Raw genomic sequence first — 56638 nt, forward strand, 5'->3', positions numbered from 1 at the left:
ACTCAAGCTAACCATGTGACCTCTTATTCTTTGAACTGGTAACCAGTTTAAAGAATAAGAGGCCAGCAAGCGAGAGCGCGGTAGAAAAATAAAAAACTAAGCAATCTTAAGAAATATGAAGATGGTGTCCAAACTTAGGGGGTTGGACCGATATCTGCCAAAATAAAATTTTAACTGCCATTTTAATGATTTATCTGCCATTCTTCAACAATCGACATACCTCCGCATCATTCCTCTCCTTTCTATCCAACAAAAAAAGCCACGACCCGAATCGCGGCTTACATCAAGAATACCGAATATAAAGACAGAACAGAAATCGCCCCGACCACCACAAGGATGACGTTGGCACCCAGAAAGGCAATGACAAATGCGGCTGCCGTCCCGACTACTCCAAACATAAGATTCCCCTCTTGAATCAACAAGATGCTAGGAAATATCAAAGCGCCCAATACGGCAAAAGGAACATTCTTTAATACCCCTTGAAGGAATGGAGGCAGTTCTTTCCCTTTAAATACGAGGAAAGGAAGCATTCTGGGAATATACGTGACAATCGCCATACCGATGATCATCAAAACTATCGTGCTATTCATTCGCTCTCCCTCCTCCCTTCATCATGACCACCAATTCCACAATCACGGCTGAAACGAGGGTAGCAAGTACAATCGACCAGCCGTTTGAAAGGTTCGTCGTGAAAAGCAGGATGCTATTCAACACACCGGCCACTATGGCTAAAAACGTGACCTTGACACTTTTTTTCATGGAAGGAACGAGGAGTCCCACAAACATGGCATAAAGAGCGATCGTCATACTCGCTTGTAAAAATTCGGGAAGGATTTCCCCGATGAAGTAGCCTACACCAGAGTTTACGACCCAGCTTCCGTATGAAATGAGCATCACCCCGACGGCAAAACCTGTTCTTACTTTGCCATCTTTGACGCTGATGACCGTGAAGGTTTCATCCGTAATCCCAAACGCATAAAAAAGCTTTTTAAATAGTCGGTCTTCCTCGAGCTTTTCACTTAAAGAAGCCGACATCAGGAAGTGACGGATGTTTACGATGAACGTAGTAAGAATAATTTCAATGATCCCGGTACCAACCGCGATCAGACTCAGCGATATGTATTGAGCAGCCCCTGCAAACACGAGCATGCTCATCAGTACCGTTTCCGTGACCGTGAGGCCGGTTGTCCGTGCCAACAACCCAAAGGTTAACGCAACAGGCATGTATCCGATGGCTATGCTGAGCCCTCCCTGCAGACCCAGACGAAAATCACTCACTTTTTTCGTGGAAAGCAGTGCCTCCATCCTCTCACATCCTTTATAATAGAAGTAATTTACTATTTTAAATTTTTGATAATTCATTATATTATACATATAGACACTATAGTATACAAGAGGAGTTTTGGCATGGAAAATTTCCCGATTCAAATTGGTGATAATATACGGAAGATCCGCAGGGAGCGCGGCTTCAGCCTTGAGCAGATGGCAGAGCGCACCGGTGTAAGCAAGGCGATGATCGGTCAGATTGAACGTGGTGATTCGAATCCGACGGTCGCAATTCTATGGAAGATCGCCAATGGTTTGAAGGTATCCTTCTCTTCACTGATTGAAAAGCCAAGTAATCAAGTATCCATCATTCATTATCAAGACGTCCAGCCTGTTCTTGAAGATAACGGAAACTACATCGTTTATCCCATCTTCCCTTTCGATCCCCTGAAAAAATGGGAAAGCTACCGGGTTGAAATGAAGGCTGGATGCTCGTATCGAAATGAAGGGCATACGAAGGGGGTAGAGGAATACATCACGGTGCTGTCAGGGAAGATTGCCCTTAATATCGGGGAAGAAACCTATCTGCTGACAGAAGGAAGTTCTATTCGTTTTGCCGCAGACTCCGGGCATGAGTATGTAAATCATTCAGGAGAAACAGCTGTGTGCCAGATGGTTATTTATTATGGTGGTGAATAATCCCAAAAAAATCCTGCATGTGTAACGACATGCAGGATTTTTCAAACTATCCAGTTAGCAAAATGTATCCTTCGGTTTCGGCACCGACAATCCGAACAACGGACGAAGATAAAGTGCCAGGAACGTACCTCCAAGGGCAAGGATCCCCCAAATATAACCGTGAAGGCTGAAGGAAGCAATCCCTCCGAAGTAAGCACCAATGTTACATCCAAAGGCCAAACGGGCACCGTATCCCATCAGCAGCCCACCTATGACAGACGCCATGGCATTTTTCCCAGTGATTTTATTAAAACGGAACAGGCCACCTGCAGCAGATGCAAGAAATGCTCCAAGGATGACACCGAAGTTTAATACGGTTGTGGAATCAGCAAAGATCGATGCTTGAAGAGCTTCAGCATTGGCTCCTGTCCAGTAGCCCCAGCTTGCCACGTCGACCCCGAACATTCCGGCAACCTTTGATCCCCATAGAGCAAAGGCAGAAGTGATTCCCCAAGGATTCCCCCGTGTCATGAGAGTGAGGGCATTTAACACAGCCAGCACGATCGCAGCTGCGATAAGTGGCCAAGATCCACGTAGAATCCGTTTCCAGCCTTTAGTCGTTGGGAGTGTCGCCATGCGGGGCGGGTTTTTCTTCTTCTCCACCCGCAGTGTAATCCACGCAATGAAGCCAAAGAATAAAATCGAAACGAGCCATGCCCCAAAATAACCTAATCCGGTAGAGGTTGCTAATGAAATAGGTTTAAAGGACGGCATTTCCTCTGTCCAAAATGGAAGATGATAGGCTCCGACTGTGGCACCGACAATAAAGAATAGCAATGTGATAAACATAACGGAGCGACCGCCACCGATTGCGTAAAGGGTACCTGAAGCACAGCCTCCTCCAAGCTGCATGCCAATCCCAAACAGGAAGGCACCTACCAGTAAACTTATACCTACGGGCGATACATAACCTGCCGCTTCACCCCCAAAGAATGTGTACCCTGTCGCAAGGATCGGAGCAAACAGCGTTACGGCAACGGCAAGCATCACCATATGTGCCCGCAGTGCCTGCCCGTTCCCTACAGACATCACTCTTCGGAAAGCAGAAGTGAATCCGAATCTTGCATGAAATAATGTATATCCTAACAGCAGCCCCAGCACCAGTAACACGGTTTGGGCAATTTCTTGTGTAAAGAGTAAATATAGGCCAAGAATTGCTGTAATGATTAAACCGCCGGCCACTAAAGATGTCTGTGGGGGGTTCAATTGGGTACTCGCTTTCTCTGGGCCTTTTTGTTCATTAATCGGTTGAACATAGCCAGCCATGAATAATCCTCCTTAATCTGATTGAATTGGTTGGAATTTATTTTACAATAGTAATAGATTCGACGACAGTTGTCAAAAAGAGAGACTTCCACATCCTTTCATCTATTAAAAAAAGCTACTTGAGAAATCTCAAGCAGCTTCATTTCTATAAGGATACAAGAGCTAACATGATCGGAATCGTCACAATGCTCATAAGTGTAGTGACAAGTGTACTTGTCGATACTAAATCAGGTTCTGTATTGAACTGCAATGAAAACATCGTAGTATTCGCAGCAGTCGGCATGCTTGCCAAAATAATGAGAATCGATCCCAACATGGTAGAAATAGGCAGGAACGAAACAACGACCAGAGCTATGATGGGTGAAGCTACCATTCTCATGATCACTATAAAGGAAAGGGCGCCTCTTTCCACCTTCTTCCCTCCCAATGTCGCTAATTGCATCCCTAACACCACCATAATAGTAGGAATCGTTGCCTGGGAAATCAGATCAATGGTCTGACTCATAAACACCGGCACATCAATATGAAACAATTGAAAGCCCAATCCAAGAAAAGCACCATGCAGAATCGGCATCTTGACGATCTTCATCCATATTTCCCTGGTTTCCCTCTTTTTATCACTGCCACTGACAGCATAATAGAGGCCGATTGTATTCATAAGAAATGACTGGATCACCATCATAATGACCGCATAGCGAAACCCGAGCTCACCGAAAGCGAATAGGATGATCGGTACTCCATAGTTGCCGCTGTTCATGAATACCCCGGATAGAATCATGGCTGACACTTTCGGTTTTGAATAGTTTCTAAACTTAGCCACTATTTTAATAGATACAATCAAAATCACACAAAGCGCGATACAAAAGAGAAAAATATAAAGATAATCCATATTCAGTTCATTCTCGTAAAAGGTCTTGAATGCAAGAAACGGATACATTAAGTAAATGGCCATCTTCGAAATCGAATTGATCTCGAAACCAAGTTTCTTTTGACCGATATATCCAACGGCAAAGACCAGTAATGCAGGCAGTACAATTAATATTACGTCCATTTACGTCACCACAATCTATTAAAATGAAAGATAGGCTTGACTGCTAGAGTCAAGCCTAAGTGTACCATATTTACAACAGCGGGATAATTAATCCGGCCAACAGCAGGATCAATGCGCCGCCTAATCGGGAAGAGATTTGAGCGAATGGCATAAGCTCCATTCGTTTCGATGCTGACAATACGGCAACATCCCCTGTTCCTCCCATATTCGCCATGCATAATCCTGCGGTGATCGCAGCTTCAATTGGGTAAAAGCCAACGACTTTCCCAAGGATCGCCGCTCCGATGATCGCCCCTAATACCACTCCGAATACGGTCAAGATATATTGCAGCGTTAACGCTGCAATAACGGTATCTAAGTCGGTGTAAGCGACACCGATCCCAAATAATAAAGCGAACGTCCAGTTGCTTGCTACAAATTGATACCACTGACTGGCTCCTTCTACAACATTTTGAGGGATCATGTTTGAAATCTTCGCTGCAGCCACAAGTATGATCATGATGGCATATGGATGAAGGGGAAGAACGGATCCCAGCAATGTTCCAACCGTGAAGAATGTCAGGGCAGCGAGTAAGCCTACTCCCATCTTTTCAATGTTATACTTCTGCTTTGTTTTTTCGTAGGTAAAACCTTTCATAAGCTGACCGTTTCCACTTAGGGAAGGTACTTTTTTTCCGATTATATCAAGAACCGATGCTAAAATGATGGCAAATACATTCCCTAATGCCAGTGCCGGCACGAGCATTGAAATATAATAGCTCGGATCATTCCCCATCATTTCAGAATAGATTTGACTCATGGGGACAGCTCCCGCTCCCATTCCACCACCCATGATAGGCATCGTAATGACGAGGATCGCTTCTTGAAGGGTAAATCCGACAAGAGATCCAAAGATTCCTGCAACAATCACGGCTCCGGCTACCGCTCCGAAAATCGGAAGGAAATAGCGAAGTCCCACTTTAACTAAAACTTTTGAATTCATTCCTAAGATACTTCCCGTGATTAATGCAGCAATATAGAAGTTCAAAAATCCGCCTGATTTCATGAAGTCGGTCATGGACGTGACGGTGGCTTCCGGAAGTAAACCAGCGTAAACCATAAAAGCTGATCCAAAGATCGCAATGATCGCTCCTCCGCCAAGGAACGTTTTCACGATTGGCGTACGATCTCCTATCCATCCAAATAATTCCCCAAGGATCATCATGACGAGAAGGCTTCCAATCATGCCCCCTGGAAGGTTCCCCGTATACAAGCTTGCAAGCGTGATGCCCGTAAAGACCAGGAACCAAAGGATCGGCATATTGAAAATCTGAAGAGATCGATCTTTCGTATGCGTCACATTCTCTTTTGTTTTCTCATTCTTATAGGAAAGTGTTGATGCTGCTTGTCCCATCTTTCTCATCCCCTTTGTCGTTTTTAAAATTTTAAACCGAACTGTTTCCTTTGCTGGTCTTTCCAGCAACCTTACACCCCTTCAATCGCTCTCGCGTAACCGCTTACACTATATGACCATTTTATGAAAACGCTTTATCGTTTCATAGATTATGAAACTATTGTTTGACTTTTGAAATTAAAAAAAGCAGCCGGATGGGCTGCTTACAAATAGCTTTGAATACGTGAGCTATTCAGTTTGTTCCATGTATATTGATAGACAGGTCTTCCGATACCATAGATCAGGGTTTCATCCACCACGCCGATATCTTTCAGAAATCTGAGGTACTTTCTGATCGACACCCGTGAAATGGACGTCACGTCTGCTATATCATCTGTAGAAAACGACTCTCCTTCGAAACTCACAATCTTGTCGTAGATAGATAATAATGTACTGCTCGTCAATCCTTTAGGAAGGGGGACCTTCTCCGCGGCTTGCACATCCCTAAGTAAAAGTGAATCCAGTTCGCTCTGATCGATGGTAGATTGCTTTTGAAACATACGGTTACTCTCCCGATAAGTCGTCAATGCTTTTTTAAACCGTTCAAATTCAAAAGGCTTGATCAAGTAGTCCACTACACCCATGCGAAGGGCACTCTGGATATTATCGACTTCTGATGCCGCTGTGATGAGGATGACATCTGTCTCCCGCTGTTCCTTGCGTATTTGCTCTAATAAGTCCATCCCCGTTTGCTTCCCGGGCATGTAGACATCCAATAAGATCAAGTCAATCTTATACTCATTTACTTTCACCATGGCATCTTCAATCGAATTCGAACTCCCGATTAAATGAAACCCTTTGATTTCTTCGAGATACCTTTGATTAAACCGGGCCACCATCGGATCATCTTCCACGATCAATACATTAATCACCCTTCTTCACCTCCTTATATGAAGCTTGAACAATCATCGTCGTTCCCGATCCTACCTTTGATTCAACATGCAGGGTTCCATTCAATTTACGGAGACTTTCTTTCACTAAGAAGAGACCATATCCTCTTCCTTCCCCTTTAGAAGAGTATCCTTTGGTGAAGATATCCTCTACCATTTCATCCGCCATTCCTTTTCCTGTATCCGTCACGACCATTTCAAATTGCTCGTCCTGATAGAATAGCTCCAGCAGAACTTCCTTTTCATCACTATTTGCCGTCGCTTCAACACTATTATCCAATAGGTTTCCAATCACGGTAATCAGTTCATGTGTAACAGAAGGATCTTTGGCTTCCGGGATAAAGTCGTGACATTCAATGGTCAATGTAACGTTCTTTTCCCTTGCATAGCTCAGTTTCCCCATGATAAAACCAGCCAAAGCAGGATCCTTCACTTTCGACGTCACCGTGCTCACTTCATCGACCCGTAAGGAAACAAGCTCTTTCACGTAACGATTTAAATGATTGTAATCCTTCATCTTCACCAATCCCAGAATCACATGCATCTTATTCATAAATTCATGCGACTGGGCACGGAGCGCTTCCGCATACGACTTGACACCTGTTAGCTGCTCTGCTAATTGATTCACTTCCGTTTTATCACGGAAGGTAGAGATTGCTCCGACCACTTCATCATTGACGATTAACGGAACACGGTTTACCAGAATAGATACCCCGTTGATGATTTGCTCCTCGTCAAGCTCAGGTTTCCCCGTTGCGATGACTCTTTCCAACCTTGTGTGAGGCATGTATTCTTTGATGGGCATTCCTATCGGATCCGAGCTTAGTCCCGCTTTATTAAATATTTTGAGAGCAGATTTGTTCACTAATGAGATGGTCGTATCTTTATTGACAGCCACCACCCCCTCATGTACCGATTGGAGCATCGTATTCCGCTCTTCCAAGATTTTCGCAATCGTAATCGGCTCCAACCCGAATAAAATTTTCTTTATGTATCTGGCTATAATAACAGCCCCTATGACACCAACAATAATCCCGATCATGGATCCCACTAAAATATTCCGGTGACTCATGTCCAATGCTTCCTCCACGCTACCGAGGGAAATCCCTACTGCGACAGCCCCTATCTGTTGATTTTCATCGTTAAAGACAGGAGAAAATGCCCTGACGGATTGGCCCAAAGTCCCCTCTGAAATAGACAATGTTTCCTCCCCTTGGAGCACATCTTTCTCATCCCCTCCGACAAAATGCTTGCCGATACGGTCGGGATCAGGATGAGATTTACGTATCCCTTCCATATCCATGACCACTACAAACAGAACCTCTGCTGATTTCTGGATATCAAGGGCGTATTCCTGAATTCGATCTGCATTCCCTTCCCCTTCTAAACCGCTCTTCACAATCGTGGAATGAGCGACCGTCCGGGAAACGATTTTTGCCTTTTCTTCAATACTAGACTCAATGTTGTCATTAATCGTCCTGGAAATAAGCAAATCGGTTATCACAAGTGATACCAGGACAACGTTGCACACGAAGAGAATGATGATGGTACTTAGTTTAAGCTGTTTCTTCTTCACAGGAGTCACTCCAGTGTTTTTTTAGTATGATTCTTTATTTTACATGATTTTTGGTGTTTAAAAAGGGTCATGTGAAAAAGAGGCTCCGAGTTGGAACCTCCTGGTTGAAACATATTTGTTAAATCGTTTTTTTTAGTTGAGTAATACATTCTACTTACTGGTATTATCCTTCAATCACCATCTGAACTTTTTTTGAAATAAACAACAAATAATAAAAGAACTCCATTCGTTGCCAGTATACCAACTAATAACTTGATGAGAATAGCGGTAGCAGGTGCATATAGGTTGATTGTATTCCAAGGTGAACTGATCATATAAATTAGTAGTGGAATCATACTAATTGATAACAGTATAGATAGCACTCCAATAAATATCCATAGCTTCGACTTAATCTTCGTTTTCTTAATTAGCCGATAAAAGTTCCAGGATGACAAGAGTAGAAGAAAAAGGGTTACTATTAAAGTGCTCCATTGCATGTGGTGATTCAATTGCTGCACTTCCGGGGACTTTCCCTCTTCCACAATCATCTTGATTCCATCCCTCATCCAAACGGTCGAAAGTACTTCAGAGAAGTTGTTTTTGTTTGTGAGTAGGATAAATCCATAGTCTTGTTGGGGGTTTATGAATAATTCAGTTCGTGAATCAGGTGTTTCTCCGCCGTGAAAATAATAAGAATTATCAACCTCTGTAGAGATTCTCCAGCCCAGTCCATAATACAAATCTTCTTTTCTATGATAATGAGGTGAAGTATAAGTATCGAATGAATCCTTAGATAATATGTCCCCACCTTCCAACAAAAATTTAATAAACTTTGACATATCATCCGTTGTAGAGACCATGTAACCATATGGGGCCCCGCTATCATCAAAAAAACCTCTACTTTTCATAGGCTTTCCAAACCAAGATTGATAGCCGGGCTGATACCCCAATGCTTTAGCTGCTTCGAAATTCGATACGGTCCGACCCATCCCAAGCTCACTGAATATCTCATCATCCATAAATTCCGAAAATGTTTGGTTTGTGACATTCTCTATGATTTTTCCCAACAGTAAATAATTCGCAGCGCTGTATTGATGCACTTCCCCTGGCTCATAATTCAAATCAACATTATTCAACTTTTGAACCGCAACATCTATTGCATACTTCCCCCGCAGATTACGATCTGCAATTTCCAACCCATCATAAGAACTGATTCCACTTGAATGTGTTAATAGGTGCCTAATGGTGATTTTCTTATCAAATCCATTCCTATTGTAATGAAAGGCAGGCAAATAACGATCAATCTCCTGATCAAGTGCAATCTTCTTATCGTCCACTAACCTCATGATAGCAAGACTGGTTAATGGCTTGCTGACAGAACCAATCGTAAACAAGGTATCCTTCGTGACAGGGGCCCCTTTCCTTTGCTCCCCCCAACTCTGTTGAAACATGAGCTTTCCATCTTGAATAATCGCTAAAGAAGCCCCTGGAATTCTATACTCCTTCATCGATTCATTCATAAATCTTTCTAAGAGTTCTTTTTGATTATCACTCTCTTCCCTTGCATGGAATTGAAAAGAAAAAATGATGTTGCAAAACAAGCATATAGCTATCAGTACTTTTCTCAAACCTTTAATCCCCCTTACTAAATCGAATTCCATATAACATTTACATAAAATTACCATTTAATAAATATTTTATCTAACGACTTGGGGACTACCTTAATGTAAGACTTGAGATGTAATTGTTAATCCAGGAACTTGTGAATATAAAAAGACCAAATTTCTCAGTGATATACTTGAGAAATTTGGTCTTTTGAATTTAGTAACTGCCCCTGATTGTGGATTAACTCAATTTACTTCCCCTTAAACTCCGGCTTCCGCTTCTGACTAAACGCCAACAATGCTTCCACACGGTCTTCCGTAGGAATTGTAATCTCATATGCTTTTCTTTCAATCTGCAACCCGGTCTGCAGGTCTACGTTCATACCATTCTTCACGGCGAACTTAGCTTGCTGCAGGGCAATCGGGCCATTAGCCAGCATTGGTTCCACGAATGCATGAACTTCACCCAGGAAATTCTCTTTTTCTACTACTCTTGTAACGAGTCCGATGTCCGATGCTTCTTCTGAAGTTAATCGCTTAGCCGTCAGAATAAGCTCCAGTGCTTTGGATTCCCCTACTAATCGTGGAAGGCGCTGGGTTCCGCCTGCACCCGGGATGATGGCCAGGCTTGTTTCAGTCAGTCCCATTGTGGTGCCTGCTACAGCGATTCTGAAGTCGCATGCCAGTGCCAGCTCCATCCCTCCGCCGAATGCGTAGCCGTTCATGGCGGCGATGGTCGGTTGTGGGAGGGTAGAGACGGATTGGAAGACTTCGCCGATTTTGTAGACATTACGGATGACCTGTTGTTCGGTCAAGGTTTTGCGTTCTTTGAGATCGGCTCCAACCGAGAAGGCTTTTTCTCCACTTCCTGTGAATATGACGACTCTGACGTCAGGGTTGATGCGGAGTGCTTCGACTACTTGCTGGAGTTCGTTCAGTGTATCGTAATTAAAGGCGTTCATTGCCTCCGTTCGGTTGATTGTGACCGTGGCGACGTTGCCTTTTTGTTCTAGTAAGATCGATTCCATATTTGTTCTCCCCTTTGTTTAAGTGTTTCCTCCCTATGTATGATTCGACACAAACCGAGAAAACCCTTTCATTTTTTAAATCAGGCTGAACACATCCCGTTTTGATGCATAGACTAAACGTGACATCTACCCACGAAGGAGCTGTGTTTATCTTGTATTATCCTTTCAATCAAAATCCTTATGTTCCACAACATGCTTATGCGAATCTACACCCAAATGAAATTGACTGGCTATATCACTATTATCGGGATACGAAAAGCCTTCCCGATCAATGGGTTGAATATATTCAACCACTTGTAACCCGAGCCCTGTCTGAAGTGGAAGAAGGCATCAACCTTACCCATCTGTTCCAGGAATTCATTTTGTCAGGTGTACTGGTTGGCCAGGGATTCACACCCGAGCAGGCGATCGAGCAGGTTGAAACCTGGGAAAAAGGGGAATCAAAGCTCTTACAGGCTAGTAAGTTGATGAAATAACGTAAAAAAAGATGCTCAGTGATTCACTGAACATCTTCTTTTTTTTTATGATTGAAGCACTTGTTCTTTCAGCGCTCTTCTTAGAATTTTCCCAGTTGTATTTTTCGGAAGCTCATCAATGAATTCGATGGAAGTTGGAAGTTTGTACTTCGCTAGATGCTCTTTACAGTAATCCAGCACTTCCTGCTCTGTTAAGGATGGCTCGCTTTTCACAACATAGCTGCTCACGGCTTCACCCAGTTCGGGATGCGGGACACCGATGACCGCTGCTTCCACGATTCCAGGATGATTGTACAGCACTTCTTCGACCTCACGCGGATAGACGTTGTAACCTCCCACGATTATCAGTTCTTTTTTACGGTCCACAATATAGAAGTACCCTTCTTCATCCATGCGGGCAAGATCTCCGGTGTATAACCAGCCGTCACGGATCGTTGCCGCTGTTTCTTCTTCCATTTTGTAATATCCCTTCATGACATTCGGGCCTTTGACGATCAGTTCGCCAACTTGTCCGACTGGTACATCTTCTCCCAATTCATCTACGACTTTATTCTCCAGGTTCATGATCGATGTTCCAATGGATCCCGGCTTTCTTGGTCGATCCAGCGGGTTGAAGCATGTCACAGGAGACGCTTCGGATAAACCGTAGCCTTCAGAAATCATGACGTTGAATTTCTTTTCAAAGTTTTTTAGTAAGGCCACCGGCAAGGAAGCGCCGCCTGAAATACAGAGACGGAGAGATGATAAATCTTCTGGATTTCCTTCAGGATACTGGAACAGGAAGTTGTACATGGTTGGTACGCCGGCAAATACGGTTGGCTGATAGGTCTTCGACAGGTCGAAAATGGCTTTCGGACTAAAACGCGGAACGATTAAAAGGGTCGCCCCTGTCATCAATGGCGCATTCAGGACCACCGTCAAACAGAATACATGAAACATTGGCAGAGCTGTAATGACGGTGTCATCTTCATTCATTCGTAAATAGCTGCCGACATCGGTTGCATTGGAATAAATATTTTTGTGTGTCAGCATGGCGCCTTTCGGTTTCCCCGTCGTTCCCGAGGTGTAAAGGATGATGGCTACTTCATTTTCATCCACTTCCTCCCCCTTAAACGCAGAATCGCCCTTACCGAGAACGCTTGTAAACGATTTCATTTTAGGGTATGCAAGCGAGATTTTCTCTAAATCAATGTCCTTTGCCCGTTCATCTCCTGATTCACACAGGATAAATTGCTCGACATCGGATAATAGATGCTGCATTTTTTCGATTAATGGGAATAGCAAATCAAGAGTGACAATGGCTTTCACGTCACCATTTTTCAGAATGTAGCCAATTTCATCCGGTGTGTAGATCGGATTGATTGGTATCACCTTTAACCCCATTCGTAATGCCCCATATAATCCAATGACGAAATGTGGTGAATTCCCTAATACAAGCGCGATGTGATCCCCTTTTTTCAGACCCGATTGCTCTAAGCCACTTGCAAATTTCGATACAGCTGCATTTAATTCCCCGTATGTACTGGAGGTATTTAAGAAATGATAGGCTGTTTTATCTGCTTTCTCTTGAGCGATTTGGTCTAACCTTGTAGCGATATTCAATTGTATCCCTCCCCTTTTCAGATAAACTGAATGAATGGTCATTCATCAAACTATTAAAAGTATTCAAAATATATTCTATATAAAGAATAGTATTAATACAAGTATGTTGATGAAAAAAAGCCGCCCAATTTGGACGGCTCTTCCATTTTCTTATTGTGCAAAAATCGCATTTGAAACGAGTCTGAACAGATAATCCGTATGATCCCGGAATGTTGGCTCGAGTCCGATCAACAATACATTTTCATCCTTCACGATAACAGGCTTTCCTTGAGCTGCTTCACTGTCTTTCCAGTGTCCGGCCAGGAAGAAGTCACTGCTGTTTTGATAGCTTGATAGAATTTCTGCATTGCCTGTGTTCGTGTACCATGTTGGTTGATAAACAAACCCAAGGTCTTCTGTCTCGTAACCAGCTGTGTAAGTAGAATCCGTGTGTGATAATTGTACGATTCCGTTGCTGTTGGAACCGCCTGTTTCCACTTTCACATCACTTAATCCAAGCTTTGTAGTGGCTTGAGATGCACCTGCACCGACGGCAAGATATTGTCCACCATCCGCTACAAAACCTTCCACATTGGCTTTAAATGCTTCATATTGCGCTGCATCCTTCAAACCGAATTCCGAATTGGCTACACTATTTTGATAGGAAATGAGATTCGATCTCCCGTTATAAATAAACACATCTGTTGTACCCAGACCCTCTTCTGCTACCTGTCCGGGAGTCTTTTCTGCCACTGTAAAGCCCAGGCGTTCCAGGGCAAGCTTTGTTCCAGAGTGGGATTGAGCTTTGTTCATTCCTCCATCTTTTAAGAGGGTCACATGCCGGGACGTAATTTCTTTCGCTTCAACAGGAACAGATTGGGAAGAAATCGTGACAGCATTATTCTTCACCAGGTCAGAAAGTTCAGTTTTTGCATCGGCACCTGCATACAATGTTCCATCTTCACCTCTTTGAAGAGTGTGACCGGTATTCAGTAATTGATTAGCAATCGCAATCGATTCCACGGAGGTATTCGGGATCGCATAAGGTCCGTCCCCGACGATTTCTCCACTTTCATTCAGTGCTCTTACGTGTTTCGATTTTACATTCAGTTCAGTGTCACTGCTCACTTCCACTGCATTGAAGCCCCATAATTCAGGCAGATTCCATGCAGAGATATCATACATACTCGGTGTATCTTCAGTGATGTCTTCCCCGTCCCAAAGCATCGTGTTCGCAAGACCGGCTTTTGCTTGATCCATCGGTACGATATACGTTCCTTTCGGATAGGTCACGCCATCAAACGTGAAATCCTTCTGAGCTTCTTCTACGACAATATCATTATCTTGAAGATGAAGAACGGCTTTCAAAGTAGCCGTTTGATCCTGTTCATCATTTGGCAGAATATAAGCAGATGGGAAATGGCCTTCCGTATGGAACGGGTGGTCGAACTGGACACCCCGTTTAAAGACTTCGATTTGATCTTTTACCATATCCACTTTGTTCTCGCTCGCATATCCCAGTGCACCCATCACGGCATCATAGGTCCATTGAACTCCGTCCCAATCATTGGTCGGCGCTTCAAGTGTATACCCATATGCCCCGTGGTACATGGCATACATTGGAGTGAAGATCGGCGGATAATCATCCCAGCCGGCAGCATCATCACGTTGCGGGATATAAGTCCCTTCCATATTCTGATAATCTACTTTTGACGATTCCGTATGAGTATTTTCATAGTTTTCTTTATTCGAAACGATATTGGATTCCATCGCTTCCGCTTGATTCAATGCCCACTTGGAATACAAATCATATTCATAGTTTGGGTTATGAGGCGGCGTACAAGGCTCAATCAAACCTGGATTTGTCGGGCCGCCATACCCTCTCACATATCCATGCAGATCAAGAAACACCATCGGGTTCCATTCCGTGATCAGATCTACCATATGCTCAGTTTCAGGCTGGGATTGAGTGATGAAATCACGGTTGAGGTCAATTCCATTCCCGTTGAAACGCGTAGCATCAATACGCCCATCCGGGTTTGCCACCACATTGAAGATCAGGATATGATCTTCGAGAATCCCTTTCGTTTGTTGGTCATTTTCCGTGGCAAAGCGCTCGATTAATTGCAGAGCTGCGTCTGTTCCAACAAATTCTGTGCCGTGAATAGATGCATTGATCATCACCGGAACCTTTAGATCAGGGTGCTTATCGATAAAGTCCTGTGCTTTATCAGGCGATTTGATCATTTTCTTACGCAGACCTTTATAGTAACCATACTTCCCTTTCGCTTTCGCATCCGAAACGGTCACTACATACATATCATGACCGGCCGCTGATTTTGTATCACTCTTCTCGACGGTCACACGATTGCTTTCCTGTGCGATTGCATCAAGCTTCTCTTCGATCTCAGAGTACTTCACAAAATCATAGTGCTCGCTATTGAATAAGCTTTTATCTTTCTCATCAAGTTGAGTACTTTGAATCGTCGTTTGAGGAGATTCTGCTAGAACGTTGAATGGCGTGGTGGATAATAGAGTAAAACTGGCAATTCCTGCAATAATCTTTTGTTTCATTTATGTACCTCCAAATTATGTAATAGTATAATGATAGAATAAATATTCATAATGGTACATAAATATTTAGCCCTATATTATAGTTGGGAGGATTTACCTATAAAAAAAGAGAGCAGCTTCCTTTTTTAGAAAACTGCTCTCTATAAAAAATCTGTCATAGTGTTTATAGTCCAAGCTTATTCGGGATCCACATCACTGCCCCTTCCCAGTAGGTGATGATAAATAAGATGAAGATTCCCATCATGAGAAATGGCATGGTTGCCTTGACCAGTCTTTCAAATTTCACATCTGCAATCGAGGAAACAATGAACAAACCAGTCCCAACAGGTGGTGTGAGAAGGCCTATGGTCAGGTTGATGCAAATGATGACCCCAAAATGAATCGGATCGATTTCAAATGCCGTGATCAGGGGCATAAAAACAGGTACTAATATGATTAAGGCCGCTATTCCATCCAGTACCGCACCTAGTAATAGCAGTAGTATATTTACCAACAACAGGAAAACAAATGGGTTATCTGATAAGGATGTCATTTGCGTTACGATCGCTTGTGGGATTTGTTCAAATGCTATCATCCAGCCAAAGATATTGGCCATTGCAATTAAAAAAGTAACCGTCGCTGTTGCCGTCACGGTATTCACTAAAATACCAGGGATTTTTCTCCACTTTAGTTCCCTGTAGAATAACATTCCTACAATAAAGGCTACCAGTGAGGCGATAGCAGCAGACTCCGTAGCTGTAAATGCTCCACTTAATATTCCAAAAATAATAATAAACGGAACAAGTAATGCCGGGAGTACACTGAATGAACTCGTCATAATTTCTTTAGCAGAAGCTCTTGTCGACTTCTTAAAATTATATTTATATCCAAGAAAGGCAATTAAGCTGATAAAACCGATTCCATACATGATACCTGGAATGATTCCCGCCATGAACAAACCACCAATGGAAGTACCAGATAGAGTTCCATAGATGATAAAAATCATGCTGGGCGGAATGATTGGAGCTACTATGGAAGAGGCTAATGTTAATGCTGACGAAAACTCTCTATCGTAACCTTCTTTTTCCATTTCGGGAACCATGACTTTACTCATCATGGCAGCCTGAGCATTAGCTGATCCCAGTATGGAAGCTAAAAACATGTTAGCAATAATCGTGACATACGCGAGTCCGCCTCTGACATGACCGATTAAGACTCTTGCAAACTTTACTAATCTTGTGGTGATACCACCACCATTCATTAACTCTCCAGCCAGCATAAATAAAGGAATGGCCAATAAACCAAAATTATCCAACCCTGAGTATAGTCTCATGGGAGTAGAGGACAAAAGTGTTACGTTTCCTACTACTAGAAAATAGAGTACGGTTGTGATTCCCAGTACAAGGGAGATAGGTACAGACATAAAGAGGAGGATAAAGAAACAAAAGACCACTAATATTGTCAATTACTTCCCCTCCCTTACCAAATCAAAGAGGTTAGATAATACATGGATACCTGCAAATGAAAGACCCAATGGTACTGCTGAATAAGGAATCCACATTGGTATTAACATGGCTGTGGATTTTTGATAAGCAACACTAGGTGATAAAATCCAACTAATGCTGTAATAGATTAAGAGAACGAGAAAAACGAGCATAATCATATGCCCTAAAATAAGAATGATCCTTTTAACTTTTGAAGAGACATATTCTAATACGATTGTGACGGAGGCTTGGGATTTATACTTCAGCCCCAAGCTCCCTCCTATAAAACTAATCCAGATCAGGAGAAATATAGAAACTTCTCCTGCCCATGATAATGGGGAATTAAGGATATAACGAAAACCGACTGCTAACGTTACGATAACGGCCATCGAAAACATCAGGATCATTGACAGTATCTTTTCTATAGAAGAAATGCCGTTACTTATCGCTTTCATGATTTGGACCCCCTATTGCTAATCTATTATTTACGGAAGGTATCAATAAACTCTTGAATAAGTGGATCTGTCGGACCATATTTCTCATCAAACTGCTTCATCTGTTCTTTAAATACTTCAGAATCAAGCTCGTAGATTTTCATACCTTCATCTTTTAGAGTCTGTTTAAATTCTTCTTCTTGTCCAGCTCTTGTAGTTGCTGCGAAATCTGCGGCTGCCGCCATGGATTCACGGACAATTTGCTGGTCTTCTTCAGACAGTCCTTCGAAAGTTCCTTTATTCATCATCGCCACTGCAGGCCAAACCATGTGATTAGTCACTGCTCCATATTTAACTACTTCATGATATTTATTGGTGATGGCTGCATCCAAGTCCATGTCCATTCCATCAATCACACCAGTTTGAACGGCAGAATATACTTCCGGTAATGGAAGCCCCTCAGTAGAAGCACCAGAGAATTGATAGAAATCCTGCATTGGCGGACTAGGTGTAACGCGCAGTTTTAACCCCTCCATATCTGATGGGTCCTTAACTTCTTTATCTTTAAACAACATCACTCGTTGGCCGGCGAATAAATAGTCCAGGCCGACTAAACCTTGCTTATCGATCGTATTGAGAATATTCTTTGCTACCTCTGAATCTCTTGCTTCATTTGCCGCATTTAAATCTTCAAACGCATAAGGAGTAAACCACGCAGCAAATGAAGGTTCCCTTGAGCTCATATATGCAGCTGTTATCAGACCAAAATCGACTGAGCCGGCAGCAATTTGTTCTACCATATCTGCTTCCGTTCCCAACTGACTTGATGGATAAATTTCTACTTTCATACGACCTTCTGATCTCTTTTCGAGCTCTTCTTTAAATTTTTCTGCCCCTTTATGCCACATATGACTCGGTGGTGTAATATGAGCTAATTTAAAGTTATAAGTTTTGTCCTTATTATCTTCAGATGCACTGCTTTTTTCAGATTCTCCGGAACCGCAAGCACTCAATACACCTAATACAAGAAGAAGACTCAACAAGTTTAATCCCCATTTTTTCAAACTTTTCACGTTCATTTCCCCCTCATTCATTATTAAAGCGTTTTCAAATATTGAAAATCCAATGAATGCATTCTCTAAAGTTGCAGCTGTAACCCTAACAGATTAATAGCTTCGAAATTTTTCCCTTGCTCGATAAGTTTTCTGATTCTAGTTGAGGAAATGACTGTTCCCTGTTCGCAACAAACAGGATTCATTGTGCTTACTTTAAAGGATTTCCTGAAGGTTAAAAGTGTTTGCACCATGAGCACCTCAAATAAAATACTTACTATTCTTTCAACGTCCCACCAACTGCCCAATTCCCCTTTGGAACTTCATTTATTAATATTCTTACTTGTTCAGGATTTGTTTCTAAACATTCACAAATTGAAAGAGTCAGAGATTTTACAAGCTCTTCTTTCACTTCGGGACTCCTGCCTTCGAGAATATGAAGATGAGCAATCGGCACCCTATTCATCCTTCCCATTACACACATTAAAACCAATAAATCCAAGGGGACCAAAATCAACCTTCAAAGAGTCACCATCATAGATATTAATTGCTTCGGTTATTCCTCCAGTTAAAATAACCATCCCTGCTTCGATTCCCTGGCCATCTCGATCCAACATTTTGGCTAATTCAATAATGGATTTGACAGGGTGCCCTAAAACAGCAGAACCCAGACCAGATTGAACTTTTTCTCCATTTCTAAACATGGAAACTTCCAGATTTCCAAGTGAATGGTTCAAAGGGGAATAGGCTTGATCACTCAGTATAAAACGAGAGGACGAGGCATTATCTGCCACAACATCCACTAAAGTGAAAGAGAAATTTTTATACCGGCTATCAATAACCTCAACTGCAGGCATGATAAATTCTGTAGCACTCCAAACATCACGAGGTGTTAAGTGGCTTCCCTTTAAAGCTTTCTTCATTACAAATGCAATTTCCGGTTCAACTCTGGGATGGATCAATCCTTGAAGAGAGAGAGAATCTTGATTGATCTCCATTGATTGAGTTAGTCTCCCATAGATTGGTTCATTCACACCAACCGATTGTTGTTTAGCGACACTCGTTAAACCCATTTTCCATCCAATTTTATGATCTCCCCTTTGAAGGGCACATTGTTCCCATAATTTCTGAATTTCATAGGATTCTTCAACCGTTAAGTTGGGATAAGCCAATGTAATCTTATCCATCTCAATTCCTTTCACCTGATGAAAATCAATGGTTTTCGCTAATTCTATTAAGTTCTGTGTTTTAGTCTCCATTTTCGGCTCCTTTCTACCTTACAGTAGCTTTCTTTGATAATTCGCTGGCGACGTCGACAATCATATCTTCTTGTCCTCCTACGACACCCCTTCTGCCTAATTCCACTAAAATATCTCTTGCATCAACATTGTATTTCTTGGCCGCTTTTTGTGCATGAAGTAAGAAACTCGAATAGACACCTGCGTAACCCAGAATTAAACTCCCTTTTGTAATTTCTTGTGGTTTTTCTAAAATTGGGGCTACAATATCCTCTGCCAAATCCATCATTTTATAATGATCAATCCCCGTCTCAATGTTCATGCGAGCCAGTATCGAGATCAAAACTTCTGTTTGTGTATTTCCAGCACCTGCACCTAAACACCGGACACTCCCATCGACCCAGGTTGCTCCTTCTTCTATCGCTACAAGAGTATTGGCCATTGCCAGTGAAAGATTGTTATGGGCATGAAATCCAATATTTGCATGGATGCTTTGCTTTAATGCTTTCACTCTTTCCCTTACTTCATGAGGAAGCAAGGCCCCTGCAGAATCTACAATATAAATGGTATCCGCTCCATAGCTTTCCATTAATTTCGCCTGCTGTATCAATTTGTCCAGGGGTGCCATGTGAGCCATCATCAAGAAACCGACCGTTTCCATACCCAATTCTTTTGCCGTTTGGATATGTTGCTTTGATACATCAGCTTCTGTCACATGGGTAGCAATACGAGCGAGCCTTGCACCTGCTTGCTCTGCTTTTTTCAGTTCTTTAACCGTTCCTATTCCCGGTAAGAGCAGAACCCCTATCTTTGCTTGTCTGCATACCGAAACAGCAGCTGAAATCAAATCAAATTCATTTGTTTTTGAAAGCCCGTATTGCAGTGAAGAACCCCCTAATCCATCTCCATGGGAGACTTCAATATAAGGAATATTTGCTTCATCTAAGGCTTTTGCTACATTTATTACTTGATTCACCGTATAGCTGTGACCGATAGCATGACTTCCGTCTCTTAAAGCTACCTCTGTCACAGTAATATCCCGATTTGTCACACTCATTCTCCTTTCTCATTTACTCGAGGTGAAGTATTATGTCTGCTGAGTCATTACATATTTAGCTAGTTCTTCCCCTACTTTCACTGCAGAAGAAGTCATGATATCCAGGTTTCCGGCATAACTCGGTAAGTAGTCACCAGAGCCCTCCACTTCAAGGAAAACCGTCACTTTATTGTCTTCAAAAATAGGATCGGTTCGAAGGCGGTATCCAGGAACATATTCACTCACTCTCTTTACCATGTTTTTGATAGATTGAGTAATCTCTTTTTGATTCACATTTCCTTTTACTAAGCAATAAACCGTGTCCCTCATTAAGATTGGAGGTTCAGCTGGATTAAGAATGATAATCGCTTTTCCATTTTCAGCTCCTCCAATCACTTCAAGACCTTTGGCTGTTGTTACTGTAAATTCATCAATATTAGCTCTTGTGCCCGGACCGGCACTTCTACTGGAAATGGTGGCAACAATTTCTGCATACTCCACTTCAGCTACTGAATTTATACTGTGCACGATGGGAATGGTCGCTTGCCCTCCACAAGTGATCATATTTACATTTTGTTCATGTAAATGCTCGTGTAAGTTTACAGGTGGAACAACAAAGGGACCGATGGCAGCAGGTGTAAGATCAATCACTTTCTTACCGAGATTTTTTAATACTTCAGCATGATGATGATGGGCTTTTGCAGATGTTGCATCAAATAATACATCTGCCATTTCATGTTTTTCTAAGAACCCATCCAACCCATTTGAAAATGTTGAAAGACCATGTTCCTGTGCCATTCTTAATCCTTCTGAATTTGAGTCAATACCAATCATTGCCGTTAATTCCAATACATCTGAACGAAGCAATTTCTTCATTAGATCTGTACCTATATTCCCAGACCCGATTATGGCAACTTTCGTTTTCATTTCTTTTCCTCCTTACCTTTCAAACGTACATGAAACCTGTCCTAGACCATCAAACACGGCAGAGAACCCATCACCGGGGTGTGCGTATACAGCAGCTGATAAAGCTCCTGATAAGATCAACTCCCCGGGTTCCAGAGTCAAATTAAACTCATGAAGTTTATTGGCAAGCCAGGCTACACAATATGCTGGATCTCCTAGTGCTGCCGAACCCTTCCCCGTATTCATCAGTTCACCATTACGATAGAAGTTCATCCCTACTTCTTTTAAATTGACGTCCTCTATTGATACTGGTCGATCCCCTAATACAAATAATCCTGATGAAGCATTATCTGCAATCGTATCTTGTAATTTAATCTTCCAATCTGTAATTCTGCTATCAACAATTTCTAATGCAGGTAATACATAATCCGTAGCCTTCAATACATCTTCTACAGTTACGTTTGGACCTCGCAATTCTTCTTTAAGGACAAAGGCGATTTCCCCCTCCACTCTAGGTTGAAGAACTTGAGGCTTCAACACTGTTCCATTGTTCTCAATGGCCATTTCATCAAGAAGGTGTCCATAATCTGGTTCATCGACACCAAGTAGTTCCTGCATGGCGATGGACGTGAGACCAATTTTTTTGCCCACTATGGTTGCACCCGTTTCGACTTTCCTGGCGATCGTTTTCAGTTGGATGTGATAGGCTTCTTGAATGGTGATGGATGGTTTTAATTCTGTTAAAGGTTTACTCCCCTCTCTATTTCTCTCAGCTTCTATAAGTTGATTTGAAAAGTTCTTGATCTCTTCACTCATCGTTTTCTCTAACATGATCAGCCCACCTTTCCTATAATTTAATCGTGATATTGGAGAGCTCACTATAAAATTCGAAACTATGCATGCCTCCCTCTCTGCCAATACCGCTTTGTTTCATTCCTCCAAATGGAGTGCGCAGATCTCGTAAATACCAGGTGTTCACCCAAATGATTCCTGCTTCTATTTGGTGAGCTACTCGATGGGCTCTTCGTAAATCATTTGTCCAAATCGTCGTCCCTAATCCATAATGAGTATCGTTTGCTTGTTCAATGACTTCATCTTCCGTTTCAAAAGGCAGCACCGTCACCACTGGCCCAAATATTTCTTCGCGTACACATGTTGCGTCCTTATCAAGACCAACAATGATCGTCGGCATGATAAAATACCCTTTGTCTTCTTCCTGGAGACGACCTCCCCCGGCAAGGATAGTTCCGCCTTCATCTCTGGCTGATTGTATGTAACCCAACACTCGATTATAGTGTTCTTTACTTATTACTGCGCCAACTTTGGTTTCATCACGGAATGGATCACCTACAGTGAGCTCTTTTGTTCTGGCAACGAACTTCTCTAAAAAGGATTCATACACCGAACTTTCAACATAAATTCTGGAACCACACAGACATACTTCCCCTTGATTCATAAAACTTGACTTAAGTGTCGTCTCGATCACTTCATCCAGGTCGGAATCTGCAAAAATGATGTTAGGGTTTTTCCCGCCAAGTTCATATGATAGTTTCTTTAAAGATGGGGCAGCGGCTTTCATGATTGCGGTTCCTGTCTTGGTTTCCCCTGTGAACGTAACAGCATCAACGTCAGGATGTTCCGTAATGGCAGCCCCTGCCGAGCCAGGTCCAAAACCATGAACAAGATTCACTACCCCGTCAGGTACTCCTGCTTCTTTACATATTTCTGCCAATACCGTAGCTGTCATGGGAGTCCACTCAGCAGGCTTCATAACTGCTGTATTTCCAGCTGCAAGGCAAGGTGCCATCTTCCATGTAAGAAGTAATAACGGCAGATTCCAAGGATTGATCATCCCCACTACACCAACGGGCCGGCGAATGGAGTAATGAAGGGCTTGTTGATCTTGCTGATATGCCTCTGTTCCCATAGAGGTCAAGTAGTCGGCAAAGAAATGAAAGTTATAGGCAGCTCTTGGAATATCAATTTCAAGTGCCATTTGATACGGTTTTCCCGTATCCATGGATTCAAGTGCAGCTAATTCTTCCTTACGTTCAAGAATCAGGTCGCCAATACGTCTTAAAACGGCAGAACGTTGGCTTGTAGTAAAGGTTTTCCAGGGTCCCTTTAAAGCGGTTTTTGCTGCTTTTACAGCCGCGTCTACTTCCTTCTTCCCGCCTTCCGATACCCTTCCCATTATTTCCTCTGTAGCTGGATTCATATTTTCGAATGTTTTCATATCAAATGAATCTCTATATTCACCATTAATGAAATGTCTGCAATCTATTGGTCTAACTTTCTGATTGGATTTTTCTTTTATATGCACTGAAAGTCCCCCCTGCTACTATTCACACGTTATTATTTTTGAAAAAAGGTGACAAACATGTCACCTTTTTTCATTTCATTTAAGTTAATGGGTCTTCAATTTCTACAATCATTTCAATTTCAATGGCTGTTCCTCCAGGTAATTGTGCCATCCCCACAGCTGACCTGGCATGCTTGCCTTTTTCACCAAAAACCTCTACTAATAAATCAGATGCACCATTCATTACTTTTGGCTGATCCGTAAAATTCTCTGTACAATTGACAAATCCTAATATTTTCACGACTCTCTTAACTCTAGAAAGTTCTCCAAGTTCATCCTTCAAAACGTTTAATAGATTCATCATGGATTGACGGGCAGCCAGATAACCCTCCTGTACATCAAAGTCAGTGCCAATCTTTCCACGATACTCATCGACTCCTTGACCAGAAGTGAAAATCAGATTGCCAACACGAACTCTACTAACATAATTCCCCACAACAGGGCGTACAGGAGAAAGCTTAAGTCCCAGACTTTGAAGTTTCTCCTCTGGTGTCATTAGTTTTTGTTCCATAGTCAGATTTTAACTCCTTTATATTTAAGAATCTCAACGCATTTTCACCTAAGATCATTCGTCTTTGAACGTCTGTTAATTCGTTCATTCCATCTATTACTCTTCCCGGTGGAATCTCTCTTAATAGAAATGGATAATCGGACCCCATCATTACTTTCTCATGACCAAATCGATCAATTAGGTAGTTCACATTTAAAGAATCATAGTTTAAGGAGTCAAAATAGAAATTCTTCACATAATGACTTGGTGGATGCGTTGTTAATCGTAATTGCGGCCATACTTTCCACCCTTGATCCAGTCTTGGTAAAATGTACGGGAATGACCCTCCACCATGGGCAAAACAAATTTTCAAATCAGGAAATCTCTCTATCACACCGCTCCAAACAAGACTGGCAGCGGCAAGAGCTGTCTCACTCGGCATTCCGATGGTATACATAAAGTTATGTCGTGGTGTTCGATCCTTAGCCATCGTCTCCCACGGATGAATAAATAAAGGTACATTCCATTTCTCAGCCATCTCAAAAAACTCAAGGAATTCAGGAGCATCTAAATTTTCACCATTTACATTTGTACCTATTTCAATCCCGTATAAATTTAATTCATTAATGCAACGATCCATTTCAGCTACTGCTGTTGCTGCATCCTGCATGGGAACAGTCCCTAATCCTACAAAACGGGAGGGGTGCTCTTGAACGGTTTTTGAAATAAAGTCATTTTGAATCCGTGCCATTTCAAGTGCTGCATCCTTATTTGCCCAGTAAGAGAACGTGACGGGAATGGGAGAAAGCACCTGAATGTCTACACCTTCTCTATCCATATCCTGTATTCTCTTTTCAGGACTCCACACTTGATCGGTCACTTCTCTAAATATCTTTCCTTCTACTAAAATATTAGCTCCACACGCACATGTTTGATGAAGAACCGGCCATTTCCCTCCGTATTTTTCAGCAAAATCCGGGAGGTCCTTCGGGATGATATGGGTATGAAAATCTACTCTCATTTCCATTCCTCAGCTTCAGGGGGCATTTTATTCCCACAATTTTCACATATACGCAAATCTTCACTTGAATTAAAATGTTCTATCGCTTCTTTCACCTGAGTTTCGATATTTGTCAGTTGAACAGTCGCCCGGTGCATTTCATGGTCACATTTATCACAGAACCATACAAAGCTTTCAAGTTCTCCCTGATCCCTTTTTCTTTCTAAAACAATTCCATATGAATCTGCTACTCTATGAGGAGAGTGGGGTACATTTGCCGGCAGCATAAATATCTCACCTTCGCCTACAGTTACCACTTCACGTTTCCCTTCATCATTAATGCATTCTACGTATGCATTGCCTTTAATTTGATAGAAGAATTCATCAGAAGGATCCACATGGAAATCACGACGTTTATTAGGACCTCCAAGCAGCATGGCAATAAATTCAGAGTCTTCCCAAAGCACTTTATTGTTCACAGGCGGCTTCAATAGATCTTTGTTATCTTCAATTGTTTTCAATAAATCCAGAACCCTTGTTTTTAAAAATGATTTTGATTGAGTCGTCATTTCATAACCTCCTGAATGATTTTAGTTGTTACAATACACTGCTTATATAGCCGATATCTTTGGAGATTTTTTCAGCTGTATTTACCACACTTCTAATCATTTCATTACGATTGCTGCCATTCATATATGAGATTGGTCCAACCATATTAAGCGCAGCGATCGTTTGACCCGTATATGATCGAATAGGTGCCGCTATACCATATAGCCCAAGTTCATTCTCATTATTGCTAATGGCAAAACCCTGGGCTTTAATTTGCTTTAATTCTTCTTTTAATTTTGATATACATGTAATTGTATTAGGTGCACGTTGTAAAAGCCCCTTGGCAATCGTAGGTTTAATTAACGACGGGTTATAAGCCAACAAAATCTTTCCCGTACTCGTACAATAAGCCGGTTTCGTTGCCCCGACATATGTGGGTACTGGAAGTGATGTTTTAGATTTCACCTTTAACACGAATCGAACTTCTCCTGAATCGAACATACCAATATGGACGGTACCGTGAAATTTCCGAATGAGACTCTCACAGAATGGTGTGGCCTCGCTATAAATATCCTGCTGATACATAACGTGATTGCTCCATTCTAATAGCTTCCAGCCTAATCGGTATTTTTTTCTGCTATCTTGAATCAGCATTCCCTCTTCACAGAGAGTACGCACTAAATGATGGACAGTACTTGGATTCATCCCTAGTCTTTCGGCAATTTCATTGTTGCCTAGTGCCGGTTCGTCATTGGTAAAGCAATTCAGAATTTTGGAAATCTTTTTCACAGAAGAAATCACTTATTATCCCCCTCATCCTACTATTGGCCAACAGCACCAATTTAAGAACTTTGACAAATCTTGTTGAATTACCTGCTTCCATCCAAATAAAATAAAGCGCTTACATTTATGGGGTCGGTTGTCCTTGAAGGTCTTTTGATCCCTTTAATGCCTCGTCAACCATTTCAAAAGAGTGATTCCGTTTAAATCCTGCATAGAAACGACCCAGTCTTCTTAGAGGATCTCCTGAATAATAACGTTCATATTGCAGTAACCTCTGTCCAAATGCTTCACCACATAAATCCCAAGCAAGTTTAAATAATTGAACCCGTTCTTCTGATGTTACCCCAACACGTCCTACATAATATTTCTGAGCATCTTCCCGAAGTTCAGGTTGTTCAAAATCAGCGAATGTTGGTGACATCAATAATCCACCAGCACCGACAGTTTGCATCACTTCAATGGCGCGAGGATAAAGCTTAGGCAGCATTCCGCGAATGGTCTCAAGAGGTGTACCGGCCGGTCTCACTTCACCGCTGGACGTCGTTTCAAATTCGTATTCTGCCACTCTTAACAAGGCGCGCACTGCTTCAACAGACTGCATAAGCTCCCCTAATTGTGTTTGAACGTTTAAATATCCGTCCACACCAATGGAATCTGCCACTCTTGCTGCTACTTCAGAAGCAAATTGCAGTTTTACTAATCCTCTTACCCCTGATTGATGGGCTGGCTGCTGGCCAATTCCAGTCTTTGGATATAATAGATTAGCAGCTTCAATATTTTGATTGATAAAAATACGGTCACTTGGCACAAATACATCATTAAAGACAAGTAAGGCATCCATTTCTTCATATCTGGATGCGAGTGGATGGTCTAACACAGATCGTTTTCCATCCTGCATCGGCTCTCTACAAATAATTCGCAGCCCCGGTGTGTCTATAGGCAAAGCAAATGCAATGGCATGCTTTTCATCGCCCGGCTGAAACCCTGGGAATGAATAAATGATCACTTCATCAGTTATTGGAGCTAGTGTGGCTAACATCTTGGCTCCTCTTACGATAAAACCATCAGGTCTTTCTTCAACAACCCCTAGATGTGTAAACTCTTTTTCCTGTTCATGAGAAGCTTTACTGCGGTCATTTTGAGGATTAATGATGGCATGAGTCAAGAATAAGTCGTTGGTCCGAATATATTCGTAGTAGTTCACCATATTCTTTGCCCATTCCGGATTATATTGTTCTAGAAACCACTTATTGCTGGCCATTGCAGTAATCGTTACATTAAGAAAGTCGGGTGTTCTTCCCATAAGCCCAAAGGTTGCTTTAGCCCAAACTTCAAAAAGCCTGCTTCTTGCCTTTAAATCTTCATACGATTTTGGAACTTTAAATGCGTGGGAAAATCGCTCACCTGTTTCTTCACATATGTAGGTGATTTCCTCTTTGATTTTTGGATCATTTTGAATATCGTAGAGATTTGCAATTTCATGGATTGGCTGGCGGAATACTTCTTCCTCATAAACGTTCTCTACTTTCTTTCCTCCCAGCCAGATCTCTGGTTGACGTGATTTCAAACCTTCTATATACTGAGCTCCAGTACGAATTGTCATTTAAACATCCCCCTTTACCACTACTTTTTTACGTAGTTATCGATTGAATTGGTTTCTAAAAATTTACCTTGGAAAAAGACTAAACTATTACCTTCTTCATAATGGTAATTTTGAACTTCACCCACAAATAGAACATGGTCCCCGCCTTCATATTCCTTCCATGGATTGCATTCAATTGTAGCTAATGAACCTTTAATAAGTGGACCACATTCGGTATCTTCCCATTCGATTTGCAATCCTTGTTGTTCTTTTCCAGCAAATTGCCAGGCCACCGCTTCCTGACCGGCTGCCAATATATTAATAACAAAAGGCTTATCTTTCATTCTTTCGTAGGCTTTGGCTTTTTTATCAATAGATACCAACACTAATGGAGGGTCCAAAGAAACAGACGTAAACGAATTTACCGTAATCCCATGATTCTGATTGTTATCACCTTTCCAAGTAACAACCGTTACTCCCGTGGCAAACTTACCAAAACAATTTCTTAAATCGCGAATATCCATTTTACATGCCACCTCCTCATTTCTTAATCTGACTCCATACTATAACTTTATTAAAGATAAAACTTACGATAATTTCATAATGTGAAATATTATTGGAATTTTTTAAAAAATCTGATACTTTTTGTAGTATTTTTCAAACAAAAAAATAACCCTCCTCATAAAAGGAGAGTTATTAATCGTTAATACACCAAATCCACAAATTCATCCTTCGTCACATTTCCGAAATAGTGTTGAATGTCAACACCTTCCAAAGCCCCGGCAATGTCTTTTCGTTCGTAGCGGGTGCCTATAAGCTTTTCTTCGATGTCTTCTACATTCCCGACTCCGAAGAAATCGCCATATATTTTACAGTTCTCGATTTTCCCTTTGTTTACATCCAAACGGACATCAATCGATCCGACCGGGAAGCGGTGAGAATGCTGAAGGTTGAATTTCGGTGATTTACCGTAGTTCCAATCCCAGTTCTGATAGCGTTCTTTTGAAAGCTCATGGATGTTCTTCCAGTCTTCTTCCGTCAGGACATATTCTTCTACGTCGCTTCCGTCAAAAATATAATCCAGAAGGGTTGAACGGAAATGTTCGATGGTCATTTTTTCTGACAGGAATTCAGAAATGTTGGCCACACGGCTTCGAATCGATTTGATCCCTTTTGATTCAATCTTATCCTTTTTCACCCGTAGAGCTGACACGACGTTTTCCATTTCGGAATCGAACAAGAGCGTTCCGTGGCTGAACATTCGGCCCTTAGTGGAGAACTGGGCGTTACCGGAGATCTTTCTGCCTTCTGCGATAATATCGTTACGTCCGCTAAGCTCTGCCTTCACCCCCAGCTTATGAAGGGCTGTTACAACAGGTTCAGTGAATTTTTTGAAGTTGTGGAAGCTCTCTCCGTCATCTTTCGTGATAAAGCTGAAGTTCAGGTTTCCTAAATCGTGATAGACCGCTCCCCCACCGGACAGTCGGCGAACGACATGAAGACCTTGCTTCTCCACGTAGTCTGTATTAATCTCTTCGATCGTATTTTGGTTCTTCCCGATAATGATGGAAGGTTCATTTATATAAAATAATAAATAACTCTCATTAATATCTAAGTTCTTCAGTGCATATTCTTCAATAGCAAGATTGATCCTTGGATCCGTGATCCCTTTATTATCGATAAATAACATCATTCTTCCTCCTAAATATCTACTTCCATATCTTTTTTCGCTAACAATACCTCGCCGCTATAAATGGTTTTCGCTTCCGTAACCAATTGCTCCAGTTCGCCGAAATGAGGTAAATGTGTCAGTATGAGCTTTCCGGCATTCATTTTCTGAGCAAGATTCCCGGCGTCGAGACTCGTCATGTGACCAGCGTTCGAAGCATCCATCTCTCCATAGAAATTACATTCACAGAGCAGTACATCTGCGTCTTTCCCAAATGGAACAAATGACTCTTTGAAAGCCGAGTCTGCTGTATAGAACAGCGATTTGCCGTCTGCTTCAATTCTCATTCCGTAACACGGCACGGGATGCTTGGCCTTCACAAATGTCACAGTGAAAGGACCAATTGATAATGATGTATCCTCCTTATATTCATGGGCTTTCATTAAATCTTTATATGTAATCGTATCGTAACCCCGTTGATCTTCCCTATGGGCATATACAGGTAATGTACCTTTATTTTTCCCCAGGAAGTATTGAATCAATAAAGCGTGTTGTAGTACACCTAAATCTGCTACATGATCGGGATGATAGTGGGAAAGAAGGACCGCATCTATCTCTGTAGCCTCTACGTGATGTTGCAGATGGGATAGTACACCACTGCCACAGTCAATAAGCAGTTTAAAGCCATCATGCTGGAGTAAATACCCGGTACTCGCTTCTCCTGCCTTCGGATAGCCGCCCCATTGGCCAATAACGGTAAGCTTCATTTTTAAACCTCGCCCTTCAATTTAGTATGTATCCCTACTATACTTCATTGTGCCTATTTTTTCATTTTTTTCGCCTATTTTTGAATTAATCGTTGACGAAATACATACTGTTATAATACAATAAAATAAATTAACACATCAGTTATATAACACAAACAATTGATGGGTGAAAACAAATTTACGGAGGGTGATTAACATGGTAAAAAATATTGTGGAGTTCTTTCGAAATTTGCCGCCTAAGTCTTGTGCACAGTGTGGAGATACAATTGAAGAGCAGCATGAATGCTACGGCATTTATTGTGAAAAATGTACGACTGATTACGAGTATTAAATATTAAGGAACAAGGGGTAATAAAAAGGATGCTCTTCAAAGTGAAGGGCATCCTTTTTATGTTTATTGTACTTCTACTTTTTGCATAGTGTGTTCGTGAATTTCTTCTCCTTTGGTCACGTGAACCTGTACATGATACGTACCCGTTTCCGGGAAAGCATACGAACCGTTATACATACCAGCTTCACCCTCTGTTAAATCCACCCATTCGTGTTTTTCCTGACCCTCTTTGTAAATTTCCAAACGCACTTCTGCTTCTTCTAATGCTTTTTCTTCATTTTTCACATGAACGTTCATTTCTGCTTCGTCATTCATCTTAATCGTATCAGACTTCTTAAGATGGATAGATACTGTACTTTCGTGATGGTCATGGTGACCGTCTTCGCTTTTCTCTCCATGTTCCCCTGCCTCCACTTCACCAATCGCAATTTCTGCTTTCGGCATGGTGTGCATATCACGGGCTGTTACATGGACCTGCACTGTATACATGCCGTCCTCTTCAAATGTCTTTTCAGCTTTGTATACACCGGCTTTATCATGCTTTGCTTCGATCATTTCACTTTCATCTTTATGACCATTTTTCCAAATCTCGTATTTGACTTCACCGGCGTCCTCGACGTTCTCATCGCCTTGAGTGACTTTAGTCGAGAGAGAAACGGTTTCACCCTTCTCCCCTTTTTCAGGCACTTCTAACTTTGCTTCAATCGCTTCCAATTTCTCATCTTCTTTTGCCCCGTTATCTTCATTTGAATTACCGCATGCAGCGATAAACAATGCAAGGAAACCTAACAGCATAAACAAGCTTATTTTCTTCATGACAACATTCTCCTTTAGGCATTCTCTTTTCAGTGTACCAACATTATGTACCTCTCTCCAATTAGTATACACCTTCATGCTTACCAAGGGTTTGTCCATTTCATGAAGAAAAAACGGTAGATGTGTGTGGCATCTACCGTTTTTTTCCTTATGCTTCTACTGATTTCGTATATTGTTTCTTGAATAGCCCTACAAAGAACACGGACGTCAATGCGACGAACACAATGAAGTATCCCAGCAGGATGAAAAGGTTCTGCCACATGAAGGCAAAGTCCCCGCTTGAGATGACAGCTTTGAATGCTGACACCGAATATGTCATCGGTAACAATGCACTGATTGGCTGCAGCGCAGTCGGGATTAATTCGAGTGGGAAAGTACCTGCACTCGTCGTTAATTGCAGAATCAAAATGATGATCGCTACAAATCGTCCCGGATCCCCAAGGATCGTAACGAGCATTTGAATCAGTGCCAGGAATGTAAGACTCGTAATAATAGTAGAAAGTAAGAATAATGGTACACTTTCTACTTCAAGCCCCAATCCAAAGAGTAAAATGGCTGCTGCAATCAGTGATTGGATGATCCCCACTGAAGTAAGGACAGCGAATTTACCAAGAAACCAATTCATTCCGCTTGATGGTCGATCGGATGGTTCTCTCAATGGATACACAATGGAGATTAATAACGCCCCTACGAATAGTCCCAGAGATAAGAAATATGGGGCAAATCCAGTTCCGTAGTTTGGAACATGATTGATTTTCTCATTTTTCACATCGACGGGACCAGCCATCATGTCATACGTATCGTCATCCGCATTGACACTGTTAGCTTCTTTTGCTGCGTCTTTTAATTTTGTTTCATATTCTGTTGTTCCATCTGATAGTTTCGTAGAGCCTTCTGCTAATTGTGTTGAACCATCGGCAAGTTTCTTAGAACCATCTGTTAATTGATGGGAACCATCGTATACCCTGTTAAGACCCGAGCTTAGTTCGTTTGCACCTGAAGCGAGGCTTGCTGTTCCCTGGTATACTTCCCCAAGCTTTTCATTTAATAAACCGTAGTTTTCCACAATTTTGTTTTGACCGGCAACAAGCTGATTGGAGCCTTCGTCAAGCTGGGCTGAACCGGCTACAAGCTGATCGATTCCACCTTGTAGTTTCATTTGACCTTTATTTAATTCCCCGATTCCTCCAGCAAGAGAATTCGCTCCTTTTTGAAGCTCGGATGCACCCGTACTTAGAGCTCCGGTACCCGTTTGAAGACCGGTCGCCCCCTGCTTGATCTGATCGATGGCAGCCTGTAATTCTGCCTGTTTTTCTTCCGGAAGGCTGCCCATAAATGGTGCCAGTTCTTCTTCAAGCTTTGTAGCCCCTGCTCCAATGGCTTGAGCGCCTGCTTTCGCATTATCCGCTCCACCCTGGAGAGCACCGATTTTTTCTGCCAGGTTTTGAGATCCGGCGTGCAGTTTGGCTGTATTGTCCACTGCGCTATTTAGACCTGAATCCACCTGCTCCAATCCAGCCTTGCTTTTATCGATTCCAGCTGCAAGGGCATCAATCCCTGACTGGACATCCTGTGTTCCTTTATATAGTTGTTGGGATTTATCCGTCATGACCCCGACTCCGTCCGATAATTCCTGAGAACCTTTTGCGAGTTTCTCAGCACCTGCACGAGTTTTTGCCACACCGTCCGTCATCTCTACATTTTTTTCAGCAAGGACAGCTAAATTGTCCTTAAGCTTGTTGGCCCCTTGAGATAGATCAATGGCCCCATTATTGATTTCGCCCGCTTTGTCGCTGGCAGTCTGGAAACCATCTCCCATTTCTTGAATCTTATCAAACATCGTTTCAGCATACGTTTCGGAAACCGATTTAGAGAGACTTGCTTTGATCTCTTTCATGGCCGTATCCCCGATTTGAGCAGATAGGAAGTTAAAGCTCTCATTAGGCACATATTTCAGAGAAAGCTTTTTAGGGTTATCTTCTAGTAACGTTGTTCCGTTTTCAGAGAAATCCTCCGGAATCTCAACAAGCATGTAATAATCCTGCTTCTCTAAATTTTTGTATCCTTCTTCTTTATCGATAAAATGGAAATCAAATTGATCACTATCCTTCAGTTTATCAACAAGTTCATCTCCAATATGCAACTCCTTCCCGTCAAACTCTGCTCCCTGGTCGCTGTTTACAACCGCCACAGGTAAGTCTGACAGCTGTTCATATGGATCCCAAAATGCCCATAAGAACATACCACTGTACAAAACAGGGATGAAAAGAACGGCTAGAATCGGGATGAGAAGTTTCTTATTTTTGAAAATCGCTTTGAATTCTGAACCAATAAATGAATTCTTCATGTTTTTCCTCCTATTATTTTTCTGAATTTGAATTATTGACCAATAAGTTCAAATAGTCATTTTAACATAAAAATAAATGACTATTTCATTCATTTAGTCATTCATTACCAAAGATGAAGGACTATCGATTCGATAATCCTTTAATTAAATATAGTTCAAAGAGATTGGCAATTTCATCTTTATCAAGTGGACCATGTGCTCGTTCCCAATCGAAAATAAGTGAAACGTACATCTTCAACATAACAAAGGCGGTCATTTCAGGATTACATGGCTTAATCGCTTCTGAAGCAATCGCTTTTTCAATTCGTTGACTCAAGAATTCAATGACCACTTCCTCCATGCGATCAATGACTTCTGATACAGCAGGAGTCCCCATTTCCCGGGCTTCTTGATAAAGCTTGATGGTCAGCTTATGCTCTTTCCTGAATTCAAGCATGCGGAACAATGCACGATGAACATTTTCCGAGAAGGTTTCCTGTGGATCAATCACTTCTTCGGCTTCCTGTTTCATTTCATTGATTAACGATGATACAATTTCATCAAACAATTCTTCCTTATTTTTAAAAAACGTATAAATCGTTCCTTTTCCCACGTTCGCTAATTTTGCCACTTGATCCATCGTCGTTGCTTTATAGCCAAACAGTGAGAACGAATTCGTCGCAGCCTCCAGAACCTGTTTCTTTCGATCAATCGCCATGACCCCACCCCTTAATATGACCAGTTGACCAAATTTGTAATTTAGTCATTTTATTAACATTGATAAATTTATCACACTTCTTGACAATACACAAGTGATTTTTTTCTTATAGTATATCATCCATCCTTCATATAGAATAAGCCCTTCTGAATAGGCTATATAGATAAGGTTTGTTTGGAGGTGTCTTATGAATATTTATGTTGTCAATAGCGGGGATTCTCTTTGGTCGATCGCACAAAGATATGGTGTCGACGTCGATCAAATTTCATACGGAAATCAATTGAAAAACCCCAATATTCTCGTGATTGGACAAAGTCTTCTCATTCCGGAACCCTTAAAAGAATACATCGTGCAACCAGGGGACACTTTGTATAGCATCAGCCAAAAGTACAATATAAGTTTAAAAGAACTGATCGATTTCAATCAGATTTCTGACCCTGCCATGCTATTCGTCGGTCAATTGATCGTTATGCCTTCCTTTATTCATAGAGTAAAGTCAGGGGAATCTCTCTATACCATTTCCTATAACTATAAAGTCCCGCTACAGGAAATATTAAATGCCAATTCCATTGCGAATCCTTCTCTCATCTATCCAAACCAGCAAATCAGGATTCCAAACACGAAACTCACCACGGAAGTAAATGCCTACATTACCCGGACAGATAGTGAAGGTGTAGCGGAAGTCAACGGTTTGGGCAGCTATTTCACCTACTTGACTCCGTTTACGTATTCCATTACAAAAGACGGTTCGGTCACTGAGTTAAATGATAGTGCTCTTATTTCAGCCTCATACAACCAAAACGTCGACCCTCTACTGGTTCTCACGAATTTCACAGGAGGTAAATTCGACTCTGATCTTGTTGCCACCATCCTAAAAAGTGAATCTCTGCAAAACACCTTAATCTCATCTATCGTAAAGAAAATGGAGATGAAAGGCTATAAAGGGGTAAATTTTGATTTCGAATATGTCTATCCCGAAGACCGGGAAAATTATAATACTTTCTTAAGAAGAACCGTTGCAGCACTAAAACCTAAAGGGTACTCTGTGTCGACGGCCCTTGCACCTAAAATTAAAGCTGACCAAAAAGGACTTTTATATGAAGCCCATGACTATAAAGCTCACGGAGAAATTGTCGACTTCGTTGTCATCATGACATACGAATGGGGATGGGCAGGCGGCAAGCCATGGGCGATTGCCCCGATTAATGAAGTGAAGAAAGTACTTGATTATGCCGTTACGGTCATTCCGAGAAACAAAATCATGATGGGCGCCCCCCTTTACGGTAGAGATTGGAAAGTTCCATGGGTCGACGGAACCTTCGCCAAAACGGTCTCCCCTCAAGGAGCACTTGATCTCGCAAGCAAATATGGTGTAAGGATTCAATACAACGACGTATATCAATCCCCTTACTTCACCTATTGGGATGAAACCGGCCAAAAGCATGAAGTCTGGTTTGAAGACTCCAGAAGCATGCTGGCCAAACAGAAAACGGTGGATGAGTATAGACTGCGAGGCTTAAGCTACTGGGTTCTGGGATCTGCATTTCCTCAGAACTGGATGCTGCAGCATTCCAGGTATCGGGTTGTGAAGTGAGGGGTACACCTCCTGTTGTCTGCAGGAGGTGTCTTTCTGTTTGTACAACTTGAAGAAAAATCGCCTAGCTTCCTATTAGTTCCCCAACCCTAATAGATTCAAAAAAGACCGCCAACCCTGGCGGCCGCCATAATCCTATTTCAGATACCCCATCACTTTCGATACAGTCGTTTCCCCCTGTACGATACAATCAGGAATACTTACTCCTTCATAAGAGCTCCCGGCGATAAATAATCCAGGCAGACTTGCTTCAGCCTGATCATACATGTCCTGGATCCGTTCCCTGTGGCCAACTGTATATTGAGGCATGGAGTTCTTATAACGGGAAACGATTGTAAAGTCAGGTGCACCCTCTATATCTATGACTTTGCTAAGATCTTCAAGGACAATCTGCTCAATTTCATCATCAGATAAATCGACGATGGTTTCGTCACCGGATTTCCCCAGGTAACATCGCAATAATGCCTTTCCTTCCGGGGCAGTATGTGGCCATTTTTTATGGGTCCAGGTTCCCGCCGTCAAGGAGTAGTCACTGTTTCTTGATACAAGGAATTCCGTACCTGCGATGTCTTTTTTGATGGCATCCTGTGAGAATCCCATGGCTACGGTTGCCACTGATGTAGCCGGCATTTCTTTTAAAAAGGTTAAGAAAGGATACGAGGGAAACATGGATTGTACTACATGATGAGGTGTGGTGACGATTACGCTGTCGGCTTCCAACTGTTCACCGTTTGTGAAGGTAATCGTGTAAACATTGCTGTCTTCTTTTTCTATGCTGGTTACTTTCATGCTCTTGTATACCGTATTCGGGTTAAGCCCTGCTTCCATGGCATCGATGAGAGATTGAAGCCCTCCTGTAAATGTCAGGAAGTTCCCTTTTTCATTTGAATTTTCAGATTGACCGCTCTTTTTGATACCTGCGATTAAACTACGATGTTTTTGCTCTAATTCATAGAGTTGCGGAAAAGTTGACATTAAGCTTAATTGATCGATATCCCCGGCAAAAATTCCGGTTAAGAGGGGTTCAATCAAATGGTCAACCACTTCATCCCCCATTCTTCTTCGAAAGAATTTCCCCAGTGACTGATCTTCTGTTTCCTGTGAGCGGGGAAGCACGAAATCAGCGGCTGCCCTCATCTTTCCGGTCAATGAAAACAAACTGGTCGTAATAAATGGGGCGATTTGAGTTGGAATACCTACGATGGATCCCCCGGGTATCGGATACAGCTCACCGCCCGCAATCACATAGGATGTGCCTTTACGGTTTCGAATGAGCGTTCCTTCGATTCCGAGTCGTTCCGCTAAGCGGGAGACTTCTGGTTTGCTGGCTAAACATGAGTCCGGTCCCTTTTCGATCACATACCCGTCCCTTTTCAAGGTTTGCACTTTTCCACCCAACCGATGGGTGGCTTCCACCAGCTTCACTTCGATCGGAAGGTTTTTATCCTTTATTTCCTGTTGCAGGTAGTACGCTGTCGTTAATCCGGTGATCCCTCCACCTATGATTACGACTCTTTTATTTTGTTGTTCCAACACGTTCATCGCCTTCTTTAACAATATATCTAATTGAACAATAGAGAAGGACTAAAGCGGTGAGTGTAAACTCATATGCCTCAGTCCTTCCTTTGTTTCAGCCAAAAACGAGAGATTATTTAAGGTGTTTTAACACGACATCTGCCATTGCATCGATGAATTCAGGTTTGGCATTGGGCATTTCCGGACGATAGTACGAAGCTCCAATATCATCTGTTACCACTCTACATTCATAATCATTGTCATAAAGCACTTCTAGATGATCGGATACGAACCCTACTGGCGTATAGACGAATGTCTTGTACCCTTTTTCTTTAAATAGATCACGGGTTAAATCCTGAACGTCAGGACCTAACCAGGGATCAGGAGTGTTTCCTTCACTTTGCCATCCTACTGCATATTCCTCCACGCCTGCGCCCTCAGCAATCATCTTCGCCGTTTGTTCTAATTGCATTGGATACGGATCGCCTGACTGCAGGATACGTTCCGGCAGACTATGAGCGGATACGATCAGGACGGCATGGCTGCGTTCCTCATCTGACATGCTTGCATAGGTTTCTTTTACTCTATCCGCCCAATACTGAATGAATTTAGGTTCATCATACCAGCTCTCAACGGATGTAATGTGTGGTCCACCCAGCTTTTCTGCCGTTTCCTTTGCCCGTCCATTGTAGGATTTAACACTGAACGTTGAGAAATGAGGGGCCAGTACAATCGAAACGGCTTCTTGAATGCCGTCTTTATTCATCTGTTCAACAGCGTCTTCCACGAAAGGTTCGATATGCTTCAGCCCAAGATACATTTTAAACTCAATGTCATCCTGTTTGCTGTTTAAATGTTCTTCAAGACTCTTCGCTTGATCCAGGGTGATTTTTGCCAGTGGAGAAATTCCACCGATCGCTTCATAGCGTTCCCGGAGGTCTTCCAGCAGTTCAGCTGAAGGTGCTCTTCCGTGTCGGATATGTGTATAGTAACGTTCCAAATCTTCTTCTTTATATGGAGTTCCATAAGCCATCACCAATAGGCCCATTTTTTTCTTTGTCATACCATTTCACCTCATTATCAGTATCATACATTCCATTATTGTGCCATGTTTTTTGATATGAATCCATGGTTACACACGTATGAATGTGCTCTACCTGGCACTGTATTCATGTACGAAAGCTGCCAGACGCTTTAATGTGTCCGGATTAACTTGCGGGAATACCCCGTGTCCTAAGTTAAAGATGTGAGCTGGAAGCTCCATTCCTTGATCAAGGATCGCTTTGGCTCTGTCTTCAATAACGTCCCAAGGAGCTAATAGAATCGCAGGATCCAGATTCCCCATTACTGTTTTGGAAATGCCTCTTTCTCTTGCTTCTTTAATCGGCAGGCGCCAGTCTAATCCAACTACATCAAGAGGGAGGTCATGCCATTCATTCGCTAAGTGGCTTGCTCCTACACCAAACATAATCAATGGTACGTTCTCTTCCTTCAATTCTGTAAAGATCTTCTCCATGACCGGCTTAATGAAAGTACGATAATCTTGTATATTCAATGCGCCGACCCATGAGTCGAAAATTTGGAAAGCAGACGCTCCTGCTTTGATTTGAGCTTTCGCATACGTCACTGTCATAGCGGCAAGTTTATCCATTAATGCAAACCATGCTTGAGGTTCTGCATACATGAACGCTTTTGTTTTATTATAGTTTTTCGAAGGACCGCCTTCAATCATGTAGCTTGCCATTGTAAAAGGTGCACCGGCAAAGCCGATCAACGGCACGGACAGTTGCTCAACAGTCAATAATTTAATGGTATCTAATACGTAAGGAACATCATGTTCGGGATCGATTTCTCCCAGCTTCTCTACATCCGCTGTCGTACGAATCGGGTTATCGATCACGGGGCCGATTCCTGATTTGATTTCTACATCCACTCCTATGGAAGGAAGTGGTGACATAATGTCTTTATAAAGGATCGCTGCATCCACATCATATTGTTCCACCGGCAGCCTTGTCACATATGCGCAAAGCTCAGGTTGGTGTGTAATTTCAAACAGAGAATACTTCTCTTTGATTTTGCGGTATTCAGGTTGTGAACGCCCAGCTTGTCTCATATACCAAACCGGAGTATAGTCCGTCTTCTCTCCCCTTGCTGCTCGTAAAAATGTATCATTCATTTGTTTCATACCTTTGTTCGTCCACCTTTCTATGTAACTCCATTATTCCCATTGTATACTAATTCAATTAGATTCTAAAATTGTACTATTTTTCAATAAGACCGTACGAATTGTAACCCTTTTAAACTATAGACGTTTTAAAGAGAGTTGTATAGTTATCAAGGGAAAATGTCATAAATTTGCCGATTTTCAAGGTGGATGAAAAAATATCCAGAAAACATGTTACAAGAGAAAAGGATTAGGGAAGAGTATAATAGAGGTAACTAATTAATTGAGGTGATTTGGATGAAGGTGTATATAACAACGGGAACCCACGAATTTCTGCAAAAATTAATGAATCGGCATACAGATGAAAAAATGATCTTAATGCAGGGGAAAGATGCCATGCTGCTTCATGAGACAAATGGTGAAAGTGTCTTTGAGTCCCCCCGTAAATATGAAATTGTCGATCAATCAGGGGAACTTAATAATAAAGGATATGTGGTTTTCAATAACATTCCTGTCACAGATGAAGGTCGCCCACTATTTGAATACCGTTTTAAAAACCGTGCAGGATTGATTGAAGAAGTTCCGGGCTTTACGGCTATCCGGGTTCTTCGCCCATTAGACACGGATACATATGTGATTATGACACAATGGGAAGATGAGAAAAGCTTCATAGGGTGGCAGGAATCCAAGCAATACCAGAAAGCACATGAAAAGCGCGGAACGGAAGAGGGAATTGATAATAAGAAAGATATCTTCCCTCGCGCTTCCTATGTAAGTGAATACCATGTAACAGGTGAAGAGTGACACATGAGCTGCCGGATTTTGAGGCAGCTTTTTATTTTCCTTCATGCCAGCTACTCTCCGGTCCCTCAAACTTAACAATTACACTTAAAGTGTACATACATAATTACAAATTATTAACAGTATACTTTATCGTATTGGTCCTAGATATTTACCTTGCATTTATTTACACAACACCCTTTATGAAAGGAGTTGAGTACCGATGAGTCAAACGTGTTTGCTTCTGATTGACTTTCAAAAGGCATTTAGTCATCCTTCATGGGGAAAGCGGAATAATCCTGCTATGGAAGAAAATGCTTATCAGCTTCTTCGCGCATGGAGAGAAAAGGCATGGCCGGTCGTTCACGTACAGCATTCTTCCAATGATATGGAATCACAACTGCATTCAAGCTGCTCAGGGTTCGATTTTATAGACGAATTCCGTCCTTCACGAAACGAAAAGCAAATCATTAAGCACGTCAACAGCGCCTTTATCGATACAGACCTGGATTTATATTTAAAAAGAGAAAAGTTCACATCCCTTGTAGTGATGGGCTTCACGACGAATCACTGTGTATCCACTACGGTTCGCATGGCTCAGAACTTAGGTTATGATGTGACGGTTCCTTTTGATGCCACAGCATGCTTTGAAACATATTCCTATGATGGTTCTTTATTTTCAGCTGAAATTGTTCACGGACTTTCACTGGCTAATCTACATCATGAATTCGCCACCATCTCTTCAACAGAAACCATACTATCTTCACGATTCAAATTTAGCAAACCTGTTACTTTCTAAGTAACTTTTCTGTTCCGCAAAAGGGGCTTAGTCAAGGGGAATGATTCCATTCCCCTTGACTAAGCCCCTTTGCGTTATCTGTAGTACTACCTATTCTTTCATATTCTTACTGTATAATATCCCATTCCGATTCGCATAAATCGCTGCCTGCGTACGATCCGCGACTCCGAGCTTACTCAGGATGTTACTTACATGGGTCTTAACGGTCTTTATCCCTATGAAAAGCTCTTCAGAAATTTCCTGATTCGTCATCCCTTCTCCCAGGCATTTCAATACATCCATTTCTCTCGCAGTCAGCTCTTCATGTGGTTTTCTTACCTGAGGGCGGAATCTGTTCATCATTTTATCCGCCACTTTGGAGGCAATGACGGACTCCCCTTTCATCGCTTTATAAACAGCCGATGTCACTTCTTCGGCACTTGCCGTTTTCAACAAATAACTATGAGCTCCTGCTTCTATCGCTGGAAACACTTTTTCATCATCATAATAGCTTGTAAGAATGATGATTTTACAGTGGGGATGAAAGGTTAGGATTTTCTTAGTTGCCTCAATTCCATTCCCGTTCTCCATTAATAAATCCATCAGAATCACATCAGGCATATACAGCTTCGCAAGCTGAGCCGCTTCGTTACCGCTTTTCGCTTCCCCCAGGAATTCGATCCGATCCTCTGTCAGCAAATAGGTTTTCATCCCTAATCGAACCATTTCGTGATCATCTACAATCATCACCTTCACCTTATCCACCTGTTTTCCCCCTTTGGTTTAGACCGGAATTCTCAGGTCAATATACGTTCCTTCCTTCTCTTTAGAACGAATTTGAAACAATCCCCCGATTTCCTCGGCACGCTCTCTCATCGTCTGAAGTCCGTACGATGTCATCTTGTTCTCTCTCAGGTTAAAACCTCTTCCATTGTCACTTATGTACAGAGTGACATAACCGTCCTTTTTCTCCGTCACAATCTTCACTTTCGTTGCCTCTGAATGACGCAGGATATTGGAAAGGCTCTCCTGAATAATCCTGAACATATGGGTTTCGGTCCCCTTTGAAAGATTCTCAATCCCATCGAGGCTTGCTTCGATTTCAATCTGCGTTTTTTCCTTTAATTCTCTAATTAAAATGGTTAACGCTTCACAAAGACTTTCACCTTTTAAATCGATCGGTCGTAAATGAAGAAGAAGAGCCCTCATCTCCCCTTGCGCTTTCCCTGCAATTTCAGCCACTTGTGTTACAATCGTACCAACCTTTTCAGGATCTGTGTCGATGCTTTTTTGCGCCGCAGAAGAAAGCATATTCAACGCGAATAATTGCTGACTGACTGAATCATGAAGATCCCGGGCAAGTCTTTGTCGCTCTTCCATGACAGCTGCCTGATGAGCTTGATCGGCAAGCTCGGATTTCTCATCAGCTAATCTCTGTAATGACTTGACCTGCTCTTGAATGAACACAGCAAGTTGATTTAATTCATCAGATAATATTCCAAGCTCATCATGTTCAAAGCGATCCACCCTTGCAGAAAACTTCCCGCTTCTTAACAGGGTAACGAATGTAGAAATATCATCGATTCTCCCTTTGAATGTATACCCCGTACGAAATCCAAAATAAATACTTAATAATAGAAGTATGATGGCTAACCACATAGTCAAATAAATCGATAGTTCAAGAGAAATACTTGGACCTTCAGAGAAGTACAAATAGACCTGAAGCGATATAAAGAAAAGCAGGACAGCCATGGTGGACATCATGAAAAAGCTTTTAAAAATCCAGTTGCGAATGTTTGAGGATTTGTTCAAATTCTCCCCTCCTTTTACTTACGTTACACTCGGTTTATTCGAATCGAACCGATTTTCACGTCAACAGCCAGCTTGATTTTCTTACTTGCCTGTTCGTATTCCGGCGAACGGTAATAAAGCTCAGAACGAATATCTGCTGACTTTTGGTCAAATAATTTAATATCCCCGACTTGTACCTTCAAGGTGATTTCTACAGGTACGTTTTCAGGTATGATCATTTTCACATCGCCGATCCAGCCTTTGATTTCGATAGGCGTTTCCCCTTCAGGAATAAAGGCTTTACTGAAGTCAAAATAATAATCTCCAATGGCATTGTAAAGCTTCATATTTTCAAGGGGCCAGTTTGGCTCGGAAAATCGAATATCTCCGACGATAAAACCTCTGTTCATCTTATTTTTCTTTGGAGGGGTTTTATCTTTCTCATTCTCAAAACCTATTTGGGATGTTTTCTCAAATGGGTATTCGTTGCTTATACTTACTCTGATCGGTTTATTTCTGATAACACGCTGAATGGCGATTGTGATAATAAAGAGTGGCCATAGTTTCCACCAGCTTCCATAGTCGAAATTCACTACATCATACCCATCAAGTATAATGAGCCCCCCTAACACCATACTGAATAGTCCAAACAGTAATTTCCCAAAGCTTTCCTTCAGAAAACTGTCTACCGTCCACTTCAAGCCAAGGAGCAACAACAAAATTGGAATAATATTGACAAATATCTGCGTTATTTCCAAGGAAATGACACCAATATTCAATAGTAATAACAACAATCCTATCGCCATCAACAGGAACGAGAAAAACCATTGTTTTCTTCCCTTATACCTCATACCAACACCACCTTCACATCTACTATTAGTTTCGCTATAAATAAATGAATTCCTGTTACTACATTCATTATAGATTGTTTTCTCTCGTTTATAGAGGAGCACCGGCATGATTCTGCCTCGGTCTCTAGACGGAAAAAATGATCCTAACCTGCAAAAGAGAGGGACGGACCTTGGTTCAGGTCCGTCCCTCTATCTTTCCTGTTTGGGCCGCTTCTCATAAAGAAAGATACACAGGACAAAAAAGGCGTATCCCAATAGGTATCCGGCTGCGACGTCTGATGGATAGTGAGCCTGTTCCACTATTCTGCTGATGCCTGTCAGGAGGGAAAGGATGATGGCCAGGATAAAGAGGGTCACTTTCATTCCGGTAGAAGATATCTCTCTACTAATGAAGTATGCAATGACCAGTAAAAAGACAAGCCCTACCATGGCATGGCCGCTTGGAAAGCTGAACCCTTCCTCTCCATGTGAAAATGGAGGCCTTTCTCTTTCCATCAAACCTTTGATTGCTTTATTCAGGACGTTACTTCCCGCTACCAGGACAACAACGGTAATGATTCCAATAAAGTCCTTCTTGGCCCACCAAAGATATAAAATAAGGGCGATGGATGCAATCCCAATCACTAATTCAGTACCGATTACGGAAAACAATTCGATAAAGTGAAGGTTGCTCATGTTCGACAATAGATAATCCTCACCTAAAATTTCCATCTCATAAAAAACAAAATGTGCGATGGTCATAAACAGTACAAATGAAATGATGGCCGTTATGTATTGAAACTTCTTCATCTTGATCCTCCTTGAATTTCACTCTGATTACTTCCCTCTCAATATTTAGTGTTATAATATTCGTAATATTCATCAAATATTAGGAGGTTGTGCACTTGCTGAATGAATTATATCAGAAATTAGAAGAACGTTGGATAGAAATGGTTGAGATCAGGAGATTCCTCCATCAGCATCCTGAATTATCCTTCCAAGAGAAAAACACAGCTGCATTCATTGCTGATTACTACAATAAAATCGGGGTTCCCGTCCAGGAACAAGTCGGTGGCAATGGGGTGGTAGCAAGAATCGAGGGAGCCCTGCCGGGAAAAACAGTAGCTCTTCGTGCAGACTTTGACGCCCTCCCCATCCAGGATGAAAAGGATGTGGAATATCGCTCAACCGTTCCTGGCGTCATGCATGCATGTGGCCATGACGGTCATACAGCAACACTGTTAGTATTGGGTAAAACCCTGCATGAAATGCGCGATGTGCTATCCGGCACTATAGTTCTGATTCATCAGCATGCGGAAGAATATGCACCAGGCGGAGCGAAACCCATGATTGAAGCGGGCTGCCTGGATGGAGTGGATGTTATTTTCGGAACTCATTTATGGTCAAGTGAGCCTCTCGGAAAAATTCTATATCGGACAGGTCCCATCATGGCTGCTGCTGATAGATTTGAAATCGTCATCAAGGGGTCCGGCGGTCACGGGGCACAGCCTCATAAAACGAAGGATTCCATCGTGATCGGGGCTCAAGTCGTTTCCGAGCTTCAGCAAATTGTCAGCAGAAGAGTGAATCCGATTGACCCTGCCGTCGTGACAATCGGTTCATTTATGGCAGATAACGCATTTAATGTGATTGCCGATTCCGCTAAACTCATTGGAACAGTCCGTACATTCAATCCTGAGGTCAGAGACTTTATCGAAGAAGAAATCGAACAGATCCTGAAAGGTGCATGTCTTTCAGCCCGTTGTGAGTTTGAATATGTGTATGAACGCGGATATCCTGCTGTCGTGAATCACGCAGAGGAAACGGATCTATTGATTCAAAGTGTGGATACAGTCGATGAAGTTCATAGAGTGGAAGAAATTGAAATGCAAATGGGCGGGGAAGATTTCTCCCATTACTTAGAACGTGTAAAGGGTACCTTCTTTTTTACAGGTGCCAAGCCGGATAATGTTGAAGTTGCCTTCCCCCACCATCATCCCAAGTTTGATATTAACGAAAAGGCTCTTCTGATTGCCGCTAAATCACTGGCGTCTGCTGCCGTTCAATATCAACAAAGGCATTCTGTCACAGAGACGCTTACAAAGTAAGTCAAAAAAAGGATCAGGCGCCATAATGGCCTGATCCTTTACTCTTAATAAAAACGATGATTTTTTTCGATCTTACTTACCACCAAGACCCACCAGATCAATAGCGGTTGAAATAATAACCTCACCCAAAGCAGCACAACATTCGCTTCTTCATTCCCTGGAGCTGGAATTCCTTTAATGGCGGCATAAATATTGGCAGGAAAGATGAGAACTAAATAGATCGCTGTGATGACCCCCGCTTTTTCACGAGTCTTTGGAATGAGCAGGAGTACAGCCAATATAAACTCGATCATTCCCGTAATATACACGATTTCTTCCCTTAGAGGAATAAATTCAGGGATCATTTTTGCGAATCCTTGAGCTTCAATAAAGTGGAACACCCCTGCTAAAAAGAAGAAGAATGAGAATAGAATAAGTCCTAACACCCTCAAACCTTTCTTGCGTTTGTTCATCTATTTCACACCTCACTACTATAATGATAACGTACTTTCTAACTATACCTGAATATTCAGAGGAAATAAAAAAAAGCGTTTGCTTCCCGTAAAGCCTACCAATTATCCTCACAAAAAAAGATCGACCATCACGTCGACCTTCCCTCACTACTATTCTATATCATGAAAGTACCGAATCCGATAAGCATATTTTGCCACTTCCCCCAATTGATCAAGAAGTTGATAGTTTGCATAGGCTCCCACCACAGCCCCTACCCCGGGAATGAGTTGAAACAATTTAACGAAATCAATGTAATCCCGATACTCCTGCTGGAAAGTTCTCCAGTCCAATTCTTTCAGTTTTTCTTTTTCCACATCCCAGTTTTCGATGATGTCGAGGACATGTTTTTTATGAGAATCGCTGGAGAATGCAAGCTGAAAGACATATAGCAGAAACAGTCGTTCCTCATATTGTTTTGTATCATAGCCATGAATGGCAGAGCATTCGCTCAGAAATTTCATTTTGATTGATAGGAGCAACGGAAAATCTGCCAGGCCGAGAAAGATTCCACCTGCACCTGTTCCTGCCCCTTCAATCGTTGCCGCTTTCCTGTAAAATTCCATTCGTTCCTTCATCAGCGCTTCTCTTGCCTTCAGTGAAGACTTCACGGAGACCTGCTGAAGGGGTACCCACCCGCTTCCCTTTAACGTTACTTCTACCATCTTCTTGATACTTTCCGTTACTACGTTATGTGCTTTCTCAGGGATCCATTGATTCACTTTAGTTTGAGCCTGCTTCGAAACACGTTGGAAGATGGAAGATTTTCTACTGAACTTACGTTTCCAGGAATCGAGCTCTTCTCTTTCATGGTTCACACTGAACCACCATCCTTTTTTATCTGTTTACTCTTTCTATACGTTTCATTCTGGCGGATTGTTTCACTAAAATAATGTTTCTTCCATCTTCTTCAATCGCTGGACTAAGTAAAACTGACTAAATAGAATTGAAAATGATAACCCGACCAGTAACGTGATCAGCCCTTCTATCCATTCCCCCTTTAAAAATAGAGGAAGGGAAAACAGAGCGGCTTGGATCATCATGGCCTGATTCATGATTTTTTGAAAAGAGGATTTCTTTAATTCCCGTGATACGGGATAAATGAGTACCCATATTTTATAATCAAACCGTTTAAACAATGGGATCAGCTGAAAAGCTGTTAAATAAAGAAACACTAATGCCGTCAGAATACTGAAGATAAAAGAAGAATTCGAATAAATCAACAGAGCACCGATCAAGGTTAACCGAATGTAAAGACCCGAATATTCACTTGTTCTCACCAACGACCGAAGATACAAATACCGATACGTCGATGATTGAGAGAAAGGTGTCCGCACAAGCCCATCAAGCCATATTCTCCGGTGCACCTTCCCTTTCAGCTTAGGCACATCCGTGAACATATTGGCGATCCGGTAAAAGATCAGCTTTCGCTGCTGCTCCAGATTGATTAACAAATCCCATTTAAGATTTTTACCTTTTGTTGATTGAAAAAAGTAAAACGCATATCCGAGCATGATGAAGGCAACGACGATGACCATCCAGTATTCAGCGTCAGATAGCACCAAGAACACGAGAGCACCGCTTAATAAAAAGCGTAACAAGCTGTCCGTCAGGTGGGCTTCCCTTTCCTGAAATCGCAGCATGAACCAGCGTACATACAGATTCCATACCTTTAAGGCCAATACAAAGCCAAGTAACGGAAAGAAGCTTCCAAAGCTGCTCCCGGATACTGCTACATACATTGGCATGAGAGCAGCCAGTACGAGCAGTTGAATGTATGATTGAAACATGAAGCTGATCCAGATGCATTTGGTGAAATAACTCGATAAACGCCCTTCTAATGGTAAAAGGAATACGGCATCCGCTTCCCTCAGAAACGTATAAACCGGACTCCAGGCAAGTATCAGCCCAATGATCACCGCCATGATGAGTGGTGCAGGAAAAGCAGGATCCAGGGTTTTCACCCACTGATTATATGTATACGCTGCTCCTCCCAGAGCAAAGATCAGGACGAATAGTAAATGATCGTTAAACATGTATTTCAAATACTTTTGAAGCTCCTGATTATACTCTACAATTCGTTTCTTCCAAATACTTTCCACCTTATTCATCATGGGATTCTTCCTTTGTCAGCTGGATATAAATATCATCTAACGTTGCACCCGGCATGGAGAATTCCTTACGAAGCTCCTGAAGCGTTCCTTTTGCACGAATTTTCCCTTCATGAAGGATGATGAATGAGTCACAATATCTTTCTGCCGTTGCTAAAATATGCGTAGACATCAGTATTCCAGCACCATTTTGCTTCATCTCCTGCATCCAATCCAACAGTGACTGAATCCCGAGTGGATCTAATCCAACAAACGGCTCGTCAATGATATAGAGACTGGGCTGAATAAGAAAGGCGCACATGATCATCACCTTTTGTTTCATTCCTTTTGAAAAATGGGCAGGAAACCAGCTCATCTTCTTCTCCATACGAAAGGCCATCAACAGTTTATCAATTCTTCCTTTATACTCAGACTCCGATAAGCCGTAAGCCATGGCCGTAAGTTTTAAATGCTCTTCAAGGGTAAGCTCATCATAAAGAATCGGTGTTTCCGGTATGTAAGAAAACTGCTTTCGATACTGATCGGCATCACTCTTCAAGGTGTGACCATTAATAACCACTTCTCCTTGCTTTGCTTCCATGAGACCAATTATATGCTTGATCGTCGTACTTTTCCCTGCTCCGTTCAGGCCGATTAATCCGACAATTTCATTTGAATGTATGGAGAATGTTATATCCTTTAATACCGGTTTTCGGGTATATCCGCCAACCAGGTGTTTGATTTCTAATAATGACACGAACAGCAACGTCCTTTCTCTTCTACATGGTTTTCTCTATTTTATCAAAATTTCATGGTAAAGGCATTGTTAAACCAATTTCCCATGCCATATTTTAGCATTCATAACCATAACCGATTTGCACATCATAATATTTGAAGGGGCCAGCAATAAGAAAAAGGGGATGGTTGTTAAAGACCAGCTAACCGATTTCACTATTGTTTGCGACTGTAAGGATTGTCGTCTTCTATAGTGAATGACACACTCACCATATTCATTTGTTCAAAAAATTGATAAATGAGGTGTTTGTTAAAGCACACTTTGACTGAATCAACTTACTTTATTAGCTTCTCAAGCTTAGGAGATAAGGGGATGGTCACATTGCACAAAGTCATTCATGTTTCTAATGGTTTACACATATCATCCTTATAGCAAATGAGGTGTTTGTCCAAGACGGCTAACAGTTTCTATTGTCTGAATTGCTTAAATAGCGAAAAGATAAGGGGATGGTCGCATTGAACAATTTTCATTCTAACTTAAGAATGTATCACTACAGAAGCTACTAGCGAATGAGGTGTTTATCAAAGAGAATGAAGCCTGACATATAAACCTTTATAGTATTACCCCTTCAAGAAGAGAGGCAGGAAAATCGTTCCTGTCTCTTCTTCATTTATTTTCTCTTTCATGATAAAATACATAAAAATGCCATTACTGAAAGGTGGAGTAAATATGAGTGACTGTATTTTTTGCAAGATTATCGACGGTGAGATCCCTGCAATGAAAGTGTACGAAGATGAACATGTCCTTGCTTTCCTTGATATTAGTCAAGTGACGAAAGGACATACATTACTAATTCCAAAGGTACATAAAGAAAATATCTATGAGCTGACTCCCGATATGGCAAGCCACCTCTTCTCCGTTGCACCTAGGATTGCTGAGAGTATAAAGGCCGAGTTTAATCCAATTGGAATGAACTTGTTAAGCAACGCAGGTGAAGAAGCAGGACAATCTGTCTTCCATTTCCACATGCACTTCATTCCCCGCTACGGCCAGGGAGATGGCTTTGGAGCCGTTTGGAAGACTCATAATGATGACTACACTCAAGAAGACTTAAAAGGAATAGCTGAATCCATAGCACAGCATCTTTCATAAAAATCGAGCCTGATCCCTGAAGCTAAAGGGAATCGGGTTTTTCAGAATAATTAATCTTTGACAACGATTTTCGGTATGTTATAATGTACCTATCTTTTCGCTAATGGCAACAGTGCACATTAGGAGAAGCAAATAGTATAGTTTAGTTGAGGAGAGATGAGAAATGAATACAAAAACACTTGTATCCCTGTCATTATTAGTGGGGATCGGAGCCGTCCTGCACACAGTGATTCCTGGAATTTTCTTAGGAATGAAGCCGGACATGATGCTTACGATGATGTTTCTGGGCATTATATTATTTCCAGCTAAGAAAAACGTATTGCTTTTAGGTTTATTAACTGGAGTCATTTCAGGTCTGACAACACAGTTCCCTGGAGGATTCTTACCTAACCTGATCGATAAACCGATCACGGCATTCGTTTTTTACGGACTTTTCCTGGCTACTAAAAAGGTCACTCGTTCACTTGTAGGGGCTTCTGTTCTAACAGCTATTGGTACACTCGTATCAGGAAGTATATTCTTACTTTCTGCTTATGTGATTGTCGGTCTGCCTGGAGCTTTCTTTGCTCTATTTGCAGCAGTCGTACTTCCAGCTACACTTGTTAACGCCGGGGCAATGTTTGTGGTCTATCCAATCATTAACGGGATTTTAAAACGTTCAACCATTCGAGAAGCTGTCACAACAGAACAGCTATCCTAATTTAATCATAGTAAAGCCCTCCATTCATTGTGAATCGCCACCTGAATGGAGGGCTTTTTCTATATCTTACTTGACTGCAACCCATAAGAGCACTCCAATCAAAAAGGTGATCACCCCACCGGACCCCATTATGGCAGCACGCTTTTTTAATATATTCTTAGGAGGATACATACCCGGCCTTTGAATGGAAATGAAATTATACACCATACTTAGAAATAAGACTGCACAGAGGGCAAAGAAACCAAAGATTATCCCGTCCATCGATTACAACCCCTCCTTTACTCCACCTCTTACCTTTATTTTTATGCTGCAAATAAGAAAGTTATGAATTGACTTGTTTTAATCTGTTTTAAAAGGGAAAAGGAGAATACATGTCGATTGTAGAAATAGAGTATTATAGAACTAGAAGAACGAGGTGATCATAGTGAACAAGAAATCCCTGGCTTACGGGCTTTTAATCGGTGGAGTGGTTGGAGGAGTAGCATCCCTTCTTACGTCTCCTTCATCGGGGAAAGATATCCGGGCACAAATCAAGGACAAGAAAGATGAATGGACTGGAGTAATCGAAGAGATGAAGGTGAATATTGGCGAATTGAAAGATTCCATCGGCACCCTGTCTCAGGAAGGAAAAGAAACGGTCATGCAGCTTTCGAAAGATCTTCAAGCTTCTTTCAAACAATGGCAGGCTTCGACAGAGCCAAATAATCGAAGACTTCAGGAAGAAATCCAATCCATCCAAAGAACCATTGAAGACTTGGAAAAATCGATTAACTCAGCAAATACACCGAATCAATAACCAGATCCCCACAGCCCTTTTCACTAATGATGAGGAAAGACTGTGGGGTTTTTTTGATGAAATAGGGATTATATCGATTCTGAAGAAACATGTTTTGAAAAAAAATTATTATCCCCCGTCTTTTCTTTCAATATAATAATTACATGAAAAAATCCCGTCATTACAGTATCCATCCACCCATCAACCTCTGTTTTTCACAGTATGTCCAAACCAAAAATTATATACTTCGAAAAATTTTGTCAATTTAACCTTTATTAATTATTACTTTATTGGCATAATAAAATATAAGCGCTTTCTTTTTTGTACTAGTTGTTTTAGTAAGTCATTTTGGTACTACTTAGATTTAAAAAGATTTTCTAGCAAAGTGGGTGAATGAGATGAAGGAAAGAGAATTTACTTTGAAAGAGGCTATGCTCTTCAGTCAAAGGATGGCTCAGCTTAGTAAAGCTCTGTGGAAGGCCATAGAAAAGGACTGGCAGCAATGGATCAAGCCATACGACTTAAATATCAACGAACATCATATTCTCTGGATTGCGTATCATTTAAAGGGTGCTTCCATTTCAGACGTAGCCAAGTTTGGTGTTATGCACGTTTCAACTGCATTTAACTTCTCCAAGAAATTAGAAGAACGGGAATTACTACAGTTTTCTAAACGGGAGAACGATAAACGGAACACCTATATTCAATTGACGGCTAAAGGGGAAAATATACTTCTTGAGTTAATGAAGAACTATAAGCCTGAGAGCCACTCAATCTTCCAGGGAGTTTCCCCATTAAGGGAATTATATGGAAAGTTCCCTGAAATGATTGAGATGATGACCGTCGTGCGAAATATATATGGAAATGATTTTATGGAGATATTCGAAAAATCGTTTCATAACATTGAAAATGATTTTTCTGATGATAACGGAAAACTGGGGGAATTATTTCAAGATGAAGAAGAATTGGCTTGATCTACATGCTCTTCTTTAACTGTTTCATCAAAGCTGGATAAATGTCTTGAGCTAAACAGCTATCAACCACTTCATGAACCTTCAGCTTTGAATGAAGCTCTTCTTCAAACTCTTTGAAAAGCGGAGTATTGTACACGAATCCTTCCGCTTTTTGCTTTTGGAGTTTCATGCTCAACCTATCACAAACTATAAAGAACTCCTTCACTTCTCTCTCCGACAAACCCATACGAATGATCATTCGATGAAATGGAAAACCATTTTCGGGGATCATCTCCGCCATTAACCGTTGATAATACTCGAGTTTCTCTATACGTTTCAGTAAATCATTCATCTTAATCACCCTTCAATCATTGCAAAAAATTCTCATACTCTCATTGTACAAAACTATAACATACCTTTCCCAAAAAGTTCTTCTAAAAAATATGAAAAAATCAGCCTGAAATGTATTGATTTTTTCCGGCAATCGTAATAAAGTATGTTAGGCACTTAACTATGATTTATTCGTCTAATGGAGGCGATTTTTTTATGCATTGCTGGAAAACAATCAATCTGGAAAAACAATTCGGATTTTACCGAGTCTTTTTACTTTCATCCATCATCATGATGATGGTATTCTCATTAATATACGTACCAATTAACTTACTATTTCCAAGTGCATTCTATGATAACCATTTCCTTGTGTTCTTCATAGGAATGTTGAGCATCTATCCGTTGCATAAGTTTTTTCACATTGTACCGATACTACCCTTTGTAAAAAAAATGAAATGTAGATGCAATCGGAAACTATTCTTTTTACCGATCGTTTCTTTGCGAGTAGATCAGCCTATCTCAAAATACCGTTATATGCTTGCCCTGGTGGCACCATTCTTTGTGTTGAACGGGATTTTGCTATACGGATGCATCCACTTTCCGCACTATTCTCATTACTTTACAATGCTGCTTGCATTTCATTCAGGAATCTGTGCCATTGACTTTATTTATGCAAAGCAACTCATGGATTCCCCAAAGAATGCATTAATTGAAGAGAACGATGATGGATACGAAATATTGATTTATCAGTAAGGATGATGGACGGCCATTGAAACACACACTCGATGGAAGAAATCATCCTTCTGCTTTTCTCAGGTATTTTCACGAAGATTCTTCATTTACTGATCGAAAATTCCTGGGTGCACTTGGACGGAATGGTAAAAAGAATGCAAAAAGCCTTATTTGCATGATTAATGCAATACTCTCGCTACCAATTAGAGAAATTATTTGGTAATGTATAGCTTAAAGGAGATAACGGGGAGGGGTTTGGATGATCTCCATGTTTTTAGTGTTTGCTGTTTTCATCTTATTCTATATAAATAAAATGACAAACGCATTATGTTTACAAAAAGAAATACCTGAAGAACGCCAACCAAAGGTGTTTAGAACCATCAATATCCTAATCACCATACTACTGGTCTCTTCTTATATAGAAATTCTCTTTACATAGAAAAGCGGAGGCGGCTCGTTCAGAGGCGACAAGCATAAGGTAAACCTACCGGAAAGGCGCTCTTTGCCTTTTTGGTAGGTTTACCTTATGACCTCGAGCCTCTAGCCGCCGGAGCTGGACAATCAGAAAAGCGGAGGCGGCTCGTTCAGAGGCGACAAGCAAAAAGCAGATCCGGAAAGTCAGGATCTGCTTTGTTTTTTCTATAAGTCATCGTTTAATTAATAAACGTATGCTGCACCAATGATGATTAACAAAATGAATAGAACAACGATTAACGCAAATCCTCCGCCGTAAGCACCTGACATCTGCGCTTCCTCCTTTCATGTATGAAAAAGCCGCCTAAATATGAATAAAGCAAAAGGGGCCGCCTTTCTAAAGGTATTGCCCCCTCTACAGTCTTTATCCGATAACTTTAAACCCTGAGGCTAAAATTATAGCCATGCTGCACCCACAATGATTAACAGGATGAACAGTACTACGATTAACGCGAAACCTCCGCCGTATGCATTACCCATAACTTTCCACCTCCTTTGAAGCGCTAATTTATCTTATTCAAGTTAGCTGCCGTTTGTTTTAGGCTAATGTCATAAATTTAATTTTTTTTAGCAAATAAATGCGGCACCAACGATGATTAATAAGATGAACAGCACTACGATTAACGCGAATCCGGAATTGTATCCACAGCTCATATTTATTACCTCCTTTTCTCTCTTCGCTCTTATCATATGAAAGTACCTAGGAAATGGGTGTGTAAAATGCCCATTTTTCTGAAGATTAATATGGAAAATATTTTTTTTCATGGAAAAAGTATGTTATAGTATGGTTTGTAGAAATTTGACAAGCCATCAAACGAATATATTGTAGGAGTTGGTCACCATGAAAAAATGGATCATTTCAGTATCATTGGCTGCGGGAGTCGTTGGACTTGCAGGATGCAGCGGAGACGGTGCTGAAGGAAACAGTGAAGTTGTTGCAACAACAAAAGCTGGAGACGTAACAAAAGATGAACTTTACAAATCAATGAAGCAAAAATTCACTCCACAAATGGAACAAGCCCTTCAAGAATTGGTTTATACGAAAGTACTTGAAGAAAAGTATGACGTGTCGAAAGAGGAAGTTGACGAAAAGCTGAATGAAGCCAAAGATCAATTGGGACCTCAATTCGAAATGTTCTTACAACAATATAATCTTGATGAAAAATCGTTTAAAGAATACTTAAAGCTTCAATTACTTCAAGAAAAAGCTGCGATCTCTGACGTGAAAGTTACTGAAGAAGAAGTAAAGAAATACTACGAGACATGGAAGCCTGACATTCAAGTTCGTCACATTCTTGTAGATGATGAAAAAACAGCTAAAGAAGTGAAACAAAAATTAGCTGATGGTGGAAAATTTGAAGAACTTGCAAAAGAATACTCTAAAGATCCTGGTTCTGCTGAAAATGGCGGAAGCTTAGGCTGGGTAGACAATGCAGGACGTCAAAACTTCGTACCTGAATTCTCTAAAGCTCTGGACACTTTAGAAAAAGGCAAAGTGAGCGAGCCGATCAAAACAGAATATGGCTACCACATCATTGAAGTGACAGATAAAAAAGAAAAGAAATCCTTTGACGAGATGAAAAAGGAAATCGAAAAAGAACTGAAGCTTTCGAAAGTGGATCCTCAAAAAATCCAGGAAGCGATGAAAGCTGAAATCGAAAAAG

62 protein-coding genes (1 of these 62 cut by a window edge) are annotated in these 56638 nt (G+C 41.5%); 15 read left to right on the top strand and 47 right to left on the bottom strand.

From position 1 onward, the window contains the following. Window positions 1-278: 278 nt before the first annotated feature. Entirely contained in the window at window positions 279-590 is a 312-nt protein-coding gene (locus tag ACIFOD_RS18105; RefSeq protein WP_430315771.1) for an AzlD domain-containing protein, read from the bottom strand. Further along, on the bottom strand, window positions 583-1305 hold the full coding sequence (locus ACIFOD_RS18110) for an AzlC family ABC transporter permease (RefSeq protein ID WP_430315772.1): 723 nt from the start codon (window positions 1303-1305) through the stop codon (window positions 583-585). The genes ACIFOD_RS18105 and ACIFOD_RS18110 overlap by 8 nt, the downstream gene beginning before the upstream one ends. A 102-nt stretch (window positions 1306-1407) precedes the next feature. Here ACIFOD_RS18110 and ACIFOD_RS18115 point away from each other — a divergent pair, with 102 nt between their 5' ends. After that, window positions 1408-1965 (top strand): helix-turn-helix domain-containing protein, encoded by a 558-nt coding sequence (locus ACIFOD_RS18115; RefSeq protein ID WP_430315773.1) that lies wholly within the window; start codon window positions 1408-1410, stop codon window positions 1963-1965. 54 nt (window positions 1966-2019) lie between these two features. Here ACIFOD_RS18115 and ACIFOD_RS18120 read toward each other — a convergent pair whose 3' ends face one another. The 7 genes from ACIFOD_RS18120 to ACIFOD_RS18150 all read right to left on the bottom strand — a co-directional run bounded on the left by ACIFOD_RS18120 (window position 2020) and on the right by ACIFOD_RS18150 (window position 10830). Next, entirely contained in the window at window positions 2020-3270 is a 1251-nt protein-coding gene (locus ACIFOD_RS18120) for a YeeE/YedE family protein (protein ID WP_430315774.1), read from the bottom strand. Window positions 3271-3415: 145 nt separating this feature from the next. Then, complete coding sequence (locus ACIFOD_RS18125) at window positions 3416-4321, bottom strand: AEC family transporter (protein ID WP_430315775.1); 906 nt, start codon at window positions 4319-4321, stop codon at window positions 3416-3418. 70 nt (window positions 4322-4391) lie between these two features. Then, entirely contained in the window at window positions 4392-5714 is a 1323-nt protein-coding gene (locus tag ACIFOD_RS18130; RefSeq protein ID WP_430315776.1) for a 2-hydroxycarboxylate transporter family protein, read from the bottom strand. 203 nt (window positions 5715-5917) lie between these two features. Further along, on the bottom strand, window positions 5918-6625 hold the full coding sequence (locus tag ACIFOD_RS18135; protein WP_430315777.1) for a response regulator: 708 nt from the start codon (window positions 6623-6625) through the stop codon (window positions 5918-5920). After that, the gene (gene dcuS, locus ACIFOD_RS18140; protein WP_430315779.1) at window positions 6618-8219 is read right to left on the bottom strand and encodes a DcuS/MalK family sensor histidine kinase; all 1602 of its coding nucleotides are present in this window, start codon (window positions 8217-8219) and stop codon (window positions 6618-6620) included. The genes ACIFOD_RS18135 and dcuS overlap by 8 nt, the downstream gene beginning before the upstream one ends. Before the next feature lie 170 nt (window positions 8220-8389). Continuing rightward, window positions 8390-9826, bottom strand: coding sequence for a serine hydrolase domain-containing protein (locus ACIFOD_RS18145; RefSeq protein WP_430315780.1), 1437 nt, complete (start codon window positions 9824-9826; stop codon window positions 8390-8392). A 227-nt stretch (window positions 9827-10053) separates the two neighbouring features. Beyond that, on the bottom strand, window positions 10054-10830 hold the full coding sequence (locus ACIFOD_RS18150; protein ID WP_430315781.1) for an enoyl-CoA hydratase-related protein: 777 nt from the start codon (window positions 10828-10830) through the stop codon (window positions 10054-10056). A 104-nt stretch (window positions 10831-10934) separates the two neighbouring features. Here ACIFOD_RS18150 and ACIFOD_RS18155 point away from each other — a divergent pair, with 104 nt between their 5' ends. Then, window positions 10935-11306: a hypothetical protein gene (locus tag ACIFOD_RS18155; protein WP_430315782.1), complete on the top strand. Its 372-nt coding sequence runs from the start codon at window positions 10935-10937 to the stop codon at window positions 11304-11306. A 45-nt stretch (window positions 11307-11351) separates the two neighbouring features. Here the strand turns inward: ACIFOD_RS18155 and ACIFOD_RS18160 are convergent, their stop codons facing one another. The 19 genes from ACIFOD_RS18160 to ACIFOD_RS18250 all read right to left on the bottom strand — a co-directional run bounded on the left by ACIFOD_RS18160 (window position 11352) and on the right by ACIFOD_RS18250 (window position 30792). Further along, window positions 11352-12908: a fatty acid--CoA ligase family protein gene (locus ACIFOD_RS18160; protein WP_430315783.1), complete on the bottom strand. Its 1557-nt coding sequence runs from the start codon at window positions 12906-12908 to the stop codon at window positions 11352-11354. 150 nt (window positions 12909-13058) lie between these two features. Then, on the bottom strand, window positions 13059-15461 hold the full coding sequence (locus tag ACIFOD_RS18165) for a M14 family zinc carboxypeptidase (RefSeq protein WP_430315784.1): 2403 nt from the start codon (window positions 15459-15461) through the stop codon (window positions 13059-13061). Window positions 15462-15624: 163 nt separating this feature from the next. Further along, window positions 15625-16905 carry a TRAP transporter large permease gene (locus tag ACIFOD_RS18170; protein ID WP_430315785.1) on the bottom strand — a complete coding sequence of 427 codons (1281 nt, stop codon included), beginning with the start codon at window positions 16903-16905 and terminating at the stop codon, window positions 15625-15627. Beyond that, window positions 16906-17379 carry a TRAP transporter small permease gene (locus ACIFOD_RS18175; RefSeq protein WP_397553312.1) on the bottom strand — a complete coding sequence of 158 codons (474 nt, stop codon included), beginning with the start codon at window positions 17377-17379 and terminating at the stop codon, window positions 16906-16908. It lies immediately after the preceding gene. 26 nt (window positions 17380-17405) lie between these two features. Beyond that, window positions 17406-18437, bottom strand: coding sequence for a TRAP transporter substrate-binding protein (locus tag ACIFOD_RS18180; protein WP_430315786.1), 1032 nt, complete (start codon window positions 18435-18437; stop codon window positions 17406-17408). A 250-nt stretch (window positions 18438-18687) separates the two neighbouring features. Then, window positions 18688-18894, bottom strand: a complete 207-nt coding sequence (locus tag ACIFOD_RS18185) for a tautomerase family protein (RefSeq protein WP_430315787.1) — start codon at window positions 18892-18894, stop codon at window positions 18688-18690. After that, window positions 18869-19669 (bottom strand): 2-keto-4-pentenoate hydratase, encoded by an 801-nt coding sequence (locus ACIFOD_RS18190; RefSeq protein ID WP_430315788.1) that lies wholly within the window; start codon window positions 19667-19669, stop codon window positions 18869-18871. The genes ACIFOD_RS18185 and ACIFOD_RS18190 overlap by 26 nt, the downstream gene beginning before the upstream one ends. Before the next feature lie 13 nt (window positions 19670-19682). After that, window positions 19683-20705, bottom strand: coding sequence for a 4-hydroxy-2-oxovalerate aldolase (gene dmpG, locus ACIFOD_RS18195; protein WP_430315789.1), 1023 nt, complete (start codon window positions 20703-20705; stop codon window positions 19683-19685). A 30-nt stretch (window positions 20706-20735) separates the two neighbouring features. Beyond that, the gene (locus ACIFOD_RS18200) at window positions 20736-21611 is read right to left on the bottom strand and encodes an acetaldehyde dehydrogenase (acetylating) (RefSeq protein ID WP_430315790.1); all 876 of its coding nucleotides are present in this window, start codon (window positions 21609-21611) and stop codon (window positions 20736-20738) included. Window positions 21612-21623: 12 nt separating this feature from the next. Then, window positions 21624-22406, bottom strand: a complete 783-nt coding sequence (locus ACIFOD_RS18205; protein ID WP_430315918.1) for a 2-keto-4-pentenoate hydratase — start codon at window positions 22404-22406, stop codon at window positions 21624-21626. 31 nt (window positions 22407-22437) lie between these two features. Beyond that, window positions 22438-23913 (bottom strand): aldehyde dehydrogenase, encoded by a 1476-nt coding sequence (locus ACIFOD_RS18210; RefSeq protein WP_430315791.1) that lies wholly within the window; start codon window positions 23911-23913, stop codon window positions 22438-22440. A 79-nt stretch (window positions 23914-23992) separates the two neighbouring features. Beyond that, the gene (locus tag ACIFOD_RS18215) at window positions 23993-24463 is read right to left on the bottom strand and encodes a RidA family protein (RefSeq protein ID WP_397553304.1); all 471 of its coding nucleotides are present in this window, start codon (window positions 24461-24463) and stop codon (window positions 23993-23995) included. Further along, window positions 24411-25469 carry an amidohydrolase family protein gene (locus tag ACIFOD_RS18220; protein WP_430315792.1) on the bottom strand — a complete coding sequence of 353 codons (1059 nt, stop codon included), beginning with the start codon at window positions 25467-25469 and terminating at the stop codon, window positions 24411-24413. Before ACIFOD_RS18220 ends, ACIFOD_RS18215 begins: the two co-directional genes overlap by 53 nt. Then, window positions 25460-26011 (bottom strand): 3-hydroxyanthranilate 3,4-dioxygenase, encoded by a 552-nt coding sequence (locus ACIFOD_RS18225; protein WP_397553302.1) that lies wholly within the window; start codon window positions 26009-26011, stop codon window positions 25460-25462. The genes ACIFOD_RS18220 and ACIFOD_RS18225 overlap by 10 nt, the downstream gene beginning before the upstream one ends. Before the next feature lie 28 nt (window positions 26012-26039). Continuing rightward, window positions 26040-26792 (bottom strand): IclR family transcriptional regulator, encoded by a 753-nt coding sequence (locus ACIFOD_RS18230; RefSeq protein WP_341357762.1) that lies wholly within the window; start codon window positions 26790-26792, stop codon window positions 26040-26042. A gap of 106 nt (window positions 26793-26898) precedes the next feature. Further along, window positions 26899-28377: a 4-hydroxyphenylacetate 3-hydroxylase family protein gene (locus ACIFOD_RS18235; RefSeq protein ID WP_430315793.1), complete on the bottom strand. Its 1479-nt coding sequence runs from the start codon at window positions 28375-28377 to the stop codon at window positions 26899-26901. A gap of 20 nt (window positions 28378-28397) precedes the next feature. Continuing rightward, window positions 28398-28880, bottom strand: a complete 483-nt coding sequence (locus ACIFOD_RS18240) for a flavin reductase family protein (protein WP_397553300.1) — start codon at window positions 28878-28880, stop codon at window positions 28398-28400. Window positions 28881-29059: 179 nt separating this feature from the next. Next, window positions 29060-30046, bottom strand: a complete 987-nt coding sequence (locus ACIFOD_RS18245; protein ID WP_430315794.1) for a lipoate--protein ligase — start codon at window positions 30044-30046, stop codon at window positions 29060-29062. Window positions 30047-30057: 11 nt separating this feature from the next. Further along, window positions 30058-30792 (bottom strand): MBL fold metallo-hydrolase, encoded by a 735-nt coding sequence (locus tag ACIFOD_RS18250; RefSeq protein ID WP_430315795.1) that lies wholly within the window; start codon window positions 30790-30792, stop codon window positions 30058-30060. Window positions 30793-30988: 196 nt separating this feature from the next. Between ACIFOD_RS18250 and yhfH the strand changes: the two genes are divergently transcribed. Continuing rightward, on the top strand, window positions 30989-31123 hold the full coding sequence (yhfH, locus tag ACIFOD_RS18255; RefSeq protein WP_079533738.1) for a protein YhfH: 135 nt from the start codon (window positions 30989-30991) through the stop codon (window positions 31121-31123). A 63-nt stretch (window positions 31124-31186) separates the two neighbouring features. Here yhfH and ACIFOD_RS18260 read toward each other — a convergent pair whose 3' ends face one another. The 3 genes from ACIFOD_RS18260 to ACIFOD_RS18270 form a co-directional block, all read right to left on the bottom strand. After that, a complete protein-coding gene (locus ACIFOD_RS18260; RefSeq protein ID WP_430315796.1) occupies window positions 31187-31939 on the bottom strand; it encodes a FixH family protein in 753 nt (250 codons plus the stop codon). Window positions 31940-32087: 148 nt separating this feature from the next. Further along, window positions 32088-34286 (bottom strand): YhgE/Pip family protein, encoded by a 2199-nt coding sequence (locus tag ACIFOD_RS18265; protein WP_430315797.1) that lies wholly within the window; start codon window positions 34284-34286, stop codon window positions 32088-32090. A gap of 121 nt (window positions 34287-34407) precedes the next feature. Beyond that, window positions 34408-34983 (bottom strand): TetR/AcrR family transcriptional regulator, encoded by a 576-nt coding sequence (locus tag ACIFOD_RS18270; protein WP_397553295.1) that lies wholly within the window; start codon window positions 34981-34983, stop codon window positions 34408-34410. Between the two features lie 187 nt (window positions 34984-35170). Between ACIFOD_RS18270 and ACIFOD_RS18275 the strand changes: the two genes are divergently transcribed. After that, window positions 35171-36577 carry a LysM peptidoglycan-binding domain-containing protein gene (locus ACIFOD_RS18275; RefSeq protein ID WP_430315798.1) on the top strand — a complete coding sequence of 469 codons (1407 nt, stop codon included), beginning with the start codon at window positions 35171-35173 and terminating at the stop codon, window positions 36575-36577. Between the two features lie 135 nt (window positions 36578-36712). On the opposite strand, the gene hemY is transcribed toward ACIFOD_RS18275, so the two are convergent. The 3 genes from hemY to hemE all read right to left on the bottom strand — a co-directional run bounded on the left by hemY (window position 36713) and on the right by hemE (window position 40277). Further along, complete coding sequence (hemY, locus tag ACIFOD_RS18280) at window positions 36713-38110, bottom strand: protoporphyrinogen oxidase (protein ID WP_430315919.1); 1398 nt, start codon at window positions 38108-38110, stop codon at window positions 36713-36715. Between the two features lie 115 nt (window positions 38111-38225). After that, the gene (gene hemH / locus ACIFOD_RS18285) at window positions 38226-39155 is read right to left on the bottom strand and encodes a ferrochelatase (protein ID WP_430315799.1); all 930 of its coding nucleotides are present in this window, start codon (window positions 39153-39155) and stop codon (window positions 38226-38228) included. Window positions 39156-39245: 90 nt separating this feature from the next. Then, entirely contained in the window at window positions 39246-40277 is a 1032-nt protein-coding gene (gene hemE / locus ACIFOD_RS18290; protein ID WP_397553292.1) for a uroporphyrinogen decarboxylase, read from the bottom strand. A 276-nt stretch (window positions 40278-40553) separates the two neighbouring features. Here hemE and ACIFOD_RS18295 point away from each other — a divergent pair, with 276 nt between their 5' ends. Together ACIFOD_RS18295 and ACIFOD_RS18300 are read left to right on the top strand one after the other, a co-directional pair. Further along, the gene (locus tag ACIFOD_RS18295) at window positions 40554-41060 is read left to right on the top strand and encodes an antibiotic biosynthesis monooxygenase family protein (protein WP_397553291.1); all 507 of its coding nucleotides are present in this window, start codon (window positions 40554-40556) and stop codon (window positions 41058-41060) included. A gap of 199 nt (window positions 41061-41259) precedes the next feature. Continuing rightward, the gene (locus ACIFOD_RS18300; RefSeq protein ID WP_397553290.1) at window positions 41260-41835 is read left to right on the top strand and encodes a cysteine hydrolase family protein; all 576 of its coding nucleotides are present in this window, start codon (window positions 41260-41262) and stop codon (window positions 41833-41835) included. A gap of 90 nt (window positions 41836-41925) precedes the next feature. Here ACIFOD_RS18300 and ACIFOD_RS18305 read toward each other — a convergent pair whose 3' ends face one another. From ACIFOD_RS18305 to ACIFOD_RS18320, 4 genes are all read right to left on the bottom strand, one after another. Next, on the bottom strand, window positions 41926-42579 hold the full coding sequence (locus ACIFOD_RS18305) for a response regulator transcription factor (RefSeq protein ID WP_430315800.1): 654 nt from the start codon (window positions 42577-42579) through the stop codon (window positions 41926-41928). 18 nt (window positions 42580-42597) lie between these two features. After that, on the bottom strand, window positions 42598-43626 hold the full coding sequence (locus tag ACIFOD_RS18310; protein ID WP_430315801.1) for a sensor histidine kinase: 1029 nt from the start codon (window positions 43624-43626) through the stop codon (window positions 42598-42600). 23 nt (window positions 43627-43649) lie between these two features. Beyond that, entirely contained in the window at window positions 43650-44456 is an 807-nt protein-coding gene (gene liaF / locus ACIFOD_RS18315) for a cell wall-active antibiotics response protein LiaF (RefSeq protein WP_397553287.1), read from the bottom strand. A 189-nt stretch (window positions 44457-44645) separates the two neighbouring features. Continuing rightward, window positions 44646-45245, bottom strand: coding sequence for a phosphatase PAP2 family protein (locus tag ACIFOD_RS18320; RefSeq protein ID WP_430315802.1), 600 nt, complete (start codon window positions 45243-45245; stop codon window positions 44646-44648). Window positions 45246-45340: 95 nt separating this feature from the next. On the opposite strand from ACIFOD_RS18320, the gene ACIFOD_RS18325 reads away from it, so the two are divergent. Further along, complete coding sequence (locus ACIFOD_RS18325; RefSeq protein ID WP_430315803.1) at window positions 45341-46543, top strand: M20 family metallopeptidase; 1203 nt, start codon at window positions 45341-45343, stop codon at window positions 46541-46543. Window positions 46544-46587: 44 nt separating this feature from the next. On the opposite strand, the gene ACIFOD_RS18330 is transcribed toward ACIFOD_RS18325, so the two are convergent. From ACIFOD_RS18330 to ACIFOD_RS18345, 4 genes are all read right to left on the bottom strand, one after another. Then, entirely contained in the window at window positions 46588-46995 is a 408-nt protein-coding gene (locus ACIFOD_RS18330; RefSeq protein WP_430315805.1) for a DoxX family protein, read from the bottom strand. 150 nt (window positions 46996-47145) lie between these two features. Next, complete coding sequence (locus ACIFOD_RS18335) at window positions 47146-47850, bottom strand: EcsC family protein (protein WP_430315806.1); 705 nt, start codon at window positions 47848-47850, stop codon at window positions 47146-47148. Between the two features lie 66 nt (window positions 47851-47916). Continuing rightward, window positions 47917-49143, bottom strand: coding sequence for an ABC transporter permease (locus ACIFOD_RS18340; RefSeq protein WP_430315807.1), 1227 nt, complete (start codon window positions 49141-49143; stop codon window positions 47917-47919). Continuing rightward, on the bottom strand, window positions 49136-49879 hold the full coding sequence (locus ACIFOD_RS18345) for an ABC transporter ATP-binding protein (protein ID WP_430315809.1): 744 nt from the start codon (window positions 49877-49879) through the stop codon (window positions 49136-49138). The genes ACIFOD_RS18340 and ACIFOD_RS18345 overlap by 8 nt, the downstream gene beginning before the upstream one ends. Before the next feature lie 708 nt (window positions 49880-50587). On the opposite strand from ACIFOD_RS18345, the gene ACIFOD_RS18350 reads away from it, so the two are divergent. Then, the gene (locus ACIFOD_RS18350; RefSeq protein WP_113971546.1) at window positions 50588-51010 is read left to right on the top strand and encodes an HIT family protein; all 423 of its coding nucleotides are present in this window, start codon (window positions 50588-50590) and stop codon (window positions 51008-51010) included. Window positions 51011-51173: 163 nt separating this feature from the next. Continuing rightward, window positions 51174-51710, top strand: coding sequence for a tryptophan transporter (locus tag ACIFOD_RS18355; protein WP_324747736.1), 537 nt, complete (start codon window positions 51174-51176; stop codon window positions 51708-51710). Between the two features lie 66 nt (window positions 51711-51776). Here the strand turns inward: ACIFOD_RS18355 and ACIFOD_RS18360 are convergent, their stop codons facing one another. Next, entirely contained in the window at window positions 51777-51971 is a 195-nt protein-coding gene (locus tag ACIFOD_RS18360) for a hypothetical protein (RefSeq protein ID WP_113971264.1), read from the bottom strand. Window positions 51972-52134: 163 nt separating this feature from the next. On the opposite strand from ACIFOD_RS18360, the gene ACIFOD_RS18365 reads away from it, so the two are divergent. Together ACIFOD_RS18365 and ACIFOD_RS18370 are read left to right on the top strand one after the other, a co-directional pair. Next, a complete protein-coding gene (locus ACIFOD_RS18365; protein ID WP_430315810.1) occupies window positions 52135-52506 on the top strand; it encodes a YtxH domain-containing protein in 372 nt (123 codons plus the stop codon). A 377-nt stretch (window positions 52507-52883) separates the two neighbouring features. Continuing rightward, window positions 52884-53459, top strand: a complete 576-nt coding sequence (locus ACIFOD_RS18370; protein WP_113971262.1) for an HTH-type transcriptional regulator Hpr — start codon at window positions 52884-52886, stop codon at window positions 53457-53459. 1 nt (window position 53460) lies between these two features. Here ACIFOD_RS18370 and ACIFOD_RS18375 read toward each other — a convergent pair whose 3' ends face one another. Continuing rightward, the gene (locus ACIFOD_RS18375) at window positions 53461-53790 is read right to left on the bottom strand and encodes a DUF1878 family protein (protein WP_430315811.1); all 330 of its coding nucleotides are present in this window, start codon (window positions 53788-53790) and stop codon (window positions 53461-53463) included. Window positions 53791-53984: 194 nt separating this feature from the next. Here ACIFOD_RS18375 and ACIFOD_RS18380 point away from each other — a divergent pair, with 194 nt between their 5' ends. The 3 genes from ACIFOD_RS18380 (at window position 53985) to ACIFOD_RS18390 (ending at window position 54939) form a co-directional block, all read left to right on the top strand. Further along, window positions 53985-54521, top strand: coding sequence for a DUF3267 domain-containing protein (locus ACIFOD_RS18380; RefSeq protein ID WP_397553277.1), 537 nt, complete (start codon window positions 53985-53987; stop codon window positions 54519-54521). A 32-nt stretch (window positions 54522-54553) separates the two neighbouring features. After that, on the top strand, window positions 54554-54679 hold the full coding sequence (locus tag ACIFOD_RS18385; protein WP_430315813.1) for a hypothetical protein: 126 nt from the start codon (window positions 54554-54556) through the stop codon (window positions 54677-54679). An 80-nt stretch (window positions 54680-54759) separates the two neighbouring features. After that, window positions 54760-54939, top strand: coding sequence for a hypothetical protein (locus tag ACIFOD_RS18390; RefSeq protein WP_034763303.1), 180 nt, complete (start codon window positions 54760-54762; stop codon window positions 54937-54939). A gap of 218 nt (window positions 54940-55157) precedes the next feature. On the opposite strand, the gene ACIFOD_RS18395 is transcribed toward ACIFOD_RS18390, so the two are convergent. From ACIFOD_RS18395 to ACIFOD_RS18405, 3 genes are all read right to left on the bottom strand, one after another. Then, a complete protein-coding gene (locus ACIFOD_RS18395) occupies window positions 55158-55244 on the bottom strand; it encodes a YjcZ family sporulation protein (RefSeq protein ID WP_113971259.1) in 87 nt (28 codons plus the stop codon). A gap of 126 nt (window positions 55245-55370) precedes the next feature. Beyond that, window positions 55371-55454 carry a YjcZ family sporulation protein gene (locus ACIFOD_RS18400; RefSeq protein WP_032089274.1) on the bottom strand — a complete coding sequence of 28 codons (84 nt, stop codon included), beginning with the start codon at window positions 55452-55454 and terminating at the stop codon, window positions 55371-55373. Between the two features lie 87 nt (window positions 55455-55541). Next, the gene (locus ACIFOD_RS18405) at window positions 55542-55628 is read right to left on the bottom strand and encodes a YjcZ family sporulation protein (RefSeq protein WP_138777695.1); all 87 of its coding nucleotides are present in this window, start codon (window positions 55626-55628) and stop codon (window positions 55542-55544) included. A 187-nt stretch (window positions 55629-55815) separates the two neighbouring features. Between ACIFOD_RS18405 and ACIFOD_RS18410 the strand changes: the two genes are divergently transcribed. Next, window positions 55816-56638: the 5' portion of a peptidylprolyl isomerase gene (locus ACIFOD_RS18410; RefSeq protein ID WP_430315815.1), read on the top strand. The gene runs 134 nt beyond the window's last position; 823 of the gene's 957 nt are visible here — the first part of the coding sequence; the start codon lies at window positions 55816-55818; the stop codon falls past the right edge of the window.

The sequence above is a fragment of the Rossellomorea sp. NRS-1567 genome (assembly GCF_050467885.1).
Lineage (GTDB): Bacteria > Bacillota > Bacilli > Bacillales > Bacillaceae_B > Rossellomorea > Rossellomorea aquimaris_C.

Excerpts from the sequence above, each read along its gene's own strand:
- ACIFOD_RS18215 (WP_397553304.1), bottom strand. The coding sequence starts at position 24,463 with ATGGAACAAAAACTAATGACACCAGAGGAGAAACTTCAAAGTCTGGGA.
- ACIFOD_RS18375 (WP_430315811.1), bottom strand. The coding sequence starts at position 53,790 with ATGAATGATTTACTGAAACGTATAGAGAAACTCGAGTATTATCAACGG.
- ACIFOD_RS18125 (WP_430315775.1), bottom strand. The coding sequence starts at position 4,321 with ATGGACGTAATATTAATTGTACTGCCTGCATTACTGGTCTTTGCCGTT.
- ACIFOD_RS18355 (WP_324747736.1), top strand. The coding sequence starts at position 51,174 with ATGAATACAAAAACACTTGTATCCCTGTCATTATTAGTGGGGATCGGA.
- ACIFOD_RS18180 (WP_430315786.1), bottom strand. The coding sequence starts at position 18,437 with ATGAACGTGAAAAGTTTGAAAAAATGGGGATTAAACTTGTTGAGTCTT.
- ACIFOD_RS18115 (WP_430315773.1), top strand. The coding sequence starts at position 1,408 with ATGGAAAATTTCCCGATTCAAATTGGTGATAATATACGGAAGATCCGC.
- hemH (WP_430315799.1), bottom strand. The coding sequence starts at position 39,155 with ATGACAAAGAAAAAAATGGGCCTATTGGTGATGGCTTATGGAACTCCA.
- ACIFOD_RS18190 (WP_430315788.1), bottom strand. The coding sequence starts at position 19,669 with ATGGAGACTAAAACACAGAACTTAATAGAATTAGCGAAAACCATTGAT.
- ACIFOD_RS18360 (WP_113971264.1), bottom strand. The coding sequence starts at position 51,971 with ATGGACGGGATAATCTTTGGTTTCTTTGCCCTCTGTGCAGTCTTATTT.
- ACIFOD_RS18270 (WP_397553295.1), bottom strand. The coding sequence starts at position 34,983 with ATGGCGATTGATCGAAAGAAACAGGTTCTGGAGGCTGCGACGAATTCG.
- ACIFOD_RS18245 (WP_430315794.1), bottom strand. The coding sequence starts at position 30,046 with ATGTTATTTATCGATAATAAAGGGATCACGGATCCAAGGATCAATCTT.
- ACIFOD_RS18250 (WP_430315795.1), bottom strand. The coding sequence starts at position 30,792 with ATGAAGCTTACCGTTATTGGCCAATGGGGCGGCTATCCGAAGGCAGGA.
- ACIFOD_RS18295 (WP_397553291.1), top strand. The coding sequence starts at position 40,554 with ATGAAGGTGTATATAACAACGGGAACCCACGAATTTCTGCAAAAATTA.
- ACIFOD_RS18200 (WP_430315790.1), bottom strand. The coding sequence starts at position 21,611 with ATGAAAACGAAAGTTGCCATAATCGGGTCTGGGAATATAGGTACAGAT.
- ACIFOD_RS18220 (WP_430315792.1), bottom strand. The coding sequence starts at position 25,469 with ATGGAAATGAGAGTAGATTTTCATACCCATATCATCCCGAAGGACCTC.
- ACIFOD_RS18225 (WP_397553302.1), bottom strand. The coding sequence starts at position 26,011 with ATGACGACTCAATCAAAATCATTTTTAAAAACAAGGGTTCTGGATTTA.
- ACIFOD_RS18130 (WP_430315776.1), bottom strand. The coding sequence starts at position 5,714 with ATGGGACAAGCAGCATCAACACTTTCCTATAAGAATGAGAAAACAAAA.
- ACIFOD_RS18265 (WP_430315797.1), bottom strand. The coding sequence starts at position 34,286 with ATGAAGAATTCATTTATTGGTTCAGAATTCAAAGCGATTTTCAAAAAT.
- ACIFOD_RS18175 (WP_397553312.1), bottom strand. The coding sequence starts at position 17,379 with ATGAAAGCGATAAGTAACGGCATTTCTTCTATAGAAAAGATACTGTCA.
- ACIFOD_RS18110 (WP_430315772.1), bottom strand. The coding sequence starts at position 1,305 with ATGGAGGCACTGCTTTCCACGAAAAAAGTGAGTGATTTTCGTCTGGGT.
- ACIFOD_RS18150 (WP_430315781.1), bottom strand. The coding sequence starts at position 10,830 with ATGGAATCGATCTTACTAGAACAAAAAGGCAACGTCGCCACGGTCACA.
- ACIFOD_RS18405 (WP_138777695.1), bottom strand. The coding sequence starts at position 55,628 with ATGAGCTGTGGATACAATTCCGGATTCGCGTTAATCGTAGTGCTGTTC.
- dmpG (WP_430315789.1), bottom strand. The coding sequence starts at position 20,705 with ATGAGTGTGACAAATCGGGATATTACTGTGACAGAGGTAGCTTTAAGA.
- ACIFOD_RS18330 (WP_430315805.1), bottom strand. The coding sequence starts at position 46,995 with ATGAACAAACGCAAGAAAGGTTTGAGGGTGTTAGGACTTATTCTATTC.
- ACIFOD_RS18260 (WP_430315796.1), bottom strand. The coding sequence starts at position 31,939 with ATGAAGAAAATAAGCTTGTTTATGCTGTTAGGTTTCCTTGCATTGTTT.
- ACIFOD_RS18300 (WP_397553290.1), top strand. The coding sequence starts at position 41,260 with ATGAGTCAAACGTGTTTGCTTCTGATTGACTTTCAAAAGGCATTTAGT.
- ACIFOD_RS18320 (WP_430315802.1), bottom strand. The coding sequence starts at position 45,245 with ATGAAGAAGTTTCAATACATAACGGCCATCATTTCATTTGTACTGTTT.
- hemE (WP_397553292.1), bottom strand. The coding sequence starts at position 40,277 with ATGAAACAAATGAATGATACATTTTTACGAGCAGCAAGGGGAGAGAAG.
- ACIFOD_RS18380 (WP_397553277.1), top strand. The coding sequence starts at position 53,985 with ATGCATTGCTGGAAAACAATCAATCTGGAAAAACAATTCGGATTTTAC.
- ACIFOD_RS18400 (WP_032089274.1), bottom strand. The coding sequence starts at position 55,454 with ATGGGTAATGCATACGGCGGAGGTTTCGCGTTAATCGTAGTACTGTTC.
- ACIFOD_RS18385 (WP_430315813.1), top strand. The coding sequence starts at position 54,554 with ATGGAAGAAATCATCCTTCTGCTTTTCTCAGGTATTTTCACGAAGATT.
- ACIFOD_RS18240 (WP_397553300.1), bottom strand. The coding sequence starts at position 28,880 with ATGGATATTCGCGATTTAAGAAATTGTTTTGGTAAGTTTGCCACGGGA.
- ACIFOD_RS18120 (WP_430315774.1), bottom strand. The coding sequence starts at position 3,270 with ATGGCTGGCTATGTTCAACCGATTAATGAACAAAAAGGCCCAGAGAAA.
- ACIFOD_RS18395 (WP_113971259.1), bottom strand. The coding sequence starts at position 55,244 with ATGTCAGGTGCTTACGGCGGAGGATTTGCGTTAATCGTTGTTCTATTC.
- ACIFOD_RS18205 (WP_430315918.1), bottom strand. The coding sequence starts at position 22,406 with ATGAGTGAAGAGATCAAGAACTTTTCAAATCAACTTATAGAAGCTGAG.
- ACIFOD_RS18165 (WP_430315784.1), bottom strand. The coding sequence starts at position 15,461 with ATGAAACAAAAGATTATTGCAGGAATTGCCAGTTTTACTCTATTATCC.
- ACIFOD_RS18155 (WP_430315782.1), top strand. The coding sequence starts at position 10,935 with ATGCATAGACTAAACGTGACATCTACCCACGAAGGAGCTGTGTTTATC.
- ACIFOD_RS18105 (WP_430315771.1), bottom strand. The coding sequence starts at position 590 with ATGAATAGCACGATAGTTTTGATGATCATCGGTATGGCGATTGTCACG.
- ACIFOD_RS18390 (WP_034763303.1), top strand. The coding sequence starts at position 54,760 with ATGATCTCCATGTTTTTAGTGTTTGCTGTTTTCATCTTATTCTATATA.
- ACIFOD_RS18340 (WP_430315807.1), bottom strand. The coding sequence starts at position 49,143 with ATGAATAAGGTGGAAAGTATTTGGAAGAAACGAATTGTAGAGTATAAT.
- liaF (WP_397553287.1), bottom strand. The coding sequence starts at position 44,456 with ATGAGGTATAAGGGAAGAAAACAATGGTTTTTCTCGTTCCTGTTGATG.
- yhfH (WP_079533738.1), top strand. The coding sequence starts at position 30,989 with ATGGTAAAAAATATTGTGGAGTTCTTTCGAAATTTGCCGCCTAAGTCT.
- ACIFOD_RS18370 (WP_113971262.1), top strand. The coding sequence starts at position 52,884 with ATGAAGGAAAGAGAATTTACTTTGAAAGAGGCTATGCTCTTCAGTCAA.
- ACIFOD_RS18275 (WP_430315798.1), top strand. The coding sequence starts at position 35,171 with ATGAATATTTATGTTGTCAATAGCGGGGATTCTCTTTGGTCGATCGCA.
- ACIFOD_RS18350 (WP_113971546.1), top strand. The coding sequence starts at position 50,588 with ATGAGTGACTGTATTTTTTGCAAGATTATCGACGGTGAGATCCCTGCA.
- ACIFOD_RS18185 (WP_430315787.1), bottom strand. The coding sequence starts at position 18,894 with ATGTGTGTAATGGGAAGGATGAATAGGGTGCCGATTGCTCATCTTCAT.
- ACIFOD_RS18235 (WP_430315793.1), bottom strand. The coding sequence starts at position 28,377 with ATGACAATTCGTACTGGAGCTCAGTATATAGAAGGTTTGAAATCACGT.